This is a genomic window from Erysipelatoclostridium sp. An173 (genome assembly GCF_002160495.1).
Classification (GTDB): Bacteria; Bacillota_I; Bacilli_A; order Erysipelotrichales; family Coprobacillaceae; genus Thomasclavelia; species Thomasclavelia merdavium.
Map to the genome: position 1 here is coordinate 57,672 of NZ_NFKR01000005.1, position 57,671 is coordinate 115,342.

58 protein-coding genes (1 of these 58 only partly in view) are annotated in these 57,671 nt (G+C 40.8%); 52 read left to right on the forward strand and 6 right to left on the reverse strand.

Annotation, left to right across the window (positions count from 1 at the left end; translation table 11 throughout):
• From B5F09_RS03510 to B5F09_RS15280, 28 genes are all read left to right on the forward strand, one after another.
• Positions 1 to 158: the 3' portion of a hypothetical protein gene (locus B5F09_RS03510; RefSeq protein ID WP_087371645.1), read on the forward strand. Its footprint begins 43 nt before the window's first position; the window shows 158 of its 201 coding nt (coding positions 44–201); its start codon lies off the left edge, out of view; the stop codon is at positions 156 to 158.
• Positions 159 to 281: 123 nt separating this feature from the next.
• The gene (locus B5F09_RS03515) at positions 282 to 599 is read left to right on the forward strand and encodes a hypothetical protein (RefSeq protein ID WP_239404233.1); all 318 of its coding nucleotides are present in this window, start codon (positions 282 to 284) and stop codon (positions 597 to 599) included.
• Between the two features lie 114 nt (positions 600 to 713).
• Positions 714 to 2,315 carry a terminase large subunit gene (locus B5F09_RS03520; RefSeq protein WP_177570565.1) on the forward strand — a complete coding sequence of 534 codons (1,602 nt, stop codon included), beginning with the start codon at positions 714 to 716 and terminating at the stop codon, positions 2,313 to 2,315.
• A gap of 115 nt (positions 2,316 to 2,430) precedes the next feature.
• Entirely contained in the window at positions 2,431 to 2,655 is a 225-nt protein-coding gene (locus B5F09_RS03525; protein ID WP_087371654.1) for a hypothetical protein, read from the forward strand.
• Positions 2,656 to 2,733: 78 nt separating this feature from the next.
• Positions 2,734 to 4,101, forward strand: coding sequence for a phage portal protein (locus B5F09_RS03530; protein ID WP_087371657.1), 1,368 nt, complete (start codon positions 2,734 to 2,736; stop codon positions 4,099 to 4,101).
• A complete protein-coding gene (locus tag B5F09_RS03535) occupies positions 3,998 to 4,738 on the forward strand; it encodes a head maturation protease, ClpP-related (RefSeq protein ID WP_087371660.1) in 741 nt (246 codons plus the stop codon). The genes B5F09_RS03530 and B5F09_RS03535 overlap by 104 nt, the downstream gene beginning before the upstream one ends.
• Before the next feature lie 13 nt (positions 4,739 to 4,751).
• On the forward strand, positions 4,752 to 5,951 hold the full coding sequence (locus tag B5F09_RS03540; protein WP_087371663.1) for a phage major capsid protein: 1,200 nt from the start codon (positions 4,752 to 4,754) through the stop codon (positions 5,949 to 5,951).
• Between the two features lie 14 nt (positions 5,952 to 5,965).
• Positions 5,966 to 6,193, forward strand: a complete 228-nt coding sequence (locus tag B5F09_RS03545; protein WP_087371666.1) for a head fiber protein — start codon at positions 5,966 to 5,968, stop codon at positions 6,191 to 6,193.
• 18 nt (positions 6,194 to 6,211) lie between these two features.
• Entirely contained in the window at positions 6,212 to 6,523 is a 312-nt protein-coding gene (locus B5F09_RS03550; protein WP_087371669.1) for a head-tail connector protein, read from the forward strand.
• A 2-nt stretch (positions 6,524 to 6,525) separates the two neighbouring features.
• Positions 6,526 to 6,858 carry a phage head closure protein gene (locus B5F09_RS03555; protein ID WP_087371672.1) on the forward strand — a complete coding sequence of 111 codons (333 nt, stop codon included), beginning with the start codon at positions 6,526 to 6,528 and terminating at the stop codon, positions 6,856 to 6,858.
• Positions 6,851 to 7,282 carry an HK97-gp10 family putative phage morphogenesis protein gene (locus B5F09_RS03560; RefSeq protein ID WP_087371675.1) on the forward strand — a complete coding sequence of 144 codons (432 nt, stop codon included), beginning with the start codon at positions 6,851 to 6,853 and terminating at the stop codon, positions 7,280 to 7,282. The genes B5F09_RS03555 and B5F09_RS03560 overlap by 8 nt, the downstream gene beginning before the upstream one ends.
• Complete coding sequence (locus tag B5F09_RS03565; RefSeq protein ID WP_087371678.1) at positions 7,279 to 7,620, forward strand: hypothetical protein; 342 nt, start codon at positions 7,279 to 7,281, stop codon at positions 7,618 to 7,620. Before B5F09_RS03560 ends, B5F09_RS03565 begins: the two co-directional genes overlap by 4 nt.
• A gap of 3 nt (positions 7,621 to 7,623) precedes the next feature.
• Positions 7,624 to 8,235, forward strand: coding sequence for a major tail protein (locus B5F09_RS03570; protein WP_087371681.1), 612 nt, complete (start codon positions 7,624 to 7,626; stop codon positions 8,233 to 8,235).
• 14 nt (positions 8,236 to 8,249) lie between these two features.
• Positions 8,250 to 8,630 (forward strand): hypothetical protein, encoded by a 381-nt coding sequence (locus B5F09_RS03575; protein ID WP_087371684.1) that lies wholly within the window; start codon positions 8,250 to 8,252, stop codon positions 8,628 to 8,630.
• Between the two features lie 208 nt (positions 8,631 to 8,838).
• On the forward strand, positions 8,839 to 11,502 hold the full coding sequence (locus B5F09_RS03580; protein ID WP_087371687.1) for a phage tail protein: 2,664 nt from the start codon (positions 8,839 to 8,841) through the stop codon (positions 11,500 to 11,502).
• A 15-nt stretch (positions 11,503 to 11,517) separates the two neighbouring features.
• Positions 11,518 to 12,294 (forward strand): distal tail protein Dit, encoded by a 777-nt coding sequence (locus B5F09_RS03585; protein ID WP_022131808.1) that lies wholly within the window; start codon positions 11,518 to 11,520, stop codon positions 12,292 to 12,294.
• A gap of 6 nt (positions 12,295 to 12,300) precedes the next feature.
• Complete coding sequence (locus B5F09_RS03590) at positions 12,301 to 14,826, forward strand: phage tail spike protein (protein ID WP_087371689.1); 2,526 nt, start codon at positions 12,301 to 12,303, stop codon at positions 14,824 to 14,826.
• 9 nt (positions 14,827 to 14,835) lie between these two features.
• Positions 14,836 to 15,033, forward strand: a complete 198-nt coding sequence (locus B5F09_RS03595) for a hypothetical protein (protein ID WP_087371693.1) — start codon at positions 14,836 to 14,838, stop codon at positions 15,031 to 15,033.
• The gene (locus tag B5F09_RS03600) at positions 15,026 to 15,610 is read left to right on the forward strand and encodes a hypothetical protein (RefSeq protein ID WP_087371695.1); all 585 of its coding nucleotides are present in this window, start codon (positions 15,026 to 15,028) and stop codon (positions 15,608 to 15,610) included. Before B5F09_RS03595 ends, B5F09_RS03600 begins: the two co-directional genes overlap by 8 nt.
• Positions 15,610 to 18,081 carry a glycosyl hydrolase family 18 protein gene (locus B5F09_RS03605; RefSeq protein WP_087371699.1) on the forward strand — a complete coding sequence of 824 codons (2,472 nt, stop codon included), beginning with the start codon at positions 15,610 to 15,612 and terminating at the stop codon, positions 18,079 to 18,081. The genes B5F09_RS03600 and B5F09_RS03605 overlap by 1 nt, the downstream gene beginning before the upstream one ends.
• A gap of 80 nt (positions 18,082 to 18,161) precedes the next feature.
• Entirely contained in the window at positions 18,162 to 18,590 is a 429-nt protein-coding gene (locus B5F09_RS03610; protein WP_087371702.1) for a holin family protein, read from the forward strand.
• A 2-nt stretch (positions 18,591 to 18,592) separates the two neighbouring features.
• Positions 18,593 to 20,086 (forward strand): N-acetylmuramoyl-L-alanine amidase, encoded by a 1,494-nt coding sequence (locus tag B5F09_RS03615; RefSeq protein WP_087371705.1) that lies wholly within the window; start codon positions 18,593 to 18,595, stop codon positions 20,084 to 20,086.
• Positions 20,087 to 20,193: 107 nt separating this feature from the next.
• A complete protein-coding gene (locus B5F09_RS03620) occupies positions 20,194 to 20,580 on the forward strand; it encodes an RNA polymerase subunit sigma-70 (RefSeq protein WP_239404235.1) in 387 nt (128 codons plus the stop codon).
• Positions 20,581 to 20,807: 227 nt separating this feature from the next.
• Positions 20,808 to 22,319 (forward strand): recombinase family protein, encoded by a 1,512-nt coding sequence (locus B5F09_RS03625; RefSeq protein WP_087371708.1) that lies wholly within the window; start codon positions 20,808 to 20,810, stop codon positions 22,317 to 22,319.
• A complete protein-coding gene (locus tag B5F09_RS03630) occupies positions 22,312 to 23,889 on the forward strand; it encodes a recombinase family protein (RefSeq protein WP_087371711.1) in 1,578 nt (525 codons plus the stop codon). The genes B5F09_RS03625 and B5F09_RS03630 overlap by 8 nt, the downstream gene beginning before the upstream one ends.
• A gap of 264 nt (positions 23,890 to 24,153) precedes the next feature.
• Positions 24,154 to 24,411, forward strand: a complete 258-nt coding sequence (locus tag B5F09_RS03635; RefSeq protein WP_255375538.1) for a flavodoxin — start codon at positions 24,154 to 24,156, stop codon at positions 24,409 to 24,411.
• A gap of 20 nt (positions 24,412 to 24,431) precedes the next feature.
• Positions 24,432 to 24,614, forward strand: coding sequence for a hypothetical protein (locus B5F09_RS14980; RefSeq protein WP_204215209.1), 183 nt, complete (start codon positions 24,432 to 24,434; stop codon positions 24,612 to 24,614).
• 6 nt (positions 24,615 to 24,620) lie between these two features.
• Positions 24,621 to 24,971, forward strand: coding sequence for a flavin reductase (locus B5F09_RS15280; RefSeq protein WP_204215213.1), 351 nt, complete (start codon positions 24,621 to 24,623; stop codon positions 24,969 to 24,971).
• An 85-nt stretch (positions 24,972 to 25,056) separates the two neighbouring features.
• Here B5F09_RS15280 and B5F09_RS03645 read toward each other — a convergent pair whose 3' ends face one another.
• Positions 25,057 to 26,541 carry a glycoside hydrolase family 1 protein gene (locus B5F09_RS03645; RefSeq protein ID WP_087371718.1) on the reverse strand — a complete coding sequence of 495 codons (1,485 nt, stop codon included), beginning with the start codon at positions 26,539 to 26,541 and terminating at the stop codon, positions 25,057 to 25,059.
• A gap of 1 nt (position 26,542) precedes the next feature.
• A complete protein-coding gene (locus B5F09_RS03650) occupies positions 26,543 to 28,405 on the reverse strand; it encodes a glucose PTS transporter subunit IIA (RefSeq protein ID WP_087371721.1) in 1,863 nt (620 codons plus the stop codon).
• A gap of 163 nt (positions 28,406 to 28,568) precedes the next feature.
• On the opposite strand from B5F09_RS03650, the gene B5F09_RS03655 reads away from it, so the two are divergent.
• From B5F09_RS03655 to B5F09_RS03705, 11 genes are all read left to right on the forward strand, one after another.
• The gene (locus B5F09_RS03655) at positions 28,569 to 29,321 is read left to right on the forward strand and encodes a MurR/RpiR family transcriptional regulator (protein ID WP_087371724.1); all 753 of its coding nucleotides are present in this window, start codon (positions 28,569 to 28,571) and stop codon (positions 29,319 to 29,321) included.
• A 67-nt stretch (positions 29,322 to 29,388) separates the two neighbouring features.
• Complete coding sequence (locus tag B5F09_RS03660; RefSeq protein ID WP_087371727.1) at positions 29,389 to 30,237, forward strand: MurR/RpiR family transcriptional regulator; 849 nt, start codon at positions 29,389 to 29,391, stop codon at positions 30,235 to 30,237.
• A 143-nt stretch (positions 30,238 to 30,380) separates the two neighbouring features.
• Positions 30,381 to 31,283, forward strand: coding sequence for a 1-phosphofructokinase (pfkB, locus tag B5F09_RS03665; RefSeq protein WP_087371731.1), 903 nt, complete (start codon positions 30,381 to 30,383; stop codon positions 31,281 to 31,283).
• A gap of 15 nt (positions 31,284 to 31,298) precedes the next feature.
• A complete protein-coding gene (locus B5F09_RS03670) occupies positions 31,299 to 33,197 on the forward strand; it encodes a fructose-specific PTS transporter subunit EIIC (protein WP_087371734.1) in 1,899 nt (632 codons plus the stop codon).
• Between the two features lie 5 nt (positions 33,198 to 33,202).
• A complete protein-coding gene (gene rpiA, locus B5F09_RS03675; protein WP_087371735.1) occupies positions 33,203 to 33,871 on the forward strand; it encodes a ribose 5-phosphate isomerase A in 669 nt (222 codons plus the stop codon).
• Positions 33,871 to 34,842, forward strand: a complete 972-nt coding sequence (locus tag B5F09_RS03680; protein ID WP_087371738.1) for a Gfo/Idh/MocA family protein — start codon at positions 33,871 to 33,873, stop codon at positions 34,840 to 34,842. Before rpiA ends, B5F09_RS03680 begins: the two co-directional genes overlap by 1 nt.
• An 89-nt stretch (positions 34,843 to 34,931) precedes the next feature.
• Positions 34,932 to 36,842, forward strand: coding sequence for a fructose-1,6-bisphosphatase (locus B5F09_RS03685; RefSeq protein WP_087371741.1), 1,911 nt, complete (start codon positions 34,932 to 34,934; stop codon positions 36,840 to 36,842).
• A gap of 743 nt (positions 36,843 to 37,585) precedes the next feature.
• A complete protein-coding gene (locus tag B5F09_RS03690) occupies positions 37,586 to 38,155 on the forward strand; it encodes a TetR-like C-terminal domain-containing protein (protein ID WP_087299887.1) in 570 nt (189 codons plus the stop codon).
• A gap of 110 nt (positions 38,156 to 38,265) precedes the next feature.
• Complete coding sequence (locus B5F09_RS03695) at positions 38,266 to 39,081, forward strand: MBL fold metallo-hydrolase (protein WP_087371744.1); 816 nt, start codon at positions 38,266 to 38,268, stop codon at positions 39,079 to 39,081.
• A 2-nt stretch (positions 39,082 to 39,083) separates the two neighbouring features.
• Positions 39,084 to 40,055: an aldo/keto reductase gene (locus B5F09_RS03700; protein ID WP_087371747.1), complete on the forward strand. Its 972-nt coding sequence runs from the start codon at positions 39,084 to 39,086 to the stop codon at positions 40,053 to 40,055.
• A gap of 99 nt (positions 40,056 to 40,154) precedes the next feature.
• A complete protein-coding gene (locus tag B5F09_RS03705; protein WP_087371750.1) occupies positions 40,155 to 40,907 on the forward strand; it encodes an HAD-IIB family hydrolase in 753 nt (250 codons plus the stop codon).
• 52 nt (positions 40,908 to 40,959) lie between these two features.
• On the opposite strand, the gene B5F09_RS03710 is transcribed toward B5F09_RS03705, so the two are convergent.
• From B5F09_RS03710 to B5F09_RS03720, 3 genes are read right to left on the reverse strand one after another with little or no spacing between them, the layout of a single operon-like run.
• On the reverse strand, positions 40,960 to 41,436 hold the full coding sequence (locus B5F09_RS03710) for a pyridoxamine 5'-phosphate oxidase family protein (RefSeq protein ID WP_087371753.1): 477 nt from the start codon (positions 41,434 to 41,436) through the stop codon (positions 40,960 to 40,962).
• A 44-nt stretch (positions 41,437 to 41,480) separates the two neighbouring features.
• Entirely contained in the window at positions 41,481 to 41,921 is a 441-nt protein-coding gene (locus B5F09_RS03715; protein WP_087371757.1) for an ASCH domain-containing protein, read from the reverse strand.
• Positions 41,922 to 41,933: 12 nt separating this feature from the next.
• Complete coding sequence (locus B5F09_RS03720; protein ID WP_087371760.1) at positions 41,934 to 42,446, reverse strand: adenylate kinase; 513 nt, start codon at positions 42,444 to 42,446, stop codon at positions 41,934 to 41,936.
• A gap of 136 nt (positions 42,447 to 42,582) precedes the next feature.
• Between B5F09_RS03720 and B5F09_RS03725 the strand changes: the two genes are divergently transcribed.
• From B5F09_RS03725 to B5F09_RS03755, 7 genes are all read left to right on the forward strand, one after another.
• Complete coding sequence (locus B5F09_RS03725; protein ID WP_087371762.1) at positions 42,583 to 43,458, forward strand: LysR family transcriptional regulator; 876 nt, start codon at positions 42,583 to 42,585, stop codon at positions 43,456 to 43,458.
• A gap of 129 nt (positions 43,459 to 43,587) precedes the next feature.
• Complete coding sequence (locus B5F09_RS03730; RefSeq protein WP_087371765.1) at positions 43,588 to 44,736, forward strand: MFS transporter; 1,149 nt, start codon at positions 43,588 to 43,590, stop codon at positions 44,734 to 44,736.
• A 26-nt stretch (positions 44,737 to 44,762) separates the two neighbouring features.
• Complete coding sequence (locus B5F09_RS03735) at positions 44,763 to 45,122, forward strand: cupin domain-containing protein (RefSeq protein WP_087299869.1); 360 nt, start codon at positions 44,763 to 44,765, stop codon at positions 45,120 to 45,122.
• 80 nt (positions 45,123 to 45,202) lie between these two features.
• Entirely contained in the window at positions 45,203 to 45,691 is a 489-nt protein-coding gene (locus B5F09_RS03740; protein WP_087371768.1) for a MarR family winged helix-turn-helix transcriptional regulator, read from the forward strand.
• An 8-nt stretch (positions 45,692 to 45,699) separates the two neighbouring features.
• Positions 45,700 to 46,233, forward strand: coding sequence for a flavodoxin domain-containing protein (locus B5F09_RS03745; RefSeq protein WP_087371771.1), 534 nt, complete (start codon positions 45,700 to 45,702; stop codon positions 46,231 to 46,233).
• A 150-nt stretch (positions 46,234 to 46,383) separates the two neighbouring features.
• Positions 46,384 to 46,806, forward strand: coding sequence for a flavodoxin family protein (locus tag B5F09_RS03750; protein ID WP_087371774.1), 423 nt, complete (start codon positions 46,384 to 46,386; stop codon positions 46,804 to 46,806).
• A 286-nt stretch (positions 46,807 to 47,092) separates the two neighbouring features.
• Positions 47,093 to 47,587 carry a hypothetical protein gene (locus tag B5F09_RS03755; RefSeq protein ID WP_087371777.1) on the forward strand — a complete coding sequence of 165 codons (495 nt, stop codon included), beginning with the start codon at positions 47,093 to 47,095 and terminating at the stop codon, positions 47,585 to 47,587.
• A 32-nt stretch (positions 47,588 to 47,619) separates the two neighbouring features.
• On the opposite strand, the gene B5F09_RS03760 is transcribed toward B5F09_RS03755, so the two are convergent.
• Entirely contained in the window at positions 47,620 to 48,513 is an 894-nt protein-coding gene (locus B5F09_RS03760) for an ROK family protein (RefSeq protein ID WP_087371780.1), read from the reverse strand.
• A 206-nt stretch (positions 48,514 to 48,719) separates the two neighbouring features.
• Here B5F09_RS03760 and B5F09_RS03765 point away from each other — a divergent pair, with 206 nt between their 5' ends.
• From B5F09_RS03765 to B5F09_RS03790, 6 genes are all read left to right on the forward strand, one after another.
• Positions 48,720 to 49,412: a YoaK family protein gene (locus B5F09_RS03765; RefSeq protein WP_087371783.1), complete on the forward strand. Its 693-nt coding sequence runs from the start codon at positions 48,720 to 48,722 to the stop codon at positions 49,410 to 49,412.
• A gap of 302 nt (positions 49,413 to 49,714) precedes the next feature.
• Positions 49,715 to 51,955, forward strand: coding sequence for a family 16 glycosylhydrolase (locus B5F09_RS03770; protein ID WP_087371786.1), 2,241 nt, complete (start codon positions 49,715 to 49,717; stop codon positions 51,953 to 51,955).
• A 20-nt stretch (positions 51,956 to 51,975) separates the two neighbouring features.
• The gene (locus B5F09_RS03775; protein WP_087371789.1) at positions 51,976 to 55,407 is read left to right on the forward strand and encodes an alpha-L-fucosidase; all 3,432 of its coding nucleotides are present in this window, start codon (positions 51,976 to 51,978) and stop codon (positions 55,405 to 55,407) included.
• 117 nt (positions 55,408 to 55,524) lie between these two features.
• A complete protein-coding gene (locus B5F09_RS03780; RefSeq protein WP_087371794.1) occupies positions 55,525 to 55,887 on the forward strand; it encodes a molecular chaperone Hsp90 in 363 nt (120 codons plus the stop codon).
• Positions 55,888 to 55,966: 79 nt separating this feature from the next.
• Positions 55,967 to 56,626, forward strand: coding sequence for a DNA alkylation repair protein (locus B5F09_RS03785; protein ID WP_087371797.1), 660 nt, complete (start codon positions 55,967 to 55,969; stop codon positions 56,624 to 56,626).
• A 31-nt stretch (positions 56,627 to 56,657) separates the two neighbouring features.
• On the forward strand, positions 56,658 to 57,539 hold the full coding sequence (locus B5F09_RS03790) for a MurR/RpiR family transcriptional regulator (RefSeq protein ID WP_087371800.1): 882 nt from the start codon (positions 56,658 to 56,660) through the stop codon (positions 57,537 to 57,539).
• Positions 57,540 to 57,671 lie beyond the last annotated feature (132 nt).

The following is a 57,671-nucleotide window of genomic DNA, read 5'->3' on the forward strand; positions in this document are numbered from 1 at the left end:
GCAGGATCTACCACGGCGCTCCGGCGCTTTCCAGAGAGGACAACGAAACGCTCATCTGCCCGGACTGCGGCACCCGTCAGGCTCTCCAGTCCATCGGCGTGGAGCCATCTGAACAGGAGCAGATCATTGAGACAATCCACCGCCATACGCAGGAGTGATATACACAATTTGTTCCTCCAATTTTTGTACAGATTATGCTCCGAATTAACTTGATAATATGTGCTTTTAGAGCGAATATGTACACACCGAAAGGGAAAACGAAGAAAACGGAGGATACGAAGATGAAAGAAACAGGGATTAAGAGATACGAGGACTACACCGAGAACTGCGTAAACCGCTACCGGCTGCCGAACACCAGCACGATGGAGAACCTTTCGATGAAGGTCACCGCCGGCGAGGGCGCGGTGCTGAAGATGGGCGACAAGGTACTGGTCACCGACCATGCCTGGAAGGGATTCATCGCCGGGGTGTACGAGTTCATCGAGACACCGGAAGAAACCGGGTACAGCTACATTGAGTGCCGCCTGAACCTCATCTCCATGAGCGCAGAACTTTTCGAGGATGGTGGCCACGCCATCGCCTGGGCGATGCAGCAGTAACAACAGCAAAGACAATAACCTGAGATCGAGCCGCATGGCTCTTTCTCTCGTACAGAACCATTTTGGAGGTCGCAGAGATGCGGCTATTTTTATGCCATTCGGGAGGTGATGTCCATGCGGAAACTGAAGAAATACAAGCCTACAAAGTTTATGGCAAAGACCTCGCACTACGATAAGGACGCCGCCGACTATGCGGTGATGTTCATTGAGTCCCTCTGTCATACCAAGGGCACCTGGGCGGGAAAGCCCTTTGAACTGATCGACTGGCAGGAGCAGATCATCCGCGACCTGTTCGGTGTCTTAAAGCCCAACGGCTACCGTCAGTTCAACACGGCGTACATTGAGATCCCCAAGAAACAGGGCAAGTCGGAGCTTGCCGCCGCTGTGGCGCTCCTGCTCCTATGTGGGGACGGCGAGGAACGGGCCGAGGTGTACGGCTGCGCCGCTGACCGCAACCAGGCAAAAATCGTGTTTGATGTGGCAGTGGATATGGTGCGGTTCTGCCCGGCGCTTTCCAAGCGGGTGAAGATCCTGGAATCCCAGAAGAAAATCACCTATCTGCCCACCAATTCTTCCTACCAGGTGCTTTCGGCGGATGTAGCGAACAAGCACGGTTTCAATACCCACGGCGTGATCTTTGATGAGCTGCATACCCAGCCCAACCGGAAACTCTTTGACGTCATGCTCCAGGGCTCCGGCGATGCCCGGATGCAGCCGCTGTATTTCCTGATCACCACAGCGGGCAACGACACTAACTCCATCTGCTACGAGGTACACCAGAAAGCCATCGACATCGCGGAGGGCAGGAAGGTTGACCCCACCTTCTATTCTGTTATCTACGGGGCTGCCGAGGATGAGGATTGGACAGACCCCAAGGTGTGGAAAAAGGCCAATCCTTCCCTTGGCATCACGGTGGGCATTGATAAGGTGAAAGCCGCTTGTGAATCCGCCCAGCAGAATCCCGGCGAGGAGAACGCTTTCCGGCAGTTAAGGCTCAACCAGTGGGTGAAGCAGTCCGTCCGCTGGATGCCGCTGGACAAGTGGGACGCCTGCGCCTTCCCGGTTTCTGAGGACGATCTGGAGGGGCGCGTCTGCTACGGCGGTCTGGATCTTTCCTCCACTACGGACATCACGGCCTTTGTGCTGGTGTTCCCGCCGCTGGATGAGGAGGATAAATACTACATCCTGCCGTACTTCTGGATACCGGAAGAAACGCTGGATCTTCGTGTCCGGCGCGACCATGTCCCCTACGACCTGTGGGAGCGCCAGGGGACGCTGATGACTACAGAGGGAAATGTGGTTCATTACGGCTACATTGAGAAATTCATCGAGCAGTTGGGCGAACGGTTCAACATCCGCGAGATCGCCTTTGACCGCTGGGGTGCTGTGCAGATGGTGCAGAACCTGGAGGGCATGGGATTTACGGTGGTTCCCTTCGGGCAGGGATTTAAGGATATGTCCCCGCCCACCAAGGAACTGATGAAGCTGGTGCTGGAGGAAAAAATCGCCCACGGCGGCCACCCGGTGCTGCGGTGGATGATGGACAACATCTTCATCCGCACCGACCCGGCCGGCAACATCAAGGCGGACAAGGAAAAATCCACAGAGAAGATTGACGGGGCCATTGCCACCATCATGGGGCTTGACCGGGCGATCCGCTGTGGCAACGATACAGGCGCTTCGGTTTATGACAGCCGGGGCCTTTTGTTTATCTGAGTTACTATGCACAATTCGGGCAATGAATGTTTGTGTAAGATATTCCGCAGAAACCGCTTGCTAATATCCCCATTCAGAGCGAATATGCACCTACCAAAAACAGGAGGTTTTGTTTATGACAAGAGAAGAAGCAGTAAAGCTGGCAGAGAGCAAGTGGTACGAGACACAAACAGCGGAGGAAATCGTGGCATTCCAGTTATATGAGGAACGGCTTTGTATGCCGTTCCCCTTATTCCATAAGGCTGTGGAAGAGGCGTTAGGCCGTCCGGTCTATACCCATGAGTTTGCCGGTGTAGAAAATCTGCGTCAGGAATTCGAAGCCATGAGAAAAGGAAACTGAAAAAAGAGAGAGTTTTGAGGGAAGGCATCGCGGAGGCGGTGCTTTTTCTCTGTCCATTTATCGGAGAGGAGTGATTGTATGGGATTTTTAAGCGGGCTGTTTCGATCAAGAGACGCTCCGAGCAACCGCACCGCAGGCAGCGCCTACAGCTTTTTCTTTGGAGGAAGCACTGCGGGCAAGCGGGTCAATGAACGGTCTGCCATGCAGATGACGGCGGTGTATTCCTGCGTCCGCATCCTGGCAGAAGCAGTGGCAGGTCTTCCTCTGCACCTTTACCGCTATAAGGAGGACGGAGGCAAGGAGAAAGCCATTGACCATCCGTTGTATCTGCTCCTGCATGACGAGCCGAACCCGGAGATGAGTTCTTTTGTGTTCCGGGAAACGCTCATGACCCATCTTTTGCTGTGGGGCAACGCCTATGCCCAGATTATCCGCAACGGCAAGGGCGAGGTCATTGCCCTCTATCCCCTGATGCCGGACCGGATGACGGTGGATCGTGACAGCAAGGGACAGCTTTATTACGAATACACCGTCAGCATGGATGACGCACCTACGGTCAAAGGCAGTCTTGTCCGGCTGCATCCTTCCGATGTGCTGCATATCCCAGGGCTTGGCTTTGACGGGCTGGTGGGGTATTCCCCTATCGCTATGGCAAAGAACGCCATCGGCATGGCGATTGCCTGTGAGGAGTACGGGGCGAAGTTCTTTGCCAACGGTGCGGCACCTGGCGGCGTCCTGGAGCATCCGGGTACCATCAAAGACCCGCAGCGTGTCCGGGAAAGCTGGCAGTCCACCTTCGGCGGCAGCGGCAACAGCAATAAGATTGCCGTGCTGGAAGAGGGCATGAAGTACACGCCCATCGGCATCTCCCCGGAACAGGCGCAGTTTCTGGAAACGAGGAAGTTCCAGATCAATGAGATCGCCCGGATTTTCCGGGTGCCGCCCCACATGGTGGGCGACCTGGAGAAGTCGAGCTTTTCCAACATTGAGCAGCAGTCACTGGAGTTCGTGAAATACACGCTGGAACCCTGGCTGGTGCGCTGGGAGCAGTCCATCCAGAGGACGCTATTTTCCCCGGAGGAAAAGAAACGGTATTTTGCCAAGTTCAACGTGGAAGGGCTGCTCCGGGGCGATTATGCCAGCAGGATGTCCGGCTACGCTACCGCAAGGCAGAACGGCTGGATGAGTGCCAATGACATCCGGGAACTGGAGAACATGGACCGCATCCCTGCCGAGGAAGGCGGAGACCTGTACCTTATCAATGGCAATATGCTCCCGCTTGGAAACGCCGGGGCTTTTGCAAATACCGAAGTTAGCGATGACGGAAAGGAGGAAGATTCTGATGAAGAAGTTCTGGAAGTGGAAGAACCAGGCGGAGACGGAGACAGCTCCGGCGGAACGGACGCTGTTCCTCAACGGCACCATCGCCGAGGAAAGCTGGTTTGACGATGACGTCACACCCCAGCTTTTTAAAGAGGAACTGATGGGCGGAAGCGGAGATATCACGGTCTGGATCAACAGTCCCGGCGGGGACTGTGTGGCGGCGGCCCAGATCTATAACATGCTGATGGATTATCCGCACAACGTAATTGTGAAGATCGATGGTATCGCAGCCAGCGCCGCCTCGGTTATTGCGATGGCCGGCACGAAGGTGCTGGTATCGCCGGTGTCCATGATGATGATCCACAATCCCATGACCGTAGCGATGGGCGATACCGCAGAGATGCAGAAAGCCATCGAGATGCTTGGCAGCGTGAAGGATTCCATCATCAACGCCTATGAGATCAAGACCGGGCTGTCCCGCGCCAAGCTGTCCCATCTGATGGACGCGGAAACCTGGATGGATGCGAACAAGGCGGTGGAACTTGGCTTTGCCGATGATGTCCTGGCACGGGCGGAGATCCCGGAGGACATGGAGCCGCCTGCGGTTTCCATGCTGTATTCCAAAGCCGCTGTGGTCAACTCCCTGATGGATAAGATCGCGGCCAAGTGCAGGACCAATCCTAAGAAAACCGAAGATTCCAAACCCAAGGGCCGCTCTGTAGACAGTCTCTACGAGCGGCTCAATCTTTTGAAACATTAAGGAGGATACCACTATGACGATTCTTGAACTGCGCGAGAAGCGCGCCAAAGCCTGGGAAGCTGCGAAAGCCTTTCTGGATTCCCACAGAAACGATAAGGGCGTCCTGTCCGCCGAGGATGACGCCGCCTATACCCGTATGGAGCAGGAGATCACCGACCTGGGCAAGGAGATCGCCCGCCTGGAACGTCAGGAGGCGCTTGAGGCGGAACTGAACCGCCCGGTAAACAAGCCCCTGACGGGTAAGCCCATGAGCGGCAAGGAGGAGGCTAAGACCGGCCGCGCCACCGATGAGTACCGCCGGAACTTCTGGAACATGATGCGTTCCAAGGCTCCGATGCCCTCTGTGGTGAATGCGCTGCAGATCGGGACGGACTCCGAGGGCGGCTACCTGGTGCCGGATGAGTACGAGCGTACCCTGGTGGAAGCACTGGAAGAGGAAAATGTATTCCGCCAGCTTGCCAGGGTGATCCAGACTTCCAGCGGAGACCGCAAGATCCCCGTGGTGGCGACCAAGGGAACTGCTTCCTGGATTGATGAGGAAGGAGCCTACACGGAAAGCGATGATTCCTTCGGCCAGGTATCCATCGGGGCCTACAAGCTGGGGACGATGATCAAAGTTTCCGAGGAACTGTTAAACGACAGTGTCTTTGACCTGGAAAGCTACATCTCCCGTGAGTTTGCCCGCCGCATCGGCGCCAAGGAGGAGGAAGCCTTCTTTACCGGGGACGGCTCCGGCAAACCCCTGGGCATCCTGGCTGCAAGCGGCGGCGCGGAGACCGGCATCACTGCTGCGTCTGCCACCGCCATTACCGCCGATGAGCTGATCGACCTGTTCTACTCCCTGAAATCGCCTTACCGCCGCAATGCTGTGTGGGTACTGAACGATTCCACCATCAAGGCAGTCCGTAAACTGAAAGATGGCAGCGGCCAGTACCTGTGGCAGCCTTCCCTGACTGCCGGAACGCCGGATACCATCCTGGGCAGACCTGTGCGTACTTCGGCCTATATGCCCGCCATCGCCGCCAGCGCGAAAACCATCGCTTTTGGTGATTTCAGCTACTACTGGATCGCGGACCGCCAGGGGCGTTCCTTCAAGCGCCTGAACGAACTGTATGCGGCAAACGGCCAGGTGGGCTTCCTCGCTTCCCAGCGCGTGGACGGCAAGATGATCCTGCCGGAAGCTGTTAAGGTGCTGGTACAGAAAGCATCGTAAGGGAGGGTTGACAGATGAGCTACAACGGAAAGAACTACATGGAACAGGGCGGCGATAAGTGGGTGATTGGCGGCACCCTCGAAATCAAGGAGGGGGCTTCTGTTACCGGATTGCCCGCCGCCGAGGTTCCCCAGGCGGCAAACCAGGCCGACAGTGCTGCGGAGGATGTTTCCACTCTGGTTTCTGATTTCAACGGCCTGCTGGCCAAGCTGAAGGCAGCGGGCCTGATGGCATCCAGTTAAGGAAGGAGGCAGCGTGTGATGGACACTCTGCTGGAAAAAGTCAAAGCAAACCTGATTCTGGAACATTCGGCGGATGATGAACTTTTGAAAAGCTACATCACCGCCGCTGTTTCCTACGCGGAGAGCTATCAGCATATCCAGGAGGGCTATTATACAGAGAATGCGATGCCGGCCACCACCGAACAGGCGGTGATTATGCTGGCATCGCATTTTTACGAGTCCAGGGACGGTTCCACGGGCGGCTTTTTCGCGGACAATGTGCAGGCCGGCCAGCAGGTCTGGAACACAGTCAACCTTCTGCTTCGGCTCGACCGGGAATGGAAGGTGTAAGTATGAGTTTTGGCAAGATGAACACCTTCATCTCTATTGTGGAAAAACAGTTCACGCAGGATGATGAGGGATTTAAGACGGAAACGGATGTGACTGTGGCAGAGGTACGCGCTTACCGGGAAGGCAGGCACGGCAGTGAGAAATGGGCCAACATGGCGTCCTTTTCCACCGCTACCGACCTGTTCCGGCTCCGGGTGATTCCCGGCGTCACGGTCACTACGGATATGCGCATCCTCTGCGACGGGCATATCTTCGAGATCACTTCGGTGGAGGATGTCAAAGGCAGGGGGATATATCTGGAGGTGATGGCGCAGGAGGTGAAAGCGAGTGGCTAAAGCGACATGGAAGATGCCGGAGGATTTCCTGATGAAGGTGTCCCGGCTGGCGGATAAAACGGATGAGATTCTCCCAAAGGTGCTGGAAGCCGGAGCAGAGGTTGTGGAGGATAAAGTCCGATCCAACCTGCAGGCGGTTATCGGCAGCGGGACGAAGTATGAATCCAGAAGCACCGGGGAGCTTTTACGCTCCCTTGGAACGTCCCCTGCCCTGCAGGATAAGAACGGGGACTTCAATGTGAAGGTGGGCTTTTCTGAGCCGAGGTCGGACGGCGACAGCAACGCCAAGATTGCCACCATCCTGGAATACGGCAAAAGCGGCCAGCCCGCCAAGCCCTTCCTAAAGCCGGCGCAATCTTCCTCCAGGAATGCCTGTATCAGCACCATGAAGGCAATGCTGGATGAGGAGGTGGAGAAGATTTGAGCCTGCTGTCGGAAATCAAGGCTGTGGTCAATGGCTGCGGCCTGCCGGTGGAAACGGGTGTGTTCTCTGATGAGCCGCCTGGGGAATATGTGGTGGTCACGCCTTTAGCGGACACCTATGAGCTTCATGCGGATAACCTGCCGGGGTATGAAACCCAGGAGGCGCGGCTCTCCCTGTTCTCCAAAGGAAACTATCTGAAGCGGAAGGGGCAGCTTTCAAATGCGCTCCTTGCCGCCGATTTTGTGATTACGGACAGGCGGTACATCGGCCATGAGGACGATACCGGCTACCACCACTATGCCATTGACGTGGCAAAACTGTATGGATTGGAGGAATGAACTATGGCTACCATTGGCCTTGACAAACTGTATTACGCCAAGATCACCGAAGACACTTCGGGAAATGAAACCTATGAAGACCCGCAGCCTTTGGCGAAGGCTATGACCGCCGAGCTTTCCGTGGAACTGGCCGAGGCTACGCTGTACGCAGATGACGGGGCTGCGGAGGTTGTAAAGGAGTTCCAGAGCGGGACGCTGACGCTGGGTGTGGACGATATTGGCAAAACGGTCGCGGAAGACCTGACCGGGGCGGTAATCGATGAGAACGGTGTCCTGATTTCCGCGTCGGAGGACGGCGGCGATCCGGTCGCCATTGGCTTCCGCGCAAAGAAGGCAAACGGCAAATACCGCTATTTCTGGCTGTACCGTGTGATTTTCGGTATCCCCGCCACTAACCTGACCACCAAAGGCGAGAGCATCGAGTTTTCCACCCCGTCTATCGAGGGCACCGTGACCCGCCGCAATAAGGTGGACGGCCAGGGCAAGCACCCCTGGAAAGCGGAGGTGTCCGAGGACGACGCTGGTGTATCCCCCACAGTCATTACGGGCTGGTACGATGAGGTCTATGAGCCGTCCTACGCAGATCAGACATCGGGCGCAGGCGGCGAAGGTTAAGGAGGGTTTGAAGTATGGATGAAAGAACAGCAAATGTCAATATCGGCGGGCAGGAATATGAAATGCTTTTGACCACCAGAGCGACCAAGGCCATCGCCGGCCGTTACGGCGGGTTGGAGAACCTGGGCGAGAAGCTGATGAAGACGGAGAACTTTGAGATGGCGCTGGATGAGATCGTGTGGCTGATTACCCTTCTGTGCAACCAGCCCATCCTCGTCCACAATCTGAAACACCCGGAGGACAAAAAGCCGGAGCTGACCGCCGAGGAAGTGGAGCTTCTTACCTCCCCGATGGAACTGACGGACTATAAGGACGCCATCATGGAGGCCATGTACCGGGGTACGAAACGGAATATCGAAAGTGAGCCGGAGGGAAAAAACACGGCGGCCGGGTAAGCGATGAAGAATTGTTTACCCGGCTTTTGTATTACGGGACGGCGCAGCTTCATCTTTCCCTGGATGAAACCATGCTCCTTCCATTCGGCCTGCTTATGGACCTGTGGGAGTGCCACCGGCAGTTCCTGGGACTTGCGAAGCCGAAACGGGAACTGACGATTGATGATGTGATCCCCTATGGAATTTAGCGCGAGAGGAGGTGCGGCTTGTGGCGGACAATTTTGGCCTGAAAATCGGCATTGAGGGTGAGAAGGAATTTAAAAAGGCTTTGTCAGAGATCAACCAGTCCTTCAAGGTGCTGGGTTCCGAGATGAAGCTGGTTTCCTCGCAGTTTGACGCCAACGATAAATCCATCCAGGCTCTTTCCGCAAGGAATACCGTTCTGAACAAGGAAATTGACGCCCAGCGCCAAAAGGTTGAAACGCTGCGGGCTGCCCTCCAAAACGCATCCGAGTCCTTTGGGGAAAACGACCGCCGGACGCAGAACTGGCAGATCCAGCTTAACAACGCCGAAGCCGCCCTAAACGGCATGGAACGGGAACTTTCCGCCAATGAGCGGGCCATTGAGTCCCTCTCCCGGCAAGAGACGGAGGCGGCGGACGCCACAGAACGGCTCTCCCAGGAGATTTCCCGTCAGGAAGAGGAACTGGCCGGGATGAAACGCGCCTATTCCAATGCGGTTCTGGAGTACGGGAAAGGCTCCAGCGAGGCAAAGGAACTGGAGGGGCGTATTTCCCAGCTTTCCGGGGAGCTTCGGGAAAACCGGGAGCGGATGAAGGATGCCGGGGATGTGGCGGAGGATTTCGGCGATTCGCTGGAGGACGCATCCAGCGGGGCGGATAAATTAGGCTCCGGCCTTTCGGTCGCCACGGTGGCGATGGGAAACCTCATCTCCTCCGGCATCCAGGCGGCGTTAAGCGGCATCCAGGAGCTTGGCAGCGCCATCTGGAACCTGGACGAAGCCACCGAGGAATACCGGGCAGCCCAGGGCAAGCTGACTACCGCTTTTGAGGCGGCGGGATACAGCGGGGACGCGGCGCAGAAATCCTACACGGAGTTCTATAAAATCTTGGGCGATACGGACACGGCCACGGAAGCCTCCCAGCTTTTGGCGCAGCTTGCCCAAAACGAGCAGGACATTACCAAGTGGACGAATATCGCGGCAGGTGTTTACGGTACCTTTGGCGATGCCCTCCCCATCGAGGGCATGATCGAGTCCGCCAATGAGACCGCCAAGGTGGGACAGGTTACCGGCTCTCTGGCGGATGCCTTAAACTGGGTGGGCATCAGCGAGGATGCCTTCAACGAAAAGCTGGCGGCCTGCTCCAGTGAAAGTGAGCGCAACCGACTCATCATGGAGACCCTCTCCGGAGCCTATGATGAGGCGAGCGGCGCATTCTACCGCAACAACGAGGCGCTGGTGGCTTCCAGAGAAGGACAGGCGCAGCTTGACGAGACCCTGGCGGGGCTTGGGGAGACCATTTCCAATGTGAAGAACAGCCTCCGGGCAGAGTTCCTCCCGGCAATTTCGGAAGTCATCTCCGCCTTTACCGACATGGTCAACGGCGTGGACGGGGCGGATGAAGCCTTTGCCGGGGCCATTACGGGGCTGGTGAACACGGCGGTTTCCATGCTGCCGCAGTTTGTAAACACCGGGATGCAGATGCTGACCTCGCTGCTTTCCGGCATCATCCAGAGTCTTCCGGCTGTGATGGAAGGCGCGACGCAGATCATCGTCACGCTGGCCCAGGGCATTGCGGCGGCGGTTCCCACGCTGATTCCGCAGATTGTCCTTGTGGTTACCCAGATCGTACAGACCCTGATCGAAAACTTGCCGATGATTCTGGACGCGGCGCTGCAGCTTATTATCGGGCTGGCCCAGGGGCTGCTTAATGCCATCCCGGTCCTGATCGCGGCCCTGCCCGCCATCATTACGGCGATTGTGGAGTTTATCGTGGGGGCAATCCCACAGATCATCAACGCCGGGATACAGCTATTGACCTCGCTGGTCTCCGCACTGCCGGAGATTATCACGGCCATTGTGGCGGCAATCCCGCAGATCATTGACGGGCTGGTGACCGCCATCCTCGGCAGTATCCCCCAGATCATTGACGCGGGCGTGAACCTGCTGATTTCCCTGATCCAGAACCTGCCGACCATCATTACCACCATTGTGGGGGCGATCCCGCAGATTATTTCCTCGCTGGTAAATGCCATCTTAAACAGCATCCCGCAGATCATCCAGGCAGGCGTGCAGCTATTTGTGTCGCTGATCCAGAACCTGCCCACCATCATCGTGGAGATCGTAAAGGCGGTGCCGCAGATTATTGCGGGGATTGTGAATGCCTTTACCTCGTCGATAGGCCAGATTGTCAACATCGGCAAGAACATCGTGCAGGGGCTGTGGCAGGGTATCCAGAGCCTTGCCGGATGGATCTGGGACAAAGTCTCCGGCTGGATTTCCGGCATCTGGGACGGGATCTGCAGCTTCTTTGGCATCAACTCGCCCTCGAAGGAAATGGCCTGGGTGGGCGAGATGCTGGGCAGGGGCCTTGCCGGCGGCATTGAGGACAGCGCCGGTGAAGCGGTCAGCGCCGCAGAGGATCTGAACAACGGCATCCTGGGCGTGATGAACGGCCTGGCGGCGGATATGCAGTCCGCAGTCCCGTCAAACTTTGCCTTTGACACAGCCGGGACGATGGGTTCCGTGGCCGGCGGCATGGGCGGAACGGGCGGCTCCTCTTTTGGAACCCTCATTACCATCCAACAGATGATCGTCCGCAGCGAGGACGACATCCGCAGGATTTCCCAGGAACTTTACAACCTGATCCAGACCGGCTCCCGCGCCCAAGGACGGTTCAGCACAGCATAAAAGGAGGTGCAGCCTGTGGGCTTTTCGTATAACGACATTACTTCAAAGAGCATGGGGCTGAAAGCAAGGCTGACCTCCTGGCAGGTCAGCGGACGGCTCCGCAACTTTACCACGACCGTTCCTGGAAAGTATGGCGTTACCGACTTCGGAGCGGACTTTGACTACCGGGAGATCGTGGTGTCCTGCAGCATCTTTCCAAGGCACAGCTTTCCCGCCCTGGTTTCCACGCTGGATGACATTGCGGCGTGGCTTGACCCGGTGGGCGGCTTGAAGCAGCTGATTCTGGATGATGTGCCGGACCGGTATTTTATGGCAAGACTGAACGCTGCGGTAGAGTGCGAACGGCTGCTGCGTTCTTCCGGCAGCTTTGAGCTGACCTTTTTCTGCCCTGACCCCTTTGGCTACGCCATCGAGGATGAGACCTTCTCTATCACGGCTGAGGGCAGCCATACCATAACCCGGCATACCGGGAACATGGAGTCCAACCCCATTTACCGCATTGAGGGCGTGGTTACTTCCGGGGCAGGCAATTCCATCAGCATTACTACCAACGGGCAGGAATTAAAAATCGTCAATGCCGCCCTTGCGGCCGGTGAGACGCTGGTGGTGGATACCGACCGGATGACCGCTTATGTGGAGGACGCGGACGGGATGATCCTGCGGAACGCCCTGCCGTATCTGGAAGAACTGAACTTCCCCACGCTGGCGGTGGGGAGCAACACGGTTTCCGTAACGGCGGCAAACGCCACGTTTACGGGGCTGGAAATCCAGGCAAGGAGCAGATGGAGGTGAGCGGTAATGGCACTGAAAACGATACTGAATAAGCAGACGGATTTTACCGGCGAGTTCCCGGAAGAGTGGGCAAAGGGCGGCCTGTGGCGGTTCAATGAGTCGGACCCGGATGAGGACGACTGCCTTTTGGATTCCTCCGGCATGGGACGGGCGGCATACATCAACAACTGGAGTGGCACCAGCGCGTCCCTTTCCGCAAACCGTCTGGGGAATTACTTCCGCATGAACATTGTGAACCCATCTTCTGAGCAGAACTATCTGAAAGTGACCAACGACGGCAGCATTTTCGCAAGCCTTGGGGCAAGGATTGTCTGCGGCGGCTGGATGAACCCCACCACCTATTCCGTGGGGAATACCTACTGCCCGATTTTTAACACCCGGTACGGGCCGGGGCAGCCAATCTTCTACCTATCCCTCATCCGGGGCGATCCGAGGATCATGCTCTACAACGATACCGGCTCTTTGATCCTGGACGAGTCGGTGGACCCGCCCTTTTCCCTGGTCAACGGCGGCTGGTACTTTATCGCCTGCCTGATCGAGCCGGACAACAAGACGGCGCAGTATGTGGTGGGCGACCGGGGCAGCGGCACGGTGTGGGCATCGGAGGTGCTTTCCTTTACCGGGGAGCTGAACCGCTCCTGCACGGCGGATTTGATTCTGGGGATGCACGCCGACTCCTACTGGTACGCCGGCGGTCTGGACGACTGGTTTCTGGACTGCGATACGAATCTCACAGCCGATGACCTGGTGGACTATTTCCGGTCTTCAGTTATGGCCAACGGCGGCGATACCTCCGGGGATGTGGACGGCATCACGGAGCCGGGAGCAGTCACACTCCGGGCATCAAACGGCGTTTACCCATCCGAGGGTGTGCTGACCACAGCGGCGGCGGACTGCAACCTCTCCGGCACCGGGCGTGTGTCTGTGACCAGTGAGTACATCTCCGGCACCACGGCGGTTTCCCTGGTGGAGACCTCCACCAGCGATGACCTGGAGGAATGGAGCGATTGGGCGGCGGTTCCCTCGGATGGAAAGCTGGCGTCCCCCAACCGGGCGTATATCCGGTTCCGGGTAACGCTGACCACAAACGATACCTCCCGGACACCGAAGGTTATTGATATCCGGCTCTATGACATCCCAAAAGCGCCCTATGAGAAGATCGGCTATGCACGGCCAGTGGTATTGGACAGTAACGGCGCATGGGAGGCGGTACTGGAAAACGCTTATGACATCATTGTGACCAGCGAGATCAACGGCGAGGACACCCTTTCCTTTAAGATTCCCTACCGGGACGGCAAGCGGGGGTATATCGACAGTGAGAAGAAGATCCAGATCGTGGATGATGTGTATAAGGTCAGGACGGTCACGGACACCAGGGACACAGACGGCCGTGCCGTCACAGAGGTGTACGCGGAGGCGGAGTTCTATGACCTGACCTTCTCTGTCCGCAAGGAGGAACGTACCTTTGAAGCGGAGTACCCGGAAACGGCGATGGCATACGCCCTGGAGGGTACGGAATGGAGCGTCGGCACAGTGACGGTGCGGACACAGCGCACCTGGACCAGTACGGAGAAAAACGCTTTGTCCATCCTTCGGAATACCGCAGACCTCCACGGCGGCGACCTGGTCTTTGACTGCCCGAACCGGCTGGTACATCTGCTGACGGTCAACGGCAAGGACAGCGGCGCCCTTTTTGCCTACAAGAAGAACATGAAATCCATCCAGCGGGTGGTGGACACCAGGGAGCTTGTGACCCGGTTGTACGCCGTGGGCGCGGAAGGGATGACCTTCGCGGACATCAACGGCGGAAGGCCCTATGTGGAGGACTTCACCTACACAGACGAGGTGAGAATCTCCACCCTGGACTGCTCCTCTTTCACGAATCCCTACCAGATGAAGGAATACGCCGAGATGCGGCTGGCTGACTACGCAAAGCCCACCATTTCTTATGTGTTAAACGCAATGGACTTATCCGTGCTGACGGGCTACGAGCATGAAGCCTGGGAACTGGGAGATTACGTCCGGGTGGAGGATAAGGAGTTGGGGCTTTCGGTCACCACAAGAATTGTCCTACGGGAATACAACCTGCAGGAGCCGTGGAACACGGTGCTGGAGCTTTCCACCACGCTGAAGAACCTGGGCAGTTCCGCCAGTGAATGGGACAACGCGGCGGACTCGCTGGAAGGCACCAGCATGGTGTCGAACAACGACATCCGAGAAATGGTTCCTTTCAATCTGCTTAGAAACTCCCGCGCCGATGACGGGCTTGCCTACTGGGTCAGTTCCGGCTTTGAGGCGGACAGTGAAAACGGCGCGTCCGGCACGGCGTCTTTCAAAGCGGAGGGCGTGGCCGGCATGACCAAGAGCCTGTCCCAGACCGTCTATCCCGCCAACCGCTCCAGCTACACCCTGTCGGCGCAGATCGGCTCGGAAAATCTGGAGAAGTTAAGCGAGGATTCCCAGGTGGGCATTGAAGTGGTGATCGAGTATGAGGACGGCAGCACGGAAAGCCGGTTCATTGATTTGTATTAGGAGGTGTCTATGGCTTATTTATCTTCGACCTCCGCCCGGATTACGCCGGAAAACTATTCTTCCAGGGTAAAGTCCATCACAGTGCGGGTGTGCATAACGAACTGCACCGGGACGCTTTATATCACGGACATCCTCCTGCAGGCTGGGTCCGTGGTGACGGGATGGGTAGGCCATCCCTGCGAGATGAAGTGGACGCTGGATGGCTAAGATTGCTTTTATCCGGCTGGCGGAGGTTATCAACCGGAAACAGGATATGCGTGTCGTGAGCGTTACCGTGAAGCCTACCATTGCGGACTGCTCCGGCACGATCTATTTTACGGACCTGATGCTTCAGGAAGGTCCGGCGCTGACGGGATACACGCCTCATACCGAACCCTTCCTCCAAAAGCTGCGTGTGGACGGCGAAGTCAAAGCCCCTGTCTGGTTCAACGGCGTGGTGCGGGGCGAGGAAACGGTCATCCTCTTTAACCTTGGGGAGACTTCCGCTGGACTGGATGTGCATCTATACCCCAAGTCCGACCTGGAAGCGGGGGCGGTTTCCCTCTGCCAGGGGGCGGGCGGCCAGAAGGTATCTTTCCCTAACGCTGTCCCGGCCGAAGCGGACCTTGCTCTGCTTGCCAGCACACGGCAGTGTACGAAGAACGGCAGCCCGGAGAAAAAAGAGGGCTTTTACCAGTACAGCGCCGCCTGGGATTCCAAGCATAAGGTGACGCTCCCGGAAGGGAAAACGGCGAGGGTGCTGTTTGAGATGCAGGAAATGCAGGATGGAGGTGAGCCAATCTGATGGATACACTGAAAGGCAAGCAGATCATGGTGTGGACGTTCATGGGAAATGCCCGGATGTATGAAGCCCTCCGGGACTACGGCGACCGCATCAGCCAGATCGGGCTGTTCTCCTTTAAGGTGCGGGCCACCGGGGAGATTTACGAGAGCGGCGTGGCGATTTCGGATATGCTCACCTACATCAACAAATGGCCCCATATCAAGTGGCTGCTGACGGTGGCAAACGACGGGGCGAACAGCATCTTCCGCGCCCTGCGGGACAACACAAACGGGGCGCAGGAGATGTTCCTTTCGGAGATCATCCGCATCATGGAGAAATACCCCTGGTGTGACGGCATCGACATTGACCTGGAACGCGGGGACGGCTATTCCACCCATGCCGCGTCAACCGCCATGTTCCAGAACATCTACAATACCGTGAAAACCTATGATTCCGGCAAACACATGAACATCTGTCTGCCGGGGATGACCAGCGTCAACGGCTCGGTGGGCGGCGAGAACTGGTGTGTCTACGGGGACCTCGACGCCTACTGTGACACGGCGACTATTATGAGCTACGGCATGGCCTGGGCGGGTTCCGCGCCGGGACCGGTTTCGCCAAGAAGCTGGCTGGAGGGCATTTACGATTACGCCACCCAGGTCATGGACCCGGACAAGATTTTCCTGGGAATGCCGGCCTACGGCTGGAACTGGCAGATTTACGATACGCCGGAGAACCTGGGCGAGACCTACCGGGGCGTTTCCAACACCTACTACGCCGCGAGGTACTGGATGACGGGAGCGTACAACTTCACAGGTGACGCGCCGCCCCAGCCCTTTCTCCCTATCGTGGCCTATTGGGATGATTATGACAAGGTGCCTTACGCCTTTCCCCATGTCTACGATTACATGGAAGGAGCGGACGCAGTTTCCCGCGAGTACCCTCAGCTTGCGGACACATACAACCGCAGGCGCTACCTGACTGCCTACGGCAAGGAGCAGAAAACCGAGTTCGGAACTATTTTCATCGACCGGGACGCTGACGGCTACTCCAGCGCGTCCGGCATTGTCTCCATTGAAAACGGCATTGCGACCCTGGGCGATAACGGCTCGGTGACCTACAGTTTTACGGTGAACGCAGCGGGAACTTACGATGTGGCGGTGCGGCTCTGCTATCCCTTCTGGGATAAGAACGGCATCTATGCGGCGCTGGACGGCAGCACAAAGCACTTCACGGAAAGCCGCCTGTGGTGGCCGTACTGGCGGAGTACCTTCTGGGCGTCCCTCGCCAGCGGCGTAACGCTTTCGGCCGGGACACACACCATTACCATCTCTCTGGACGTCAAAGGCGTCCAGTTTTACGGCTTCCGGGTCTGCTCGGCTTTTTCCGAGGAACCTACCGCCGGGGAGGCCACCTTTGCCCTTGCGCCCAGGAGCTTTAAGGATGTGGACGGCAATATGGCCGTACCCGATAAGGGCTTTAAGCTGACGCTGGAAATGCTCCGCAGGAAGCCGGACTCGGCGCTCATCTGGTATGAGGACTTCCAGGATTACGGCGTGCTGGAGACGGACTACTGGACGGTGCGTTCCGGCTCCTTCGAGGTGTGGCGGTCGGATGAATATTCGATGGAGCGTGTCTACTCCCAGCTTGAAGGGCATGGGGAGCTTGCGTGGCAGTATGACGGCTTTTCGGAGCTGCATCTGCGGGCCAGGCTGGCTTTCCCGGCAAACGGCAGCGGGCGGGCCGGTGTGTTCTGCGGCAGCCTGTTCTGCTGCTTAAACTACGACACCCAGGCGGTGGAGCTGTACAACGGTTCCTCGCTCCTTGGCAGCTACAGCCAGGAGATCACAAGGACTTCATCGGCGGATCTGCGGGGCAATCCCTCCATGTACACGGTGGAGATGCGTGTCCGTGGAAATCAGGTGCGGGTATATTCCGGCTCCTCCTACACCCTGCGCTTCACAGCGACAGCCAGCGGTTTTTCCGGGGGCTACGCCGGGTACCGCTCGGACAACACCACGGTCTGTGAACTTCTGCGTCTGGGAGACGCCTGGACCTACGAGCCGTATGAGCGGTTTGATGTGGAGATGCCGGACGGCAGCTTTAAAAGCTACGGAAGGATATCCCGCACGAACTGCACCTGGGATGAGGAGTTCCAGGTATTCACGCTGACCTCCGATGTGGAGGAAACCTCCACCCGGAGCGAGGACATCTCCCTGGATTATGATTTCTTTCACTCCGACCTGCTGGAGATTTCCTGCGGCGGGAACTACACGGCAAAGGTCATACCGAAGGACATCAACATCTGGATATCCCGGCTGTTCCTTGGAGACGCGGACGGCTTTTCCATCCTCTACTACCAGGACGTGGATTCCCTGGTCTACTGGGCAAACCAGGCGGCATACCGCTGGAAGCTCCGGGGGATGTGTATGTGGTCTTTGGGGCAGGAGGATATGCGGCTGTGGGAATGGCTGCCGAAGCAAACAGAATAACTTACGGGAACTGGCGACTGCCCTGCGGGGCGGCCGCTTTTTTCATACACAAAACCATTTCAAGAAACGGAGGTATCAACATGAAGGAACTTTGGAACACGGCGCAGGTGATCTTTGCAGCCATCGGCGGGTGGCTGGGCTATTTCCTGGGCGGCTGCGACGGGCTGCTCATTGCCCTGGTGGTGTTCGTGGCAGTGGATTATGTCACAGGCGTGATGTGCGCCATCTCGGACAAGAAGCTGTCCAGCGAGGTGGGCTTTAAGGGCATCTGCCGGAAGGTGCTGATCTTCCTGCTGGTTGGAATCGCCAACATCCTGGATGTGCAGGTGATCGGCACAGGCAGCGTCCTTCGCACGGCGGTCATCTTCTTTTACCTCTCCAACGAGGGTGTGAGCCTTCTGGAGAACGCGGCGCACCTGGGACTCCCTGTGCCGGAGAAGATGAAGGAAATCCTGGAACAGCTCCATGACCGGGCGGAAACAGAAAACAGCAATCAGGAGGATGAGTGATTATGAAACTGGTAGAATCGATCTTAACGAAAAACCCCTGCTATACGGCGGGGAGAAAAATCACGGTCAAGGGGCTGATGCTCCATTCCGTGGGCTGCCCGCAGCCGAAGGCGTCTGTGTTTATCAACAGCTGGAACAGCCCGTCCTATGACAATGCCTGTGTGCATGGTTTTATTGACGGCAATGACGGCACAGTGTACCAGACCCTCCCCTGGAACCACCGGGGCTGGCACTGCGGCTCCGGCAGCAAGGGCAGCGGCAACAATACCCACATCGGTGTGGAGATGTGCGAGCCTGCCTGTATCAAGTACACAAGCGGGGCGAATTTTACCTGCTCCGATACCGCAACGGCAAAGGCTGTGGCGAAACGTACCTACGAAGCGGCCGTAGAACTGTTTGCTTATCTGTGCAGGCAGTACAGCCTGAACCCGACCGCAGACGGCGTGATCATCAGCCACCGGGAGGGACACAGCCGGGGCATCGCTTCAAACCACGGCGACCCGGAGCATCTCTGGACACAGCTTGGCATGGGCTACACGATGGACACCTTCCGTCAGGCAGTTAAAGCGGCGATGGACGGCGGTTCCTCTGCGGAAACCAGCGGCTATACCAAGATTATGGGAACCGCCGTGGCTACGGCAGAGCAGATGGAAATCTACATCCAGGGGAAGAACCCGCAAGTCCCGCAGAGCGTCCTGGACATGATTCCGCTCTACCTTTCCGAGGGACAGGCCGAGGGCGTGCGCGGTGACATCGCCTTCGCGCAGTCCTGCCTGGAGACCGGGAACTTTACCTTCTCCGGCTCTGCGGTCACACTGGACCAGAACAACTTCTGCGGGATGGGCGTGACGAGCAATGGGCTGAAGGGCAATTCCTTTGACACGCCGCAGCTCGGCATCCGGGCGCAAATCCAGCATTTAAAGGCGTATGCGTCCACCGATGCTTTGAAGAATGACTGCGTTGACCCGCGTTTTAAGTATGTCACCAGGGGCAGTGCGGAATATGTGGAGTGGCTCGGACAGCAGGAAAATCCCCAGGGGAAAGGCTGGGCGGCTGGCGCCGGGTATGGGGAGAAAATCCTGACCATCTTGAAGAATATCTGCGGTACGGCGGGCGGCGTTTCTGGGACTGCCGACATCTGGTACCGGGTCCGGAAGACCTGGGCGGATGCCAAATCGCAGATCGGGGCTTTCCGCGTTCTGGAGAACGCAAAGAACTGCGCGGATGAGAATCCGGGATATCGTGTGTTCGATGTAAATGGTGTAAACATCTACACACCGGATACGGCGGCGTTTTCCCCGTATCTGGTGCGGGTGTCCATCACGGACCTGAATATCCGTAAAGGACCGGGGACGAACTATGCCAAAACCGGGAAGTACACAGGAATCGGAACCTTCACGATTGTGGAGGAGGCAGACGGACAGGGCGCATCCAGATGGGGCCGGCTGAAAAGCGGCGCAGGCTGGATTTCGCTGGATTACTGCACGAAGGTATAAGAACGATGCCCACGGAGGTCACAAAAGGCTTCCGTGGGCATTATTTTTTTGCCTGAGTACCCCCTCAAAACGATATGGAAATCTCCGTATGTTGAGGAGGTGTCAGTGTGAAGAAAGAAGATATGATTGTCATCGGCAATATGAGATTACAAGGCAAAAGCGCGGGAGCGATAGCCGCTGCGCTGGGGCTGTCCGTTAATACCGTGAAGTCTTATCTGCGCAGGCATCCGGATATGGGATGCACCCATTTCTGCCCGCAGTGCGGGAAACCGGTCATGCAGGCCGAGGGGCGCAAGGAAAAGAAGTTCTGCTCTGACCAGTGCCGCAGCCGCTGGTGGAACAGCCACCCATCGGAGATCAATAAAAAGGCTTACTACCGGCTGGTATGCCATCAATGCGGAAAGGAGTTTGAGGTCTATGGGAACAGCAGAAGGAAATATTGCTGCCGGGAATGCTATTGGAAACACCGGAAAGAAAACGGAAACTGCGTATGAGCCAGAGAACCTGATGGCCTACCGGGTTTCCCTCTCATTGATTGACAGGCTCTTTTCCGAAGGGGTGATTACTGCCGCTGACCGCCGGAAATCCTACACAATTATCGCCAAAAGGCACGGCTTATCTTTGGACAGCATTTTCACAGAAAAGACTTGATATTATAGCCGTTCAGAGTGATGAATAGCATACGCCAAAATGGCGGAATTTGATACAAGGAGGAACAAGCATGGCGGGAAGAATTACCCAGGTCACATTTGGTTCCCCACAGTTGCCGAGAGATAAAAATGTGGCGGCGTACTGCAGGGTGTCCTCTGGCAAGGATGCCATGCGTCATTCCCTGGCTGCACAGGTGAGCTATTACAGCGAACTGATCCAGAACCACGCCGGATGGGAATACGCTGGCGTCTATGCGGATGAAGCCGTGACCGGGACCAGAGATTCCAGGAAGAATTTCAGGCGGCTGCTTTCAGAGTGCCGGGCGGGAAAGATTGACATGGTCATTACAAAATCCATCTCACGCTTTGCCAGGAATACGGTCACGCTTCTGGAGACCGTGCGGGAACTGAAAACGCTGGGTGTGGACGTTTACTTTGAAGAACAGAACATCCATTCCTTAAGCGCAGACGGGGAACTGATGCTGACGATCCTGGCGTCCTATGCGCAGGAAGAAAGCCGCTCGGCCAGCGAGAATCAGAAATGGCGCATCAAGAAAAACTTCGAGGAAGGCAAGCCCTGGAGCAGCACCCTGCTCGGCTACCGCAATGTGAACGGACGGTATGAGATCGTGCCGGAGGAAGCGGAAACGGTACGGATGATTTTTGCATGGTATCTGGAAGGGGCTGGTGCAACGGCCATACGGAACCGCCTGAATGCAATGGGCATCAAAACACGGCTCGGAAACTCGTGGAGCAGGAGCCCCATTTTAAAGCTGCTGCGTAATTATGCGTATACCGGGAATCTGATCCTGCAGACGACCTACCGGGAAGACTACATCACAAAAAGGAGCGTCAAGAACAATGGGGAAAAACCGATGTACCATGCGCAGGGTACCCACGAGGCTATCATTGACATGGATACCTTTAACCGGGTGCAGGAGGAGATCCAGCGCAGGGCGGAGCATTTCGCAAGCCCGGATGGAAACAAATCTACTGCGAGATACCCGTTTACCAGCATGGTAAAATGCAGCCGGTGCGGGAAAAGTTATGTGCGCTCAGGGTCCCCGAAATACCGGACCTGGACCTGCCACACCCGGAGGAAAGACGGATTGAATTGCTGTGGCGCGGAGATTATCCCGGAGGAAGAACTGTTCAGGCTGACGGCGGAGGTCATTGGTGGTGAAGTTACGGAGGATGCCGTCAGGGACAAGATAACGGTTATCAGAGCGGAAAAAGACCGCACTTTGGTATTCTGCTTGAAGGACGGAAAAGAAACCGTTAAACAGTGGAGGGAGCATGAAATCAAGTATATCTGTACAGAAGAACAGAAACGGCAGATCAGCCTGAAAAACTCTGGCCGGAAACGTACAGATGAGCAGAAACGTCAGCAGAGTGAGCGCATGAAAGAATACTGGAGAACCCATGAATTTCCGGAGGAACGGCGCAGGCTCATAAGCGAAAAAAAGAAAGCCTACTGGAGTGACGGTGAGGCATCTGCGGAACACCGGGAGATGCTTCGCCAGCGGATGAAGGAAGTCAGGGCAATGAGAAAAAACGGCGGGAAGGAGGAGAACGATGGCTAATGTGACAGTCATTCCTGCAACAAGGAATATCCATACCGGAATCCGGAAGGATGCGGTAACGAAGCGGAAAACGGCGGGTTATGCCCGTGTCAGCACAGACAGCGAGGAGCAGTTGACCAGCTACGAAGCGCAGGTCGATTATTACACGAGCTACATCCAATCCCGGCCGGAATGGGAATTTGTCAAAGTATATACAGATGAAGGGATCAGCGCGACCGACACCCGTCACAGGGACGGCTTTAATGAAATGATAAGGGATGCCCTGGATGGGAAGATAGACCTGATCGTGACAAAATCAGTATCCCGGTTCGCAAGGAATACGGTGGACAGCCTCTCTACAGTGCGGAAGCTGAAGGAAAGAGGCGTGGAGGTTTATTTCCAGAAAGAGAACATTTTTACATTTGACTCCAAAGGCGAGCTGCTGATTACCATCATGAGCAGCCTTGCGCAGGAGGAATCCCGCTCCATCTCGGAGAATGTTACCTGGGGAAAGAGAAAGCGTTTTGCAGACGGCAAAGTCAGCCTTGCGTACAGCACCTTCCTCGGATACAAGAAAGGCGAGGACGGGCAGATGGAGATTGTGCCGGAGGAGGCGGAAACCGTAAGGCTGATTTACCGGATGTTCATGCAAGGGAAAACGCCTTATGCCATTGCAAAGTATCTGACAGAGCAGGAGATTCCCACGCCGACCGGGAAAAGCGAGTGGCGTCATAGGACGGTGGAAAATATCCTGACCAACGAAAAATACAAAGGCGATGCCCGTTTGCAAAAGTGCTACACGGTGGATTTCCTCTCTAAGAAACGGAAAACGAATGAAGGTGAAGTGCCGCAGTATTATGTGGAGGGCAGCCATGACGCCATCATTTCCCCTTCCGAGTGGCAGTTGGTACAATTGGAGATGGAGCGCCGGAGGGCGGCGGGAAGGAGCAATTGCTGCAGCCCGTTTTCCGCCAAGCTGAAATGCGGGGACTGCGGGGCATACTTCGGCTCTAAGGTGTGGCATTCCAACAGCAAATATAAGCGCACAGTCTGGCAGTGCAACGCCAAGTTTAAAGGAGAACATAAATGCACGACGCCCCATCTGTATGAGCAGAGGATACAGGAATTGTTCCTGGAAGCGTTGAGCAGCCTGATGGAGAACAGGGACAGCCTGATTGATGACTGCCGGGCGGTTATGCACGTTTTAGGTGACTGCAAGGCAATCGACCGGGAGATGGAAGAGGTCAGAAGTGAAATGGAAGTGACCACGGGGCTGATCCAGAAGCTGATAGACGAAAATGCCACGAGGAAAATGGACCAGAATGATTACCGGAAACGGTATGACGGATACGTCAGCCGGTATGCCGCATTGGAAAGCAGGATGGACAGCCTGGAGAAAGAACGGAAAGAGAGGGAATTCAAATATGATATTTTCAGCGGATTCCTGTTCGAGCTTGGGGAGATCCATGAACTGCCGCTTGCCTTTGATGACCGGCTGTTCTATCAGTTAATCGATTATGCTACGGTTTATTCAGATGGCAGGGTGGTCTTTACTTTCAGGAATGGGACTGAAATCACAACGGAGATGTAAAAATAAGCCCGGAACCAGATTTTGAGCGTTGGGTTCCGGGCCTTTCTCTGTGGTGGATTCTCAGGCGGATTTGATGTAAAATAAAAACGATAGCAAATCGAAAAACGGTAGGCTTCCTTTAATAGGAAAGAACGCGGCTGCTCAGTCTGGAATTGCAAGTCGAAAAACGATACCCAATACCATGTGGGTGCGCGGGGAAGAATGAAAAAGTACATATATTGTGGTGTTTTCGTAAATTAAAAAACGATAGCCACAAGACGTTGATTGTATCAATTTGGACACGCAATATGGTGGGGCGATATGCCAATGCCAATTTATAGTTTTTTAGATCAATATGATTTATCAAATAAAACAATTGCGCCATTTATAACTCATGGTGGTTCAGGATTATCAGGAACATCTGCAAATATTGCAAATGAAGAACCTGATGCTGTAGTAACTGAAGGTTTAGCAATCAACGGTGATGATGTTGATGACTGTCAAGATGAAGTAAATGAATGGCTTGATGAATTGAATTTTTAATTAGAACGGGGGAATAACAGATGAAAAATTTAGGACCGGTTTTAGCACTATATCCGATGCCAATGGTGGTTATTGGTGCTAATGTAAATGAAAAACCAAGCTGGACGCTAGTTGGACATATTGGTATTGTAAGTCATGATAGTGTTTTAGTTAGTTTGGCTAAACCGCATTATATTAATAAAGGAATTAAGGAAACTGGATGATTATCAATTAATCTAGTTAATCAACAAATTTTAAAAAAAGCTGATTATGTAGGTAGTGTTAGTGGTAATAAAGTAGATAAATCAGAAGTTTTTGATTATTTTGTTAGCGATAATGGTGTACCAGTTATTAATGATTCACCATTAGTAATCGAAGGTAGTGTTGTAGATATTTATGAATATCAAAATTTTGATAATTTTATTTTGAAAATTGAAAATACTTATGTCGATGAAAAGAATTTAAATGAACAGGGGAAAATAGATTATCAAAAAGTAGCACCGGTATTATTTGATTTTCCTAATTATGAATATTTAGAGTTAGGAAAAGTTATAGGAAAATGTTTAACATTAAAAGATTAGAAAATCTTATGATTATAAATGATTTGTAATAATTAGATAAAAGAGATTTCAAAACTATAACAATGCTTTGAAATCTCTTGTTTTTTTATTTTTTATTTGTTAATGGTTCTTCTAAAGCTTCACCATTAGTTTCAATAATATGTTTCATCCAGTAATAAGATTTTTTCTTAGTACGATTTAATGTACCGTTTCCTTTATCATCCATATCAACATAAATAAATCCATATCTTTTCTTCATTTCTCCTGTTGATAAAGAAATTAAATCAATTGGTCCCCACATTGTATAACCTAAACAATCAACTCCATCGATTAAAATAGCATCTGCCATTGCTGATAAATGTTGTTGTAGATAATCAATTCGATAATCATCTTCAACATATCCATTTTCATCAGCTTTGTCGATAGCACCTATACCATTTTCAACAATAAAGATTGGTTTTTGGATCCGGTCATAGATTTCATTCATACAATAACGTAATCCTAATGGATCAATTGGCCATCCCCATGGTGTATTTTCTAAATATGGATTAGCAGAACCGCCAACATTAAACCATGGATCACCAGCTTTAGTTGTGTTTGAACGATAATAAGAAAATGAAACAAAGTCAAGTTGTCCTTCTTTTAAAATTTGTTTATCATCTTCACTTATTTCTAGATTATCAAAACCATGATGATGCCATACTTCTTTTGCATATGGATGATAATATCCTCGAGCCATTGTATCAATAAAATACCAATTTTCACGGCGTTGTTGTAAATGATGGAACATATCTTCTGGCTTGCAAGTAGCAGGATATAATTCACTCATAGCATACATTGCACCAAACATGCTTCCAGGCATCATTTCGTGACCTAATTTAACTGCTTTAGCACTAGCAACAAACATATTATGTGCCCCTTGGTAACGCATTTTACCATTACTTTCTCGAATACCACATGGTCCAAATCCTCTAACTGCATTAATTTCATTAAAAGTTAGCCAGTATTTACATCGTTTACCATATCTTTTAAATAGTGTTTGGCAGTATTTAAGATAGCAATCAATAACTTGACGATTTGCCCAGCCATTATATTTTAATGCTAGTTCCATTGGTAGTTCATCATGGCAAATAGTAATTAACGGTTGGATATGATATTTTTCTAATTCATCAATTACAGCATCATAAAATTTTAGTCCTTCTTCATTAGGAGTATCTTCTAATCCAGTTGGATAAATTCTGCTCCAGCAAATACTAAAGCGGAAAATATTAAATCCCATTCCTGCCATTAAAGTAATATCTTCTTTATAGCGGTGATAAAAATCAACAGCTTGATGACTAGGATAATAATGATCATCTAAAAAAACTGGTTTAGCATCTTGCGGCACTGGATCAGCGTAGAAAAAAGAACTACGAGGCTTAATGATTGAGCCATTTGGCATTTGCATTGTATGATAGCGTGGTTGTTCAATTGTTCCGTCAGTTTCAAAATCATGTGATAATAGGCCGCGTCCACCTTCGTTAAATCCTCCTTCAAATTGGAAATCTGCAGTGGCACCACCCCATAAAAATCCATCAGGTAATTTTTTCATCTTAGTTTTCTCCTTTTCGAATAATAGTACCTTGCTTTATAATACCATAATGATCAAAGGTAAGGTCTTTATTGTTTGTATTAGTGACAATTAACATTGTTGTTAAATCATAGCCTTTAGCGATGATTGCTTCACGATCAATTTTTACAATTGGTGCTCCAGCACGAACTGTATCACCTTGTTTAGCTAGAACATCAAAATATTCACCTTTTAAATTAACTGTATCAATACCGATATGAACAAGTAGTTCAACTCCTTCATTAGTAGTAATACCAAAAGCATGTCCGGTAGGGAACATAGCAGTTAGTTTTCCATTTGCAGGAGCTGTAATAAAATCACTGTTTAATTCAAAGGCAACACCGTCACCTAAAGCTTTACTTGAAAATGTTTCATCATTAACATCATCTAATTCTATCATCTTACCATCTGCAATGGCGATAATATCACTATCTTGATATGTTTTTTGTACTGGAGTTGTTAAAGTGTTATCAGTATTTGTTTCTTGAATACCTAAAACAAAGGTAATAACTGCTGCCACAACAATTGCTGTTATAACTCCAATAATCATAGCAATAACAGTATCTTGGAAAATTGGAAGCGCAATAATGTTTGAATATCCCATTACATATGCTTTGGCACCTAATAAACTAGCAACAAAACCACCAGCAAAACCACCAATCATAACCCCATACATTGGTTTACGATGTTTTAAATTGACTCCATAAATTGCCGGTTCAGTTACTCCGGCAACAATACAACCAACGGCAATTGAAATACATTCACTACGATATTGAGCATCTTTACTTCGAGCTGCTACACCTAATACAGCACCACCTTCAGCCATATTGTGTAATAAAAACGCTGGACGGATCATAGCATCATAACCTGGATCACTTAATAATTGAGTCATAAATGGTGCTAGAGCCGTATGCATTCCTGTCATTACCAGCCATGGTAACAATGCTGCTAATAATCCTACTGCTACTGGACCAACAGTACTACTTAAGAACATGAAAATTGCAGCAATACCTTCACCTAACATGTTTCCAATTGGACCTAAAATTAAATAACCTAGCGAACCAGCAACAAAGATAGTTCCCATTCCAACGAAAACAGACCGGAAAATTCCTGGAACAATTTTATTGAAAAATTTCTCAGCATAGTAAGCAACTAGAGCAATTAATAAAGCTGGTAGTAATGTTGAACTATAGCTTAATGATCGAACTGAGATTCCAAATAAAGTAAAAGGATTGCCACTGCTAACTAATGAAATAAAATTAGTATGCAATAAAGCAGCGGTTGCTACCATTGCATATACTGGTGTACCACCTAATTTAGTTGCTGCTCCATAAGCGACTATAATAGGCATGAAGTAAAATGGAGCATCACCAATAGCTGATAGTAATAAATACGTTGAAGAATTGGCGAAATCAAGGTCAATGAATGTGACAATTAATAATAAAATTACTTTTAACATACCACCAGCAATTAATCCAGGAATCAATGGTGTAACTGATGCAGAAACATATCCTAAGATTGTATTACCGATATTCTTTAGTGTTAAAGGTTGTTTTTCTTTAATATCATCAAGATTTTCATTACTTATTTCCCCAGCTTCAAGATTAAAATCTTTGATAACACGCTCATATACTGGAATTAAATTTTGTCCTAAAATAACCATATATTGTCCACCAGCATAAACAACTCCTAAAACACCATTTAAGTTTTCTAAAGTTTCTTTATTTGTTTTTGAGACATCTTTAAGATTAAATCTTAATCTAGTCATACAATGTGAAACGATTTCAATATTTTCTGGACCACCGACATTTTCGACAATGTCAGCAGCTAATTTTTTATAATCCATTATTTTTCTCCTTTTTTGTTATTTTTTACAAACTATCATGATAATTTTTACAAAAATATCATATTCCTATTTTATTTCGATGTCAATGATAATTTGTGAATATTTACAAATTATTTTGACAAAATTATCATAGTATTCTAAAATAAATAATGAGGTGGTATCAATGGATTTATTAAATATAATAAAATTACATCATGATGATTTTTCTAAAACTGAATTAAAAGTATACGAATATGTCATCAATCATCCTGAAACAATTGAAACATATACAATTTCTAAAATTGCTGATGTAAGTGGTACGTCTACTTCGGCAGTTTTACGATTTTGTCAAGTTTTAGGATTTAAGGGATATAAGGATTTTCGTTTTGAAATGGTTAAATATCTACATGAAAATATTAAAGAACAAGACAGCGGTGATTTATGGAACCAATATATTAATGAATATATTAAAATGATTAATCAATTCCAAAACATTGATCGTGACTTAATAGAACAATTGATAGTAGATTTAAAACAAAATAAAAAAATATATTTATTTGGAATTCATTATTCATCATTACCTTGTCGTCAACTAAAAGCCGGGCTTCAGGATTTAGGTATTATGACTTTTGCTGGTTATGATTATATGGAGTCAGCTCATTTAGTTAATACTGTTAATGAAGATGATGTAATTATCTTTTTTTCAGTTTCTGGAGCAAAAAATAACTTTAAACGTTTTTTAACGCCACTAATTAATAATCTTCCATCAAAATCTTATTTAATTACTATGAATCCTAATAGTCAATTAGTAGAGTTATTTAATAATGTAATTACTATTCCAGGTTATACTTTAACTAATCAATCAGTTATTGATTGCGAGGCGTTTTTTTTAGTTTTTGTGGAAATATTATTAAATTTATTGCATCATCATGCTTAAAGAAATTAAATTTTATATCTTGAGAAATAATGAAAAATGATTTAATCTAATAGTGTGAGGTGATAGAATGGAAAAAAGTGTAATGGATACAATTTGTTCATCATTTGATAATTTTTTTGATTCTGAAAAGAAAATAGCTAAATATATTATCAATCATTATGATAAAGTTGTTGATATGACAGTTGGACAGTTAGCTAAAGCTAGTGGTGCTAGTGAAGCATCGGTATCTCGGTTTTGTAAAAAAATAGGGGTTAAAGGATTTCATCACTTGAAAATATCATTAGCTAAAGAAATGGTGGAATCAGATATTAACGAAGTGAGCGTTTCTAATAACATTTCTTTTGATGACATCAGTCAGTCATTACAAAATATTTTAGCTAATAAAGTTGAAGAATTGAAACAAACTGTTTCATTGATGGATAATGATCAGCTTCCAGTAATATTAAAAGAGATTTTAAATGCTCGAAGTGTTCAATTTGTAGCTGTTGGTAATACGATTCCAGTGGCTATTGATGGAACATTTAAATTTAATCAAATTGGTATTCTGGCTGTTTCTTCAACGATATGGGAAACTCAGGTTGGCCATATTTATAATTTATCTAAAGATGATATTGTAATTGCCATTTCTAATTCGGGTGAATCGCGAGGAGTTATTACAGCGATGGAAGCAGCTAAAGAAGTTGGCGCAAAAACAATTTCGATTACTAATAATGAAAATTCAACAGTAGCTAAGGCGAGTGATTATCACATTACAACTGCTACCCGTGAAAAATTATTTCTTGATGGATATTGTTTTTCACGAGTTTCGGCAACAACTGTAATTGAAATTTTATATTTATTTTTAACTTCGATGAATAAAGACGCCTACAAAAGTATTGCGCGTCATGAAAATGCTATTGCTGGTGACAAATTTTAATGATTTAAGCAGAACTTTTACAGTTCTGTTTTTATTTTTTTGTATAAGAAATAAATTTTCATGCAAAACCTATTGACGAAATAAATATATCGTAGTATATTGTAATCGTGAAAAGAAATTTCGTCAAAAAAGGAGGTACGAAAATGATATACACAATCACCATGAATCCAGCTTTAGATTATGTTGTGGATTTACCCGAATTTAAAACAAATCAAGTAAATCGAGTTGTAGAAGAACATATCTTTTATGGTGGTAAAGGAATTAATGTTGCAGTAGTTTTAAAAGAATTAGGATTTGATAGTTGTTGTTTTGGTTTTACAGCCGGTTTTACAGGAAAAGAACTAGAAAGAGGAGTTCAAGAATTAGGGATTAAAAGTGACTTTGTTCATGTCTCTAATGGCTTAACTAGAATCAATGTTAAAATTCATAGTCAACAAGAAACTGAGTTAAATGGTTTAGGACCTGTAGTAAGTAATGAGGATATTGATTGTCTATACGAAAAACTTAAACAGCTAACTAGTGATGATGTTTTAGTGATTTCGGGTAGTGTTCCTTCTTCAATGTCACTTTCTATTTATGATCAGATTTTAAAAAGAATAGATACTAATAAAGTAAAAGTAGTAATTGATGCTACAGGTGATTTATTGAAACGAACACTAAAATATAAGCCATTTTTGATTAAACCTAATAATCATGAATTGGCAGAATTATTCAATGTAGAATTAAAAACAATTGACGATATTGAAAAATATGCTCGTAAATTACAAGATATGGGGGCTATAAATGTTTTGATTTCAATGGCTAAAGATGGATCTTTATTAATTGATGAAAATGGTAATAAACATCGCTTAGGTGTTTGTAAAGGAACGGTTAAAAATTCTGTTGGTGCTGGTGATTCGATGGTAGCAGGATTTATTGCTGGATATTTATCAAATTTAAATTATCAAGAAATATTGAAGTTAGCAACAGCTGCTGGAGGAGCAACAGCTTTTAGCAGTGCGCTTGCAACAAAAGAAAAAATTCAAGAATTATTAAAACAATTATAAAAAGGGGAAAATATCATGAAAATTACTGAGTTATTGGATATTAAAAGTATTGATTTGAATGTAGAAGTTAAATCAAAAACTGAAACAATTGATTATTTAGTTGATTTAATGGCTAAGTCTGAAAAGATTAGTGACAAAGAAGAATATAAAAGGGGAGTCTTAGCTCGTGAAGAATTAACAACTACAGGAATTGGTGAAGGAATAGCAATTCCTCATGCTCAAAATAGCGCTGTAAAAAAAGCTGGGTTAGCAGCTATTACAATAAAAGATGGTGTTGATTATAAATCACTTGATGGAAAACCAGTTTATCTTTGTTTTATGATTGCAGCACCAGAAGATGGGGGTAATGTTCATTTACAAGCATTAGCTAAGTTATCAGCTTTATTGATGAATGAAGAATTTAGAAATAATTTAATAAGTGCTAAGAGTCCTAAAGAATTTTTAGCAATTATCGATCAAGAAGAAATGAAAAAAGATCAACAAGAACAACCTGTTGTAACTGAAGGGTATCGAGTGTTAGCAGTCACTGCTTGTCCAACAGGAATCGCACATACTTTTATGGCTGCTGAAAATTTAACTAAGGCGGGACAGGAATTAGGATATCCATTAAAAGCAGAAACTAACGGTGCTGATGGGGCGCAAAACGTGTTGACTGAAAAAGAAATTGCCGAATGTGATGGTATTATTATTGCTGCTGATAAAAATGTTGAAATGGCTCGTTTTGATGGCAAACCAGTTCTATCAGTTAGTGTAACTCAAGGAATTCAAAAACCTGAAGAATTAATTGAAAAGATCATCAATCATCAAGTTCCCGTTTATCATCATGACGGTAGCAGTGTTGAAGAAGTTTCTAGCGGGGAAGGAACTGGTCGACAAATTTATAAGCATTTGATGAATGGTGTTAGCCATATGTTACCGTTTGTAATAGGTGGTGGAATCTTAATTGCATTAGCTTTCTTATTTGATGATTATTCAATTGATCCATCTAACTTTGGTAAAAATACACCAATAGCTGCTTATTTAAAAACAATTGGGGAACAGGCTTTTGGTTTAATGCTTCCAGTTTTAGCTGGTTATATTGCTATGTCAATTGCTGATCGTCCCGGTTTAGCTGTTGGTTTTATTGGTGGTATGGTCGCTAAAATGGGTTGTACTTTTACTAATCCAGCAGGTGGCGATGTTAATGCCGGATTTTTAGGAGCATTATTAGCTGGTTTTGTTGGTGGATATTTAGTTATTGGGTTAAAGAAAGTATTTTCAAAATTACCACATGCTTTAGAAGGAATTAAACCAATATTGTTATATCCAGTTATTGGAATTTTATTAGTATCAATTGTTACAACTTTTATTAATCCGTTTGTAGGAGCTATCAATACTGCTTTAAGTGATGCCTTAAATAGTATGGGTGGTACAAGTAAAATTTTATTAGGTATTATTGTTGCGGGAATGCAGTCTACTGATATGGGTGGACCAATTAATAAAGCGTCTTATGTCTTTGCTACTTCTCAATTAGCTGAAGGAAATTATGAAATTATGGCAGCAGTTATGGCTGGGGGAATGATTCCACCACTAGCAATTGCTATTAGTACTACATTCTTTAAAAATAGATGGACTAAAGATGAACAAAATTCTGGTTTAGTTAATTATGTTATGGGATTAGCATTTATTTCTGAAGGGGCTATTCCATTTGCAGCTAAAGATCCATTAAGAGTAATTCCATCTTGCATTGTTGGTTCAGCTGTTGCAGGTGCTTTATCAATGGCTTTTGGTTGTACATTAAGAGCTCCTCATGGTGGTATCTTTGTTTTACCAACAATTGGTAATGCCTTGATGTATGCTGTTGCAATTATTGTTGGAGCTGTTGTTGGTGGTTTAATATTATCAATGTTAAAAAAACCATTGAAAGGAGAATAGAATAGATGAAAGAACGTTGTGCTTTAGCGGCTTTAAAATATATTAAACCTGGTATGGTTGTTGGTTTAGGTGGTGGTAGTACTATCAGTTATTTGGTCAAGTTTATTAAAGAAGAAAATATTGATATTAAAGTAGTTACACCGTCATTTCAAACAGCTAAATGTTGTATAGAAAATGGCCTTAACTTAATACCAGCGTGGTCAATTGATCATATCGATATAGCCTTTGATGGCTGTGATGAAGTGGATTTATCATTAAATGCCTTAAAATCAGGTGGAGCTATTCATACAAAAGAAAAAATAATTGCTTCAATGGCTGATGAGTATGTTTTGTTAGTTGATGAAAGTAAAGTTTTTGAAAAATTACCATTTAATCATCCGATTACTTTAGAAGTAGTTTTAGAAGCAATGAATTATGTAAAAAAAGAAGTGTCTTTATTAGGTGGACAGGTCGATATCCGTAAAAGCAGTGCTAAAGATGGATACACAGTTAGTGATCACGGTAATGTTATTATGGAAGCAAAATTTGATCACGTTGATGATATAAAACAATTAAATAAAAATTTAAATCAAATTACAGGGATTATTGATACATCATTATTTACAGGTATTGCCTCAATGGCTATATCTGTTGATGATCTTCATGTTCGCGTTATAAAAGGAGGAAATAAATAATGTCAAAATTAAATTGGGGAATATTAGGAACAGGTTGGATTGCTCATGAAATGGGTGAAGCATTAAATAGAGTACATGGTGAGATTTATGCAGTTTGTGATACTACTTTAGAAAAAGCTCAAAAATATGCTCAGGAGTTTAATGTTACTAAAGCTTATGGTAGTGCTGATGAAATGATCAAAGATGAAAATATCGATATCGTTTATATTGCTACACCACATAATCTTCATTATCAGTTTTTGATCCAATCATTAAAAGCTGGAAAACATGTATTTTGTGAAAAAGCAATTACAGTAAATTCTAATCAGTTAGAAGAAGCAGTAGCTATTGCTAAAGAAAAAAATCTTGTTATTTGTGATGGGGTAACTTTATTCCATATGCCATTATTTAAAAAATTAAAAGAGATTGTTGATAGTGGAGCAATTGGAAAAGTAAAAATGGTTCAGGTAAATTTTGGTAGCTGCAAAGAATATGATATAAACAATCGTTTCTTTTCAAAAGAATTAGCAGGAGGAGCATTATTAGATATTGGTGTATATGCTACTAGTTTTGCACGGTATTTTATGTCTAGTAAACCAAATACAGTTTTAACAACAGCTAATTATTTTGAAACTGGTGTTGATGAAACTTCTGGTATTATTTTAAGAAACCCTGAAGGTGAAATGGCAGTTATTGCTTTAACGATGCGTGCTAAACAACCAAAACGTGGTGTAGTTGCTGGAGAAAAAGGGTATATTGAAGTAAATAATTATCCTCGTGGTGATAAGGCAACTATTACTTATACTGAAGATGGTCGTGTTGAAGTAATCGAAGCTGGTAATACTGAATTTGCTTTAGATTATGAAGTTCAAGACATGGAAAACTATATCAATAATAATGATGGTAAACAAAATTTAACTTATATTCGTGATGTTATGGCGACATTGACTGAAATTAGAAGTCAATGGGGAATGGTTTATCCTTTTGAATAAATATAAAATTTATAATGTTTGCATAAGATAAAGTGGTCATTTGTTATAAGGGAATGAGAAATCATTCCCTTATTAAATAAGGAGAAAAGATGGAAACAAGATATTTAGAATTATTAGCTGAAAAATATCGAAATATTGATGAAGTTACAGCGGAAATAATGAATTTAGGAACTATTTTATCATTACCTAAAGGAACAGAGTTTTTCTTTAGTGATTTACATGGTGAACATTTAGCGTTTATCCACTTGTTAAAGAGTGCTTCTGGAGTAATAAAAAATAAAATTGATTTATTATTTGAAAAACAGTTATCACTAATCCAAAGACAACAATTAGCGCATTTAATATACTATCCTAAAGAACAGCTGGAAAAAATTAATCCTGATGATCAATGGTATGAGCTGACTATTTATTATTTAATAGCTTTAGCAAAATTTTGTTCATCAAAATATACCCGTTCGAAAGTATCTAAAAAACTACCAAAACAATATAGTTATGTTATTACAGAAATGCTAAGCTGTCATAATGATCAATATATTAATGAATATTACCATGATATAATCTCTAATATTATAATGATTGATAATGCGAAATCTTTTATTATTGCATTATGTCAATTTATTCGAGATATTTGCATTGATAACATTCATATTATTGGTGATATTTTTGATCGTGGTCCTCGACCAGATTTGATTATTGATGAATTAATGCAATATGATCAAGTCGATATTCAATGGGGAAATCACGATATATCATGGATGGGAGCAGCTTGTGGAAACCAGGTTTTAATTGCTAATGTAATTAGAATTGCTTTAAGTTACAACAATTTTGATTTATTGGAAGATGGTTATGGAATCAATTTAAGACCATTAAGTGAATTTGCTAGAGAAGTTTATCAAGATGATGATTGTCTGAAGTTTTATCCGCACCAGCTAGATGATAATCTTTATGATCAGGTTAATGTAAAATTAACGGCTAAGATGCATAAAGCAATTACCATTATCCAATTAAAGCTTGAAGGTCGATTGATTGAAAATCATCCTGAATATCAGATGAATCACCAGATCTGGTTAAAACAAATTGATTTTGACAACAAAATAGTTAATTTTCAAAATCAAATATATCAATTAAGTGATAATTATTTTCCAACAGTTGATTACAACGAACCATTAAAATTAACCGAAAAAGAAGAACAATTAATGAAAATTTTAACTGCTTCATTTACTCATAGTAAAAGACTTCAACAACATATTGAATATTTATATCGTTATGGAAATATGTATAAAATTATAAATGGAAACTTATTGTTTCATGGCTGTATTCCATTAGATAAATTTGGAAAATTACGAAAAGTCAATGTTGATGGAAAAGATTATCAAGGAAAAGAACTGTTAGATAAATTTGAAGAAAAAATAAATCTTGCGTATTATCAAAATAATCAAGATGCAATTGATTTAATGTGGTACTTATGGTGTGGCAAGAATTCACCGTTATTTGGAAAAAGTAAGTTAGCACTATTTGAAAAGTATTTTATTCAAGAAAGTAAGCTTATAAATGAAATAAAGGATTCATATTATAAATGGATCGAACAAGAGCAGACTTGTAAGATGATTTTAAAATGTTTTAATTTAGATAGTAATACAGGTCATATTATTAATGGACATATGCCAGTAAAAACAGTTGCTGGTGAAAAACCAGTTAAGGCTAATGGTAGATTATATGTCATCGATGGTGGCATTTCTAAATCATATCATTCTAAAACAGGTACCGCTGGATATACATTAATTTTTGATTCTCAACATTTGCAGTTAGCTAAACATTTACCATATCATGATTTGGCTAAAGATGGTTTGATGTGTTTAACGCCTGAAGTAGAAATTATGGAAACTAATTCTAGAATTAAAAATCGAGATTGTGATGTGGGAAAGGAATTATCAAGACAATTACAAGATTTAAAGGAGTTACTATTTGCTTATCGAAATGGTATAATAAAAGAAAAATAAATTAGTCATGTTTTAAAACAGATTGCAAGAAAAAAATTTAAGTAATCTGTTTTTATTTATTGATAAAATAAATGTTTCATTGACAGACTATCAAATAAAAAAGGAGCATAATTTTATGCTCCACATGAGTTATTAAATTCATAGTTTAATGATATTTTATATTAATTCTTGTTGCAATTTATTAATTTAACAACGTATTTTTTTTTGCACTCCATAATTATTCTTTTTTCTGACCTCTAGTTTTCTTAATCTTGTTTGTAAGAGTGCTAGTTTAGTACTTGCTTTCATTTTGTTACCTCCTTAAACAAAAAAAGCGCCTGGTTATCATAATAATAACCGGGCGCACCCGACATCTTCTTCAAACTGAGTAAAACTTTTTTACTACATCACTGCGGTGAATCAGTCCTTTGATGAATAATGGGAAAGCTATTTAATTTTGTCGAAATCTCATCTATCTTTTTAGATTTCGTACAATTATCATTATAATAAGTTGGATTTGAAAGTCAATGTTACTACGATAGAATAATGATGTGAAATGATGGTAATTTATTTGCTGGTAAATAAACATATTATTCTTTTGTAAAATGAATATATTATCATAAACGAAAAAAATGGTTGGATAAATCGTTTAATAGATATATTGTAGTAAGTTTATAATGATTTAAATATAGTAAAAATATTAATTATATAATAGAAAAGTGTTTATAAATATATTACAATATTGCTAGAAAAGAGTGATGAAAATGGCAATTAATGTAAAAGAAATTCTTGCTGATGGCTTATTAGAACTACTTGAGCAGCAACGTTTAGAATCAATAAAAATTAAACAATTATTAGATTATACTCATATTTCAAAACAATCTTTTTATAATCATTTTTTAGATAAAAATGATTTAATTGTTTATATTTATTTAAATCGAATTATTCCTAAATTTGATGATCCTACTAAAGAAATGGATTTCTATCATTCAATGGTTGATACATTTAAAAGAATGAAAAAGTATCATAATTTTATGAAACAGGCTTTATTAATGGAAGGACAAAATTGTTTAAAAGATTATATTTTTGATCATTGTAAACAATTTGATTTAGAATTTCATCAAAAATTATACGGTGATAAGCCAATGCCTGATACATTGCGTTTTGCAACTGAATACCATGCAACGGCCTCTAGTTCAATGACTATTTCCTGGATATTATCCGATATGCCGGCTAGTTGTGAAGAAATGGCTAGATTAATTACTGATTTAAGAAGTGTGGGCATGGATAAGTTATTTGCTGATGGTCAAACTAAAGGGAATCCATATAAGTAATAGACGTTTTAATGAAAAAGTCAATTTATAGACTTTTTTTCTTTTTGGTAAATTGTATAAATGATGTTATTAAAGTAAAATATAGGTGTACAGGAAAGGCAGGTATGATTATGAGAAAAATTTATAAAAATGAAAATGGACAAGCGGTAGCTCCAAAAACAATTCATTTTGGTAAGGAAGCTTTTAAAAAGATTACAAATACGCAAATTCGCTGGTTAGGCGGTGCGGGAATTATGATCAATAGTCGTGGTACTAATATTATGATCGATCCAGTATTAGAAGGATTTGATATGCCTTTATTATATGAAAATCCAATTACTCCCGATGAAGTTGCTTCTTTAGATGCATATCTGGTTACTCATATTGATAATGACCATTTTAGTCGACCAACATGTAAAGATGTATTATCAGTATGTAAATCATATCATGCTCCTCATTATGTAGCTGGTGAAATGGTTAAAGAAGGAATACCAGGTATTGGACATGATATAAATGAAACTTTCAATGTTAATGATATTAAAATTACATTAACACCAGCTAGACATAATTGGCAAAACGGTTCATCAAAATATAATTTTAGAGAATGGAAAGAAGAAGATTATTGTGGTTTCTGGATGGAAACTAGCGATGGAATAATCTGGTTACCTGGTGATTCTAAATTATTAGAAGTTCATTTAAATATGCCTGATCCTGATGTGATCTTGTTTGATTTTGCTGATAATGATTGGCATATAACTTTAGATGGAGCAATTAAATTGGCTAATACATACCCTAATGCTGATTTAATTTGTATTCATTGGGGCAGTGTTGATGCACCATCGATGACGCCTTTTAATGGTAATCCTGAAGATTTGCTTGACCGTGTTGTTAATCCTGAACGTATCCAGGTATTAGCACCTGGAGAAATCTATCAAATGGAGAAATAATTATGAAATACGTTAAACTACAAAATACGGGGTTAGAAGTATCGAAAATTTGTGTTGGCTGTATGAATTTAGGTGCTAAGGATAAATATCCATGGCATTTAGATAAGCAAGAAGGTATTGAATATATTAAACATGCACTAGATTCAGGAATTAACTTTTTTGATACTGCTAATGTTTATAGTCAAGGAGAGAGTGAAGAAATTTTAGGAGAAGCAATTAAACAATATGGTAATCGTGATGAGTTAGTAATTGCTACTAAAGTTTTTTATCCAGTCGATAATAGTTTAAATGGACGTGGACTTTCAAGAAAGCATATTTTTCAAGCGGTTGAAGATTCTTTAAGAAGATTACAATTAGATTATATTGATTTGTATATCATTCATCGTTTTGATTATAATACGCCACTTGAAGAAACGATGGCAGCCTTAAATGATTTAGTAAGAATGGGTAAAGTAAGATATATCGGTGCAAGTGCAATGTATGCCTGGCAATTTCAAAAAGCTCAGTATATTGCAATGAAAAATGGCTGGAGTAAATTTGTATCTATGCAAAATCACTATAATTTATTATACCGGGAAGATGAAAGAGAACTCATACCATTATGCAAAGATATGAATATTCCATTAACACCATATTCACCTTTAGCTGGTGGTCGTTTAACTCGTGATTGGAATGGTGATACATTGCGTGATAAATACGATCAGACAGTTAAAGAAAAATATGATATGAGTAAAACAATTGATTATCCAATTGTTAAACGAGTCGGTGAAATTGCTGAAAGTAAACAAATTTCTAGGGCTCAAGTAGCTATGAGCTGGTTATTACAAAAAGATAATGTTGTTCCAATTGTTGGAGGTACTAAGGTAAAACATTTAGATGAAGCTATTAGTGCTTTAGATGTTACTTTAAGTGATGAAGAAATTGAATATTTAGAGGAATTATATCAGCCACATAATATTGTTGGTGCATTATAATAATATTTTTAAAGGATTTTTATTAAAGTAAAAATCCTTTTTTTAATAGGAAATTGCTAATTAAAATAAGTTGGTTTATAATCAAAAGGAGGTGATTTTATGAATAAAGCATTTGTAAGTGATATTGATGGAACATTATTTTTTCATTATTTAAATCCGCCAATTAAAAAAAGTGATATTGATGCAATCAAAGAATTTCAAAATCAAGATAATTTATTTGGTTTATGTAGTGGTCGACCTTATTGTGGGGTTGTAAATTTGTTTGATAACCAGATTAAACCGGATTTTTATATTATTTCTAGTGGAGCATTGATATTAGATCAAAATAAAAAAATTATTTATGAACAATGCATTAATTATAAGTATATTCAAGAAATCTATAATAACTATTATCATCAGGCAATAGTTATTATTCAAACAGATAATCCTAATAATGTTTATAAATCACAAAAAGAAAATGATCTTGATGAAAATACAATAATTATTAAAAATATTGATAGATTAAAAGAACAAAAAATCTATGGAATTTCTTTGGTTTTTAAAGATGATGAAACAGCTCAAAAACATACTGATTTAATTAATAAAAAATATAGTAAGTTAAAAGGTTTTCAAAATACAAATTCAATTGATATTGTTATGAAAGAATGTTCAAAGGGGAATGCTTTAAAAATAGTAAAACAAAAATATCAAATTTCTAAAATAGCAGGAATTGGTGATTCTTATAATGATCTTACAATGCTTGAAAAAGCTGATATTTCATATACATTTAAAAATTCACCTGTAAAATTAAAAGAACAAGTTGATTATCAAGTAGATAGTGTTAGTGAAGCAATCGAGATATTTTTAAAATAGATTTTAGATATTAAAGCAGTCATTCAATGACTGCTTTAAAAATATAGTAATGTTATTTTTCATGAACTTTTTTACCTGAAATATGTTCAATTTCAATAGCCACTAATTGAACTCTATCAATACTTTTTTGGATTTCTTGTTCAACTTCTTTAGTAGTAGGATAATATTTCATTGCTAAAGTTCTAACTTTTTCTTCGGTGATTTTACGGTCTTCTACTAATATAGCTCGGCCATAAACTACACAACTTGATACATGGTAGGCCCAATCACCCTCATCAAGATAACCATCATCCCAAGTTGTAAAGCAGACTTTATTACTAGCTTTAATAGAATCAATTTTGTGACCACTTTTAGCACTATGAAAATAAATTTTATTTTCATTTTCATCGTAATAAAAATTAATAGGGATCGTAAATGGATAACCATTGTCACCATTTACTGAAAAAGCAGCTCTTTTGTTATTTTTTAATAATATTTTTGCTTCTTCTACTGATATTTCACTTTTTGTTCTTCTTATTTTTCTAAACATAACTAATCCTTTCTATCATTTTATATTTTATTTGATGAATAAATTTATGGTTTAAAAACCATCTCAAATTCTTCACACACTACTTCCATATCATCACTAAACTTTAAATTTATTTCTTTTAAACAATTAGAAAAGAAGTCTTCATGGATTTTTTGCCAATACTCCAAGGATTTATCACCTTCACCTTCTTTATAGGCGTGTTCTTTGGTAATTTTATTAAAAGGAGTAACATAAACTTTTTTAGTCTGGATAATGCATACCGCTTCATTTTTGGAATTCAAAATAATATTGTATGAATCCTTTTTTGGTAAGGGTTCATTTTCTAATTCATATAAAAGATATAAAGAAGAGGTTGCAGTTTTTTTACCGTTAATGACCAGCTTAGCAAGTAAATCAGCATCTCCACCAAAACTCCATGAGTCATATTCATTGCTATTAATATTGTTTGTCGAGATAAATTTTTCCCAAAGTTCTTGTTCGTACATACCGTAACTCCTTTATAAATTAATATCAATCTGGTAGTTATCGTCAATTAAAATATAATTATAATTATATTTTTGACACATTTTAAGATAACGATTATTATCTTGAAGAACTGATTCAATGGTACAGTAACTATCATCAAGACGTTTTTCGATTACATTAGCATATTTTTTAATATCGAAAAAATGATTTTTAATATAGTTTTCACTCATTATAAGGCAATAATAGTGAATTTCATTCAAATATTTTTCTGAAAAACTTTTATTCCAATTAGGTGGAATATAACAGCCTTCAATAATAAGATTCTGCTTATTTTCGATAGCTGTTTTTATCATCTTACAAACAATAGGCCATAAATAGTTTTGTAACTTATCATCATCTTCAGGGGTTAAAGTTGTATTTTTACTATGAATTAATCCCATTTTTAAAAGATCGATTGAAAAATAAGGAAATTTATATTTTTCAAGAAGTTTTTGTGCTAATAGAGTTTTACCAGTATGCGAAGCACCGGTAATTAAAATAATCATCACATCACCTACATCAATTCTTGTTTATTATATTCAATTATAGCAATATGCTTTAGATACTTCAATTAATTGATGATATTGTTGTAAAAAGATATGATACAATAATAGAAAATGACAAGGCGAGGTGACATATATAATGGAATTAAGAGTTTTAAAATATTTTATAGTTGTAGCCAATGAGTTAAACATTACAAGGGCGGCAAATATTTTACATATAACACAACCAACTTTAAGTAGACAAATCCATGATTTGGAAGATGAGTTAGGAGTAAAGCTGTTTGTTAGGAAAAATGGCGCAATTATACTAACTGAAGAAGGAATCTGTTTAAAAAACAAAGCAATAGAAATAGTTGATCTAGCTAATCTAACTAAAATTAATATTTCTTCTAAGAAAAAAGAATTAGAAGGGGTTTTATCGATTGGAATTGCTGAATGTCAAGGAACTAGCGAGCTTTTGCCACGGTATATTAAAATATTTAACGAAAGATATCCTAAAGTAAAAATAAATATTTATTCTAATATTGCTGATGATGTCAAAGAGAATATCGATAAAGGATTATTAGATGCAGCGATTGTTTTAGAGCCGGCAGATATTGGGAAATATGAAAGCTATCGATTACCGATTGTTGAAAAATGGGGATTAATTATGGCTAAAAATGATCCGTTAGCTAATGAACAATACGTAACAAAAGAACATCTATATAATAGTTCAATACTTTATCCCCAACGATTAGAAATCCAAATATTATTTGAAAACTGGATTGAAAAAGATATTGATAAAATTCATATTCAAGGATATTTTAATACTACTAGCAGTGTAAGTTTAATGATTGAAAATGGTTTAGGACGAGCGTTTTCTATAAGTGGTGCTGTTTCTAGTCAACATTCTAATTTATGTTTTCGACCAGTTTATCCATATTTAAATACCTATTCTACTTTAATTTGGAAAAAGGGTGGAATGATGTCAAATGCACTAGTTGAATTTATTAATATTGTTCAACATTATAATTAAGTTATTTGATATCTTTTTTGGCTACCAAAATGCTTTTTAAGCATTTTAGTGAAGTATAAAATAGGCATTAGACATTTTGAGGGTATTGGATAAAATAATAAGTGAAGATAGATATGTAAGGGGAAGAATATGAAGAAAAAATTATTAAAAGGATCGATTTTATCAGCTTCACTTTTAGTAGCTTCAGGACCGGCGATTAATGCAAATATTCCACAAATTGCAGCAGCGTTTCCAGATATACCATTAGCTACTATTGAACTTTTATCAACAATACCCTCACTATTTTTGATGTTATCAGTATTAATGAGTTCATTTATTGCAAATAAATTAGGAATTAAACGAACTATAATGATTGGATTAGGATTAGTAATGGTGTGTGGATTTATACCAGCGCTAATTAATAACTTTTATTTAATTGTTGTTTCTAGAGCTTTGTTAGGTTTTGAAATTGGATTGTTTAATTCATTGTTGGTAATATTAGCTAATTATTTTTATGAAGGTCATGAAAGAACAGCTTTTTATGGTTTACAAGCCTCATATGAAGGAATTGGCGGAATGATTATTACGTTTATTGCAGGTCAGTTGATCAATATCAATTGGCAAGCACCATTTTATTCTTATTTGTTGGCAGTACCGGTTTTTTTCTTGTTTTTATTTTTTGTTCCTAAGATTGAAAACACGACAATTAATAAAAAAGAATCTCATAGAGAAAAACAACAATTAAAGAGTTATTTTCCATTAGTAAAATATGTCATTTTAGTTTTTATTATTGCAATTTTTTATATGACTATGGGAATTAAAACAACACCGATAATTATAGAAGATGGTTATGGTGATGCTAGCGATAGTAGTTTAGTATTGCTCTTAGTTGGCTTTGGTTCAATGATATCTGGTTTTATCTTTGGTAAAGTCTATAAAGTATTAAAGAAAAATACTTTAATTATTGCTATATTATTGATTGCATTTTCGTTGCTTTTAATTGGTGTTGCTAATAATGTCATGATTAGTTATGTTGGTGGTTTTCTAATTGGTTTTGGCTTTAGATTGTTTTTGCCATATTTAGTTAATAGTGTAAATCGCTTAGATATTCCTAATAAAGGTTTAGCTACTTCTTTGATACTTGTTGGATATAATTTAGGTGTTGCTATAACACCTTATGTTAGTCTTTTATTACAACAATTACCATTCTTGGATAATTTAGTTTATCTTTTATATTTTGAAGCTTTTGTAATTGTAGTAATGGTAATTGTAATTATTTTTAGGAACATGTTAATATAAAATAATTAATAGTGGAGGTATGTAAAATGATAAGAAGAAAAGAAGAACAACAAATAGTTAATATTGAAAAACCACAAAATGGTGAAGGTATTTTAACGCTAAAGAAAATCTTAAATGGACCAGAAGAGTTAGATCAAAAAGGACGGGCTTTTAATCATTGCTTTTTAAATCCAGGTAGTGGTTTAGGTTATCATCAGCATATTGGAACTACTGAAACTATGTATATTTTAAAAGGAACAGCCAAATATGTAGATGAAGATGGTAACGAAACAATTTTAAATCCTGGTGATGTTACTTTTACAGATGATGGTCAAGGTCATAGTATATATGCTACTGGTAATGAGCCACTAGAATTTATTGCTTTGGTATTGTTTAAAAATAGTTAATTTTATGTCAAAAACTATCATTATGATAGATTTTTTATTATAATTATAGTAACTTGTTACTAAAAAAAGAGAGGGATAGAATGGAAATAAATGATTTAATAAATAAATTTTCAGATACACCTGAAAAGCAATGTAAAGCTATTTTTAATACTCTTTTTATTGTTACTAATAAATTACAAACAACTTTTGATCAACATATTCCTGATATTACTTTAAAACAGTTTATGTTATTAACGCTTATTAAGCAATCTAGCCAGCCGCTAACATTAACCCAGTTAGGGGAATTATTAGGTTGTTCAAGGCAGAATGTAAAAAAACTAGCAACGATATTAGAGAAAAAAGGGTTTGTTAAAATTAAATCTAATCAATTTAAAACAAAGGGTGTTTTAATTGAACCGACGAAAAAAATGAAAGATTATTTTAATAATGATTTTGTTAAGTTTGAAGCAGAATTAAAGTATTTATTTGCAAATTATACTAAAGAAGAAATTAATCAATTATTCATTTTAATGATGAAACTATATCCTGGTATTAATAATTTAAAAGAAAAAATAGCGAATGATAAGTGAGGTCTAAAATGAAAAAGATACTAATATTGTATAAATCTAAATATGGTGCAAGTAAACAATATGGAGAGTTATTAAAAAAAGAGCTCGATAGTACAGTTATGAACATTAAAGATTATCATCCTGGAGATGAAAAATCTTATGATGTAATAATTTTTGTAAGTGGTATATATGCTGGTAATATTACAATTGTAAAAGAAGTAAAAAAATATTTTGCTAATTTTAAAGATAAGAAGAAAATTATTTTTGCGGTTGGTTTAAGTAAAAAGGACTCAGCATTGCTTGAAGAAATAGAAAGACAAAATCTAAGTGGGGATTTAAATAATATTGATTTATTTTATGGACGGGGAAATTATGATGAAAGCAAATTAAGTTTTGTTGATCGGACATTATGTAAAACAATGAAAAAAGTCCTTAAAAATAAAGATCGTGATTCTTTAGAACCTGGTATGAAGGCTTTATTAGAAATTGAAGGACAAAAAGTAAATTATGTAGATAATCATTATTTAATACCTTTGCTTGAATTAATTAAAAGTATGGTTTAAAGTGGATGTTTATAGTTACTATGCAATTTTATTATACTATGATGTAATATTGATATTGTACTTTTATTTGATTGCTAACTATAATTATTGATGTAAAGTTGATAGTGGTTTAAAGATATTTTAACTACTAAAAGAAAGAAGGTAATGATTATGAGTAAAAATATTTTATTTGTTAATGCTAGTCCTAATAAAAACGGTAATACTGCTAGAATGGTAAAAAAGTTATTAAAAGATCGACCATATAAACAACTGGATTTAGTTGATTATAAATTATATGCGTTAGGTCAAGATTTTCCTGATGATCAATTTGCAGAAATTTATCAAGAAATGTGTAAAGCTGATGTACTTGTAATGGGAACACCTGTTTACTGGTATTCAATGGCAGCGCCTTTAAGAGCATTGTTAGATCGTTTATATTCAATTGTCGATAATAATGATTTAGGCGGTAAGGATTTATATTTTGTAATTCAAGGGGCCGCACCTTCTAAAGAAACTTTATCATTGTGTAATTATACAATGGAAAGATTTTGTACTTTATATCATATGAATTATAAAGGAATGACATCAAATTAATTTTTAATATAATTATTTCAGGTAAAAATAAAAACATTTACCCCGTATGATAACACACAATATATTTATTTAAATTACCTGATATAATTATACAATTTTTTAGTAATAAGAAATGATCGAGATTATTGATAAAACAATTATCAGTAATCTTTTTTTATTTAAAATATATGATATAATATAAATAAGAAAAATAATTCATTGGTAACTGAGGTGTTTATGATGGTTATATTGGAAGTGGAGTTGAATAAAACTATATTATAATAATGATTTTGTAAAGGTGATGAAGGTGAAAACAGTATTTAAATGTCAATATGGAAACGAACATAATAGTATTAATCCATTTGATTTACATGCATTAGCGAATTTTAAGCTTGAAATTTTAGATGATAAAATTGTTTTAAAATCTGCTAATAAGCAAAAATTAAGACAACGAGAATTTAAATTTGTGGATATTGATAAACTTGTACTATCACTTGCAATTGGTAATTATACACCGGCATATGCAGTTAGTAAGACAATAAAATATTTATATGATTTAAATATTTATACTATGAATAATAAATGGACTCTAGAGTTTAGAAGTCAAAGTGAAGTTTTGAGTTGTATAGAAAAGCTAAAAGAAAAGGATTTAAGAATTGATGATCCAGCAGGTGTTTATAATATTATTTCAACAATGGATCGTTTAGAGGTTGAAAAATATTTTATTAGACATTCTAAGCAATTAGAAGCAAAATGTAATATTGATAGTATTCGGTCATTTGAAGATTATATTGATGATTAAAAAAGTATGGCTTGAATGGCCATACTTTGTTTTTATTCTATATTAAATGTTTTTTTATAATTTGCTAGAGCACCAATTAAGTTGGAATCATTAAAATAAGCACATGGAACAATTTGAACTCTAGGAATTGGAATTGGCATTTTTTCATAGATTTCATCTAATGACTTTTGAATATATTCATGTAAAATAGGTTGTTGGCTAATTCCACCACCAATTGCGATTTTTTCGGGATCGACAGCAGCTTGAATATTAAATAATCCCATAGCTAAAGTACCACAAAATTCTTTTAAAGCAGCCAAAGCTTTTTCATTACCTTGGTTACAGTATTCAAAAGCTTCTGGACCTTCAATGCCTTCTTTTCCAACCGCTTGACCAATCATTTTTACAAGTCTTAAAGCGCTTGAATCAGAACCCCATTTACCATCAAAGCCATTTATTTTTGTCCAATCATCAGATAGATAGCTAAATTCGCCAGCAAATCCATGAGTACCGGTAAATACTTTATCACCAATTGTAATACCACCACCGATACCACTTCCAATTATACATACAGCACCAACATCACAGCCTTTTAAACTACCGTATGTTACTTCACAAAGAGCAGCACATTTAGCGTCGTTTTCAATTGTAAATTTTTTAGTAGTTACTGATTGTAGTTCTTCTAAAATATAAGCATCTTGATTATAAAGTAAAGCACCAGGAACCTGCATCTTTCTAGTTTGTTTATTAATTAAACCAGGTAATGACATTGCAATACCATCAACTTGATCTTTGTATTGGTCATATAAGTCTTTAATAGCAGTTTTGAAACTTTCTAAACTATCTTTTGGAGTAGGAACTTTTCCTTTTTCGAGCATCTTTAATTCATCATTCATCAAGGCATATTTAATAGCACTTCCACCGACATCTAAAACTAAGTATTTCATATGATCCTCCTATCTTTTTAAAATCATGATTTATTATTATTATTTTATTAAATTATCAAACGATAGTAAAGAATTTATTAAATATGTTACTTCAATAACTATTCGTTATTAAAGAATCTAAAAATAATATATTCCTATATTTTAAGTTACACTTTTTTGTATTTGGTGTTATAATAACTTCGGTAAAAAAAGGAAGCGATATAAAAATGGATAAAAAAGATAAGTTTGAAGTAAAGACTCATTTTTTGATGGCTATTTGTGGTGGCTTTTTAGGTGGCTATGCGATTTTTAGTCGAATGGCTGTTTTTGGTTCGGCTCAAACAGCAAATTTGATTGAATTGGTACATAGTATTTTAGGAAACGATATTTTAGAAATGTGCTTACGATTAGGGGCTTTGTTGATTTATGTAGGAGCAATTATTATTGCGGTGTATTTAGAAAAACGGTCAAAAATAAATCTTAAATATTTATGCATTGCTTTAGAACTGCTAGCGGTTTTGATTGTTGGTATGATACCAGCGACAGTTGACCCGTTACTTTCTTTATATCCCATCTTTTTTGTAACAGCATTTCAGTGGTGTGTATTTAAAGGAGCGTTAGGTTATGTTAGTTCAACTATTTTTTCAACAAATAATGTTAAACAAACGGTAGTTTCTTTGATGGAATATTTATTATTAGATGATTTGGAGGAAAAACAAGAAAAATTAAAAAAAGCACAATTCTTTGGTGGCACATTATTAAGTTTCCATATTGGTGTTGCACTTTCTTGCTTTGCATGTAGAATATACTCTATTCATGGTATTTGGTTAGCTATTATTATTTTATTAGTAAATTTAAGTTATATTGTTTATGCATATAATTCAAAAGAAGAATATATATTAAAAGAATATAATGTTTAGATAAAATATTGTGATTAATTTAAAATAAAATAATCACAATATTTTTTTTAATAAAAAAATCAGTAATAATTATCGGTTGAGATTAGTAAATTTTACTATATTTTATATGATAAAAAATTAATAATTAACAAAAAAATATTTATTAAAATTAAAAAAACATTCATTAAAAGGTGTTTTTTTTAATAAAAAGAAAAATATTGATTGTAAACGGTTGCAATTTTTTACTAAAAAGAATATAATCTCTTTAGTAAAAAGTTTAGTAAATAATTCCAGATATTTACTTTACGAGAAAGGAGAAAAAAATGAAGAAAACAAAAAAGGTTCTTATCGCCAGTGCACTAGTTCTAAGTACGTTTGCGGCAGCAAAACAAACCTGGCAAGTTAATGCGGCACCGACTGATTTAGTTGTTAATGGTAATTTTGAAGAACTACAAACAAGCAGTATTTTAACGTACTCAGGTAATCCATCTGATATGGAATACAGCAACTGGTATTCTGAAGGAGGTGGAGTTGTAAGCTACGTTGGAAATAACGAAAGTGAACGTTCAGGAATGCTTCCAGCTAATAAACAAAACGTTTGGCTGGCACAAGTAGTTAAAGTTAAAAAGAATACAGATTACGTATTTTCAGCTTATGTAAGAACATCTTTAGCTGGAGGAAGTGGTATCTTACAAGTATTAGATGCTAATACTAATAAGATTGAAGGAATTGACGAAGTATGGACGGGCGGAACTGAATGGAAACATGGGACAGTTTCATTTAATTCAGGTAATCATGAAGAAATTGTAATTAGGGTTCTTAAATGGACTGATGAAAAAGATACAGTTAGTGATATTTATAAATCTGAAGTTTATGTAGATGATGCTAAGTTATTTACTAAAGCTGATTATGAAGAATATCAAGCAAAACAAGAAACGAAAACAAAATTGACAAACTATATTAAAAATAGTGATTTGATCAATGTTCAATCATCTGATATTTTGAAAAATAATGGTGATACATATAGTTATGAATCAGGGAAATTCTATTATAACGGAGATGTACCAGCAGTAATAGGTGAAGGGTATGGTGAAAATGCCTATGGTTTGGTACTTCCGGAAAATGTAGAATATAATTCTTTGAAAGCTCTAATCGATGGATTAAAGCAAAATACTGATTATGTATTTAAAGTCTATTTGAAACATGGTTCAGACAATACCGGAACTGTTACAAGTATTAATGCATTAGATGGTACTAGCTTATTTAAAGCTGATGACAATATTGGGTATTCTGGAGGGGTAACTTGGAAAGAATACACATATCCATTTAATTCAGGATCATTTGAAAAAGCTTATGTTGATATTTATAAATATTATGGAAATAGTACTGCTAGTATAAGTGATATGCGTGTTTATGAAAAAGCAGAATATGATAAATATTTAGAAGAAATCAAAGAAGAAGAACAAGAAGCACAAGATAAACTTTATACTGAAGTATGGCGTGATGAATTCGATACATTAGATATGAACAGCTGGTCTTATCAGTTAGGACATAAACGTGGAATTGAACCACAAGAGTATGTTGACAGTTCTGAAAATGTATTTGTTGAAGATGGTAAATTAATTTTACGGGCAACAAAAAAACATGAATATACTATTCATTATAATGCTGATGGTAGCGATATCGTAAAAAAATACGATTCTGGAAGTATTGCTACTTTTGGTAAAAGAGAATTTTTATATGGGAAAATTGAAATGAGAGCAAAATTACCTAAAGGAGCTGGAGCGTTCCCTGCATTCTGGACGTTAGGTAATGACTTTACATTAGATGGTTTAGTTGCTAGTGATCAAGGTGTTGGATGGCCAATGTGTGGTGAAATTGACATCATGGAATTAATTGGTGAAAACCCTGATATGCCAGGTACTAGTGACAGAACAGTTCATGGTACGATTCATAATGGTTTAACTGAAGATGGTGATAAAGCTCAAACTAATACATATACATTGCCAAATGACGAAACATTTAATAAAGATTTCCATACGTTTAGTATTGTATGGAATCCAGATACAATTCAATGGTATGTTGATGATAACCTTTATTCAACAGTATATATTACTGATTTAGATTACTTCCACAAACCACATTATCTATTACTTAACTTAGCAGCTGGTGGAGCATGGCCTGGTTTCCCTAATGAGGATACTGACTTCCCAATGGATTTTGTTATTGATTATGTAAGTTATAGTCAAACTAAAGAACAAAAAGCAGCAGCTGATAAATATTATGAAACTTGTCCAACTATTAATGGTGTTAAAGATATTACAATTAGTAATGAAGATGAATTACAAAATTTATTAGCTAATGTATCAGCTAAAGATTACAATGGTCAAGATTTAGAAGTAAGCTGTTCTGTAAATGATGGTTATAAACTAATGTGGAATGGTAAAACAAGAACAAGTGAAATAGATTTCTCCAAAGAAGGTACTTATGAAATTGTTTATTCAACAGTAGGTGAATCAAATATCTATACAAGAGAAGTCGCAACACTGCATGTTGTTAAATAAGGAAAGAGAAGGTTCAAAATATGAAGAAAAGAAAAGTAATGAAAGGAGTCTTGGCAGCAGCGCTAGCGACAACACTGGTAAGTCAATTTGCTTATACAGCAGTTAACGCAAATATGTTAGATGACTCTGATTTAGAAAATAAAAATGTAGTAGAACCTGAAGCATGGGGTGCAGTACCAAATGAAGCACAACTTCAATATCATGAAGAAGAATTAGCAGCGTTTGTGCACTTTGGAATGAATACTTTTACAGATAAAGAATGGGGTGATGGTCAAGAAGATCCATTATCATTCAACCCTACAGGTGATATTGCTACATATGCTGATTCATATGTTGAAGCATTAAAAAATGCTGGTTTTAAAAGATTGATTGTAACTGCAAAGCATCACGATGGATTCTGTATCTGGCCAAGTGCATATACTGAACATGATATTGAAAATTCTCCATATAAAGATGGTAAAGGTGATGTATTAGCAGAAATTTCTGCAGCATGTACAAAACATAATATGGATATGGGATTATATTTATCACCATGGGATGTTAATGCTGAAAGTTATGGATATTATGATGAAAATGGTAATTCTTTATTAGATGAAAGTGGTAATCCAATCAATGGCATGACAATGGATGAAGTTAAAGAGAAAGATGCTTTAGATTATAATGATTACTATGTTAACCAAATTACAGAAATCGTAACTAATCCAATTTATGGAAATAATGGTCGATTTGTAGAATGGTGGATGGACGGTGCCAAAGGTGAAGGTGGCGACGCTCAAGAATACGATATGGATCGTATCTTATCTACAATCAAAGAAAATGAACCTGGTGTTTTAATCTTTGGTGGTGGAACTGATGGTGGTATTCACTGGATTGGAAATGAAAAGGGTCAAGCAAGTGAAGAAACTTGGGCTAAAGTAGATTCTGAAAAAGGTGATGGATATAGTGAAGCTGATGGATTTACTTATGGTATTCCTGATGGTGATCATTGGTCTGTACCTGAAAGTGATGTTAGTATTACTGCCGGGTGGTTCTATCATGATGGTGATAATCCAAAATCAATGAGCCAACTTTCAAAAATTTATTTTGATACAATCGGTAATGGATCACCATTATTATTAAACTTCCCTCCAAATAAAACTGGAGATTTAGATGGAACTATTTATTCTAGATTAAATGAATTTAAAAATGCAATTGCTGAAACATTTGATACTAATTTAGTAACTGGTGCAAGTGCTAGTGCTAGCAGTGTTTATGAAAATGCATTGCAATATTCACCAACTAAAGTTATTGATGGTGATGATGAAACTTACTGGACAACAGAAAAAGGTACTAATACAGGTGTAATTGAAATTCAATTTGATGAAGCAAAACAATTTGATGTGGTATCAATCGAAGAATATATTACTAAGGGTCAAAGAATTAGTGAATTTAACGTTGAATACCAAAGAGAAAACGGTGAATGGGCTGTCTTTGGCGATGGAAAAACAATTGGTGCTAAAAAATTATTAAGAAGCGATCCTGTAACAGCAACGGCAATTAGAATTAATATTACTGGTTCGCAAGCAGAACCAATGATTAGTGAAGTCGGTGTTTATGAGGCGGCAGATGATTTTAAAGCAACTCAACCATTACCAGCAGCTTATACTAAATTCGTTCCTGGTGATGAAGGATTATCTTTAAATAAAGGATCATGGGATAATGATGGTAAAGGTAATACTGGATGGCATGAACAAGCAGATGGAAGTTATACAACAACTGATGGATGGGCAAATATTAAATATACTTTTGAAGGAACATACTTTGCGCTGGTAGGAACAAAAGGTCCTAACTATGGAGCATTTGATATTTATATTGATGGAAAGTATACAAGTTCAGCAAGTTGTTCAGCTGCTAGTGAAACACCTAATCAAATTTTATATGAATCACCAACTTTATCAAATGGTGAACATTCAATTCAGTTAACAACAGGAACTAATCGTGGAAAAGTTAACTTTGCTTATGGATATTACTTAGGTGTAAATGAAAACGGTTTATTTGAAATTGAAGCAGATTCTTATCAGGTAAATGAAGGAGATGCTGTTAAAGTTAAAATCAAACGTAATGGTGGTTCTACAGGTGAAGTAACTGTTAATGTAACTACACCTCCAGGAACTGCGGTTCAAGGACAATATTACGAAAATATTACTAATGAAACCATTACTTTTAAAGATGGTGAAAAAACTAAATATATTACTGTTCAGACAATCGATAATTTATCAGTTACTGGAAATAAAGACTTCTATGTAGAAATCTTTACGCCAACTGGTGGTGCTGAATTAGGTATGAAGAGTACAGCTCGTGTAGTAATTATTGAAGATGATGTTCGTATTGCAGATGCAGTTGAACAGACTTCAAATATCAGTGAGTCATGGTATAAAGCTGAAAATTGGGCTGAATTTGATGCGGCTTACTTGAATGCAAAAGCAGCGGTGGATAATCCTGATTTAAGTGATGATGATAAGATGAGACTTTCTAATGCATTATTAGAAGCATATGGAAATTTACAAACAATTTCTCAATATACTGTAAGAAATGCAATGATCATGCCTGATGAATTTGATGAAGAAAAATTATTAGAAGCTGAATTAGGGGTACTTGATTCATCACATGACAATATTGTTAAAGATGAATATTTAAAAATGGTTAATGGAAATGATTACAGTAATGGAAGAATGATTGACAAAATCAAAGAAGGTAACACAATTACTGTCCCATTAAATACTACTCATGCAGGTACTTATAGTTTCGACTTTGATTATAAAGCAACTGCTGATATGACATTATCAATTAGTGGTGAAGGTATTCAAAGTCAAACAGTTGAGTTAAAAGCGGCTGATGCACAAATGAGCACTAAATCTATTGATGTTATCGTAGATAATCCGGGAATTACTAATTTAGTGATTACGGCAACTGGTGAAGGTATGGTAGCTCTAGATGGTGCTAAAGTTACATTGAAAAACGTTGATGAAGGTGATGTAACAGCTATTGAAATTGTTTCAAAACCATCAAAAACTGTCTATACTGTTGGTGATGAACTTGACTTAACAGGTATGCAAGTTGTTGCAAAATTAAAAGACGGTACTACAATGGATGTAACTAATCGAGTAACAGTAACTGGATTTGATTCTTCTAGTGAAGGTACTAAAACAGTTACCGTACATTACGGAACTGAATTCTCTGCTACATTTGAAATTATTGTTAAAGGTAAAGTTGATAATGTAACAGATGGAGATGATAATAATTCAACTCAAGATCCAAGTGTATCAGAAAAACCAGGTGCTAATAATGGTCAAAATGCTAATGCTACAGATACTGGAGATCAACAAACAATGGCAATATTTGCTTTAGGAATTATTATTTCAGGAGCTGTTTACATTGTTGTTAAAAGAAAAAAAGAATATGATCATAATTAATACACAAGATTAATATACAAAAAGAATGGCCTTATTGGTCATTCTTTTTTTGAAATTTAACTATTTTATAAATGTGTTATAATAAAGATAAAGTATTATCATAGAAAGGGGATCCTTATGAAACAAGAAACTTTAGATTTTGTAGTAGAAAAAACTAATGATTTAATTAATAGTGCAACATGTTGTGATGAATTAAAAGAAGTTGCCAATACCTGGTTAAAAGCGATTGGAACTGCTCAAGAAAAAAAGCAGACTGAAATTTATCTTGCTAAATTACAAGAAGACATTATGCCTATTGATGGATTGATTACTTTTGCTGAAAGTGAAGCTGGAAAACAAGTGTTTGGGGAAGAAAAGGCTAAAGAGGTTGCAGTACATGGAAAGGAAATTAAAGCAGCCGGTGCCAAATATTGTGATTGTCCAGCTTGTAAAGCGTGTGAATTGATTTTAGAAAGTAAAGAAGAAATGTTAATGGATTAGAAGTTTTAAACTTCTAATTCTTTATTTTTTGATTTTCTTGTATAATTAATAAAACAATTATATTATTGAGGGTAGAATAATGGATAAATATTTACTTTTAAAACAATTGTTTGAACAACATGAAGATATTGAAAATGCTAGAAAAATGGCTAAATACATGCGAAATTTATTTAAATTTTATGGCATAGCTACACCTAAAAGAAAAGGAATTTATAGAGATATTTTAAAACAAGAAAAAGCAAATAAAAAAATTGATTGGCAGTTTTTAGATTACTGTTATCAAGATGAACATCGTGAATTTCAATATTTTGTTTGTGATTATTTATCAACGATGAAAAAATTTTTAAAATATGAAGATATTAATAAAATGAAAGAATATATTCAAAGTAAAGAATGGTGGGATACAATTGATTGTTTTGATCGAATTATCGGTGATATTGGATTGAAAGATACAAGAGTTGCTATATTGATGCTAAAATGGTCACAAGATGATGATTTTTGGCTTAGGAGAATTGCAATTGACCATCAATTATTAAGAAAAGATCAAACTGATCAGCATTTACTAGAAAAGATAATTGTAAATAATCTAAATAGTGATGAGTTTTTTATTAATAAGGCAATTGGCTGGAGTTTAAGAGATTATTCAAAAACTGATCCAGAATGGGTACGAAATTTTATTGAAAAATATCGAGATAAAATGAGCTCTTTAAGTATTAAAGAAGCTAGTAAATATCTCTAAATTAATAAAATAATAACTAAGGGGTGTTGTTATGCTTATAAAAGAAAATTTAAAAGAATTAAAAACATTATCTGTTTCTGAACAAAACGTAGCTAATAATATTTTATCATTAGGTGTTGAGATTAAAGATATGTCAATACGTGAGTTAGCTAAAATAGCTTATAGCTCAACATCAGCAGTAACGAGATTGTGTAATAAATTAGGGTTTAAGGGATATAAAGATTTTAAAGAAGCTTTTTTAGATGAAGAAAAATATTTAAAAGGTTATTTTAGTAAAGTTGACGCTAATGTTCCGTTTAATAAAGATGATAATCTGGCTCGTGTTTGTAATTCCGTTGTCCATTTATATGAAGAAACTAGTAATGATACATTATCTTTAATCGATTATCAAATGCTGATCCATGCAACAACGTTATTATTTAAAGCGAAAAATATTCATGTTATTTGTATTGGGGTTGGACTAGAATTTGCTAAGGTATTTGCTGATCGAATGATGCGTATTGGTAAAAAGGTAATTATAAGTGATAATCCTAATTTTCAATATTATTATGCATACCATGCTTGTAAAGATGATTGTTTTATCATTGTTTCTTATACCGGAACGACTCAGCGAACTAAACTTTATTTTGAAAAAATCGTTTCTAGCCTAGCTTCATCAATTTTGATTACTTCGGTAGGTGAAAATTCGTTAAGTAAAAGAGCTGATGTTACATTACGGATGACAACAAGAGAAAAATTATATAGCAATATTGGTAGTTTTTCTTCTAGTGTTTCGATAATGTTGATTTTTGATTTATTGTATAGTGCGGTTTTTCATAAGGATTATGAACAGAATTTTAATTTAAAGAAACAGATTTCCAAAGATTATGAGCCATATCGAGTTAGCAGTAATGAAGTGATGAATGAAGAATAAATTGCATAATTGAAGACATTGTTTTCAAATTGGCATTTAAAAATTTGCCATTTTGAAGACGATGTTTTTTTGTTGTCTTGAAATCTTGTTAAAAAAAGGAAATTGGTATTTATTATAAATAGAAATTGACAG

Coding starts and splice junctions, on each gene's coding strand:
- B5F09_RS03660 (WP_087371727.1), top strand. CDS start 29,389: ATGGAAAAAAGTGTAATGGATACAATTTGTTCATCATTTGATAATTTT.
- B5F09_RS03780 (WP_087371794.1), top strand. CDS start 55,525: ATGAAACAAGAAACTTTAGATTTTGTAGTAGAAAAAACTAATGATTTA.
- B5F09_RS03760 (WP_087371780.1), bottom strand. CDS start 48,513: ATGAAATACTTAGTTTTAGATGTCGGTGGAAGTGCTATTAAATATGCC.
- B5F09_RS03555 (WP_087371672.1), top strand. CDS start 6,526: ATGAGTTTTGGCAAGATGAACACCTTCATCTCTATTGTGGAAAAACAG.
- B5F09_RS03720 (WP_087371760.1), bottom strand. CDS start 42,446: ATGATTATTTTAATTACCGGTGCTTCGCATACTGGTAAAACTCTATTA.
- B5F09_RS03625 (WP_087371708.1), top strand. CDS start 20,808: ATGGCGGGAAGAATTACCCAGGTCACATTTGGTTCCCCACAGTTGCCG.
- B5F09_RS03730 (WP_087371765.1), top strand. CDS start 43,588: ATGAAGAAAAAATTATTAAAAGGATCGATTTTATCAGCTTCACTTTTA.
- B5F09_RS03725 (WP_087371762.1), top strand. CDS start 42,583: ATGGAATTAAGAGTTTTAAAATATTTTATAGTTGTAGCCAATGAGTTA.
- B5F09_RS03740 (WP_087371768.1), top strand. CDS start 45,203: ATGGAAATAAATGATTTAATAAATAAATTTTCAGATACACCTGAAAAG.
- B5F09_RS03525 (WP_087371654.1), top strand. CDS start 2,431: ATGACAAGAGAAGAAGCAGTAAAGCTGGCAGAGAGCAAGTGGTACGAG.
- rpiA (WP_087371735.1), top strand. CDS start 33,203: ATGAAAGAACGTTGTGCTTTAGCGGCTTTAAAATATATTAAACCTGGT.
- B5F09_RS03575 (WP_087371684.1), top strand. CDS start 8,250: ATGGATGAAAGAACAGCAAATGTCAATATCGGCGGGCAGGAATATGAA.
- B5F09_RS03570 (WP_087371681.1), top strand. CDS start 7,624: ATGGCTACCATTGGCCTTGACAAACTGTATTACGCCAAGATCACCGAA.
- B5F09_RS03630 (WP_087371711.1), top strand. CDS start 22,312: ATGGCTAATGTGACAGTCATTCCTGCAACAAGGAATATCCATACCGGA.
- B5F09_RS03540 (WP_087371663.1), top strand. CDS start 4,752: ATGACGATTCTTGAACTGCGCGAGAAGCGCGCCAAAGCCTGGGAAGCT.
- B5F09_RS03705 (WP_087371750.1), top strand. CDS start 40,155: ATGAATAAAGCATTTGTAAGTGATATTGATGGAACATTATTTTTTCAT.
- B5F09_RS03695 (WP_087371744.1), top strand. CDS start 38,266: ATGAGAAAAATTTATAAAAATGAAAATGGACAAGCGGTAGCTCCAAAA.
- B5F09_RS03655 (WP_087371724.1), top strand. CDS start 28,569: ATGGATTTATTAAATATAATAAAATTACATCATGATGATTTTTCTAAA.
- B5F09_RS03520 (WP_177570565.1), top strand. CDS start 714: ATGCGGAAACTGAAGAAATACAAGCCTACAAAGTTTATGGCAAAGACC.
- B5F09_RS03785 (WP_087371797.1), top strand. CDS start 55,967: ATGGATAAATATTTACTTTTAAAACAATTGTTTGAACAACATGAAGAT.
- B5F09_RS03615 (WP_087371705.1), top strand. CDS start 18,593: ATGAAACTGGTAGAATCGATCTTAACGAAAAACCCCTGCTATACGGCG.
- B5F09_RS03710 (WP_087371753.1), bottom strand. CDS start 41,436: ATGTTTAGAAAAATAAGAAGAACAAAAAGTGAAATATCAGTAGAAGAA.
- B5F09_RS03750 (WP_087371774.1), top strand. CDS start 46,384: ATGAGTAAAAATATTTTATTTGTTAATGCTAGTCCTAATAAAAACGGT.
- B5F09_RS03690 (WP_087299887.1), top strand. CDS start 37,586: ATGGCAATTAATGTAAAAGAAATTCTTGCTGATGGCTTATTAGAACTA.
- B5F09_RS03765 (WP_087371783.1), top strand. CDS start 48,720: ATGGATAAAAAAGATAAGTTTGAAGTAAAGACTCATTTTTTGATGGCT.
- B5F09_RS03770 (WP_087371786.1), top strand. CDS start 49,715: ATGAAGAAAACAAAAAAGGTTCTTATCGCCAGTGCACTAGTTCTAAGT.
- pfkB (WP_087371731.1), top strand. CDS start 30,381: ATGATATACACAATCACCATGAATCCAGCTTTAGATTATGTTGTGGAT.
- B5F09_RS14980 (WP_204215209.1), top strand. CDS start 24,432: ATGAAAAATTTAGGACCGGTTTTAGCACTATATCCGATGCCAATGGTG.
- B5F09_RS03715 (WP_087371757.1), bottom strand. CDS start 41,921: ATGTACGAACAAGAACTTTGGGAAAAATTTATCTCGACAAACAATATT.
- B5F09_RS03745 (WP_087371771.1), top strand. CDS start 45,700: ATGAAAAAGATACTAATATTGTATAAATCTAAATATGGTGCAAGTAAA.
- B5F09_RS03535 (WP_087371660.1), top strand. CDS start 3,998: ATGAAGAAGTTCTGGAAGTGGAAGAACCAGGCGGAGACGGAGACAGCT.
- B5F09_RS03670 (WP_087371734.1), top strand. CDS start 31,299: ATGAAAATTACTGAGTTATTGGATATTAAAAGTATTGATTTGAATGTA.
- B5F09_RS03685 (WP_087371741.1), top strand. CDS start 34,932: ATGGAAACAAGATATTTAGAATTATTAGCTGAAAAATATCGAAATATT.
- B5F09_RS03600 (WP_087371695.1), top strand. CDS start 15,026: ATGGCTAAGATTGCTTTTATCCGGCTGGCGGAGGTTATCAACCGGAAA.
- B5F09_RS03545 (WP_087371666.1), top strand. CDS start 5,966: ATGAGCTACAACGGAAAGAACTACATGGAACAGGGCGGCGATAAGTGG.
- B5F09_RS03550 (WP_087371669.1), top strand. CDS start 6,212: ATGGACACTCTGCTGGAAAAAGTCAAAGCAAACCTGATTCTGGAACAT.
- B5F09_RS03680 (WP_087371738.1), top strand. CDS start 33,871: ATGTCAAAATTAAATTGGGGAATATTAGGAACAGGTTGGATTGCTCAT.
- B5F09_RS03515 (WP_239404233.1), top strand. CDS start 282: ATGAAAGAAACAGGGATTAAGAGATACGAGGACTACACCGAGAACTGC.
- B5F09_RS03790 (WP_087371800.1), top strand. CDS start 56,658: ATGCTTATAAAAGAAAATTTAAAAGAATTAAAAACATTATCTGTTTCT.
- B5F09_RS03590 (WP_087371689.1), top strand. CDS start 12,301: ATGGCACTGAAAACGATACTGAATAAGCAGACGGATTTTACCGGCGAG.
- B5F09_RS03530 (WP_087371657.1), top strand. CDS start 2,734: ATGGGATTTTTAAGCGGGCTGTTTCGATCAAGAGACGCTCCGAGCAAC.
- B5F09_RS03700 (WP_087371747.1), top strand. CDS start 39,084: ATGAAATACGTTAAACTACAAAATACGGGGTTAGAAGTATCGAAAATT.
- B5F09_RS03735 (WP_087299869.1), top strand. CDS start 44,763: ATGATAAGAAGAAAAGAAGAACAACAAATAGTTAATATTGAAAAACCA.
- B5F09_RS03595 (WP_087371693.1), top strand. CDS start 14,836: ATGGCTTATTTATCTTCGACCTCCGCCCGGATTACGCCGGAAAACTAT.
- B5F09_RS03775 (WP_087371789.1), top strand. CDS start 51,976: ATGAAGAAAAGAAAAGTAATGAAAGGAGTCTTGGCAGCAGCGCTAGCG.
- B5F09_RS03650 (WP_087371721.1), bottom strand. CDS start 28,405: ATGGATTATAAAAAATTAGCTGCTGACATTGTCGAAAATGTCGGTGGT.
- B5F09_RS03610 (WP_087371702.1), top strand. CDS start 18,162: ATGAAGGAACTTTGGAACACGGCGCAGGTGATCTTTGCAGCCATCGGC.
- B5F09_RS03645 (WP_087371718.1), bottom strand. CDS start 26,541: ATGAAAAAATTACCTGATGGATTTTTATGGGGTGGTGCCACTGCAGAT.
- B5F09_RS03605 (WP_087371699.1), top strand. CDS start 15,610: ATGGATACACTGAAAGGCAAGCAGATCATGGTGTGGACGTTCATGGGA.